44 protein-coding genes and 1 pseudogene are annotated in these 46,548 nt (G+C 67.4%); 21 read left to right on the top strand and 24 right to left on the bottom strand.

Going from position 1 to position 46,548, the window contains the following annotated elements; all coding sequences use genetic code 11:
- Positions 1-294, bottom strand: a pseudogene (locus IBX53_RS03390) (nodulation protein NfeD); the annotation flags it as partial.
- A 233-nt stretch (positions 295-527) separates the two neighbouring features.
- Positions 528-1,229, bottom strand: a complete 702-nt coding sequence (locus IBX53_RS03385) for a hypothetical protein (RefSeq protein ID WP_290905345.1) — start codon at positions 1,227-1,229, stop codon at positions 528-530.
- 261 nt (positions 1,230-1,490) lie between these two features.
- Here IBX53_RS03385 and IBX53_RS03380 point away from each other — a divergent pair, with 261 nt between their 5' ends.
- Genes IBX53_RS03380 through IBX53_RS03365 form a run of 4 tightly spaced genes read left to right on the top strand, consistent with a single transcriptional unit; the run spans position 1,491 to position 6,173 of the window.
- Positions 1,491-2,570 carry a phosphotransferase gene (locus IBX53_RS03380; protein ID WP_290905343.1) on the top strand — a complete coding sequence of 360 codons (1,080 nt, stop codon included), beginning with the start codon at positions 1,491-1,493 and terminating at the stop codon, positions 2,568-2,570.
- Positions 2,571-2,613: 43 nt separating this feature from the next.
- Positions 2,614-3,825 (top strand): ABC transporter substrate-binding protein, encoded by a 1,212-nt coding sequence (locus IBX53_RS03375; RefSeq protein WP_290905340.1) that lies wholly within the window; start codon positions 2,614-2,616, stop codon positions 3,823-3,825.
- Between the two features lie 15 nt (positions 3,826-3,840).
- Positions 3,841-5,535, top strand: a complete 1,695-nt coding sequence (locus tag IBX53_RS03370) for an ABC transporter permease (RefSeq protein ID WP_290905337.1) — start codon at positions 3,841-3,843, stop codon at positions 5,533-5,535.
- The gene (locus tag IBX53_RS03365; RefSeq protein WP_290905334.1) at positions 5,532-6,173 is read left to right on the top strand and encodes an ATP-binding cassette domain-containing protein; all 642 of its coding nucleotides are present in this window, start codon (positions 5,532-5,534) and stop codon (positions 6,171-6,173) included. The genes IBX53_RS03370 and IBX53_RS03365 overlap by 4 nt, the downstream gene beginning before the upstream one ends.
- On the opposite strand, the gene IBX53_RS03360 is transcribed toward IBX53_RS03365, so the two are convergent.
- Complete coding sequence (locus IBX53_RS03360; RefSeq protein ID WP_290905331.1) at positions 6,160-8,358, bottom strand: FAD-dependent oxidoreductase; 2,199 nt, start codon at positions 8,356-8,358, stop codon at positions 6,160-6,162. The two genes, IBX53_RS03365 and IBX53_RS03360, sit on opposite strands and share 14 nt — an antisense overlap.
- Positions 8,359-8,553: 195 nt before the next feature.
- Here IBX53_RS03360 and IBX53_RS03355 point away from each other — a divergent pair, with 195 nt between their 5' ends.
- On the top strand, positions 8,554-9,243 hold the full coding sequence (locus IBX53_RS03355; protein ID WP_290905329.1) for a TIGR04283 family arsenosugar biosynthesis glycosyltransferase: 690 nt from the start codon (positions 8,554-8,556) through the stop codon (positions 9,241-9,243).
- Complete coding sequence (locus IBX53_RS03350; protein WP_290905327.1) at positions 9,233-9,874, top strand: TIGR04282 family arsenosugar biosynthesis glycosyltransferase; 642 nt, start codon at positions 9,233-9,235, stop codon at positions 9,872-9,874. The genes IBX53_RS03355 and IBX53_RS03350 overlap by 11 nt, the downstream gene beginning before the upstream one ends.
- On the opposite strand, the gene IBX53_RS03345 is transcribed toward IBX53_RS03350, so the two are convergent.
- Together IBX53_RS03345 and IBX53_RS03340 are read right to left on the bottom strand one after the other, a co-directional pair.
- Entirely contained in the window at positions 9,758-10,624 is an 867-nt protein-coding gene (locus tag IBX53_RS03345) for a YiiX/YebB-like N1pC/P60 family cysteine hydrolase (protein WP_290905324.1), read from the bottom strand. The two genes, IBX53_RS03350 and IBX53_RS03345, sit on opposite strands and share 117 nt — an antisense overlap.
- Before the next feature lie 151 nt (positions 10,625-10,775).
- Positions 10,776-11,186 carry a hypothetical protein gene (locus tag IBX53_RS03340; RefSeq protein WP_290905322.1) on the bottom strand — a complete coding sequence of 137 codons (411 nt, stop codon included), beginning with the start codon at positions 11,184-11,186 and terminating at the stop codon, positions 10,776-10,778.
- 162 nt (positions 11,187-11,348) lie between these two features.
- Here IBX53_RS03340 and IBX53_RS03335 point away from each other — a divergent pair, with 162 nt between their 5' ends.
- A complete protein-coding gene (locus IBX53_RS03335; protein WP_290905319.1) occupies positions 11,349-12,077 on the top strand; it encodes a sigma-70 family RNA polymerase sigma factor in 729 nt (242 codons plus the stop codon).
- Positions 12,074-12,304: a zf-HC2 domain-containing protein gene (locus tag IBX53_RS03330; RefSeq protein WP_290905317.1), complete on the top strand. Its 231-nt coding sequence runs from the start codon at positions 12,074-12,076 to the stop codon at positions 12,302-12,304. The genes IBX53_RS03335 and IBX53_RS03330 overlap by 4 nt, the downstream gene beginning before the upstream one ends.
- Before the next feature lie 10 nt (positions 12,305-12,314).
- On the opposite strand, the gene IBX53_RS03325 is transcribed toward IBX53_RS03330, so the two are convergent.
- Positions 12,315-12,770, bottom strand: coding sequence for a DUF302 domain-containing protein (locus IBX53_RS03325; RefSeq protein ID WP_290905315.1), 456 nt, complete (start codon positions 12,768-12,770; stop codon positions 12,315-12,317).
- A gap of 127 nt (positions 12,771-12,897) precedes the next feature.
- Here IBX53_RS03325 and IBX53_RS03320 point away from each other — a divergent pair, with 127 nt between their 5' ends.
- Positions 12,898-13,563 carry a DUF3047 domain-containing protein gene (locus IBX53_RS03320; RefSeq protein WP_290905313.1) on the top strand — a complete coding sequence of 222 codons (666 nt, stop codon included), beginning with the start codon at positions 12,898-12,900 and terminating at the stop codon, positions 13,561-13,563.
- Between the two features lie 22 nt (positions 13,564-13,585).
- Here IBX53_RS03320 and IBX53_RS03315 read toward each other — a convergent pair whose 3' ends face one another.
- The 5 genes from IBX53_RS03315 to IBX53_RS03295 all read right to left on the bottom strand — a co-directional run bounded on the left by IBX53_RS03315 (position 13,586) and on the right by IBX53_RS03295 (position 18,393).
- Positions 13,586-14,053 carry a DoxX family membrane protein gene (locus tag IBX53_RS03315; RefSeq protein WP_290905311.1) on the bottom strand — a complete coding sequence of 156 codons (468 nt, stop codon included), beginning with the start codon at positions 14,051-14,053 and terminating at the stop codon, positions 13,586-13,588.
- 289 nt (positions 14,054-14,342) lie between these two features.
- On the bottom strand, positions 14,343-14,840 hold the full coding sequence (locus IBX53_RS03310) for a DUF302 domain-containing protein (protein ID WP_290905309.1): 498 nt from the start codon (positions 14,838-14,840) through the stop codon (positions 14,343-14,345).
- Complete coding sequence (locus IBX53_RS03305) at positions 14,840-15,406, bottom strand: DinB family protein (RefSeq protein ID WP_290905307.1); 567 nt, start codon at positions 15,404-15,406, stop codon at positions 14,840-14,842. The genes IBX53_RS03310 and IBX53_RS03305 overlap by 1 nt, the downstream gene beginning before the upstream one ends.
- Before the next feature lie 106 nt (positions 15,407-15,512).
- Positions 15,513-15,818: a hypothetical protein gene (locus IBX53_RS03300; RefSeq protein ID WP_290905305.1), complete on the bottom strand. Its 306-nt coding sequence runs from the start codon at positions 15,816-15,818 to the stop codon at positions 15,513-15,515.
- Between the two features lie 193 nt (positions 15,819-16,011).
- A complete protein-coding gene (locus tag IBX53_RS03295; protein ID WP_290905303.1) occupies positions 16,012-18,393 on the bottom strand; it encodes a PqqD family peptide modification chaperone in 2,382 nt (793 codons plus the stop codon).
- 151 nt (positions 18,394-18,544) lie between these two features.
- On the opposite strand from IBX53_RS03295, the gene IBX53_RS03290 reads away from it, so the two are divergent.
- The 3 genes from IBX53_RS03290 (at position 18,545) to IBX53_RS03280 (ending at position 20,912) form a co-directional block, all read left to right on the top strand.
- On the top strand, positions 18,545-19,135 hold the full coding sequence (locus IBX53_RS03290; protein ID WP_290905301.1) for a TetR/AcrR family transcriptional regulator: 591 nt from the start codon (positions 18,545-18,547) through the stop codon (positions 19,133-19,135).
- 103 nt (positions 19,136-19,238) lie between these two features.
- Entirely contained in the window at positions 19,239-19,808 is a 570-nt protein-coding gene (locus tag IBX53_RS03285) for a carboxymuconolactone decarboxylase family protein (protein WP_290905300.1), read from the top strand.
- Positions 19,809-19,955: 147 nt separating this feature from the next.
- Positions 19,956-20,912, top strand: coding sequence for a sulfurtransferase (locus IBX53_RS03280; protein ID WP_290905299.1), 957 nt, complete (start codon positions 19,956-19,958; stop codon positions 20,910-20,912).
- Positions 20,913-20,988: 76 nt separating this feature from the next.
- Here IBX53_RS03280 and IBX53_RS03275 read toward each other — a convergent pair whose 3' ends face one another.
- The 10 genes from IBX53_RS03275 to doeA all read right to left on the bottom strand — a co-directional run bounded on the left by IBX53_RS03275 (position 20,989) and on the right by doeA (position 34,532).
- Positions 20,989-21,672 (bottom strand): haloacid dehalogenase type II, encoded by a 684-nt coding sequence (locus IBX53_RS03275; protein WP_290905298.1) that lies wholly within the window; start codon positions 21,670-21,672, stop codon positions 20,989-20,991.
- A gap of 157 nt (positions 21,673-21,829) precedes the next feature.
- A complete protein-coding gene (locus tag IBX53_RS03270; RefSeq protein ID WP_290905297.1) occupies positions 21,830-23,248 on the bottom strand; it encodes an aminotransferase in 1,419 nt (472 codons plus the stop codon).
- Between the two features lie 72 nt (positions 23,249-23,320).
- On the bottom strand, positions 23,321-24,820 hold the full coding sequence (locus IBX53_RS03265; RefSeq protein WP_290905296.1) for an NAD-dependent succinate-semialdehyde dehydrogenase: 1,500 nt from the start codon (positions 24,818-24,820) through the stop codon (positions 23,321-23,323).
- Between the two features lie 219 nt (positions 24,821-25,039).
- On the bottom strand, positions 25,040-27,823 hold the full coding sequence (locus tag IBX53_RS03260; RefSeq protein ID WP_290905295.1) for an aminotransferase class I/II-fold pyridoxal phosphate-dependent enzyme: 2,784 nt from the start codon (positions 27,821-27,823) through the stop codon (positions 25,040-25,042).
- Positions 27,824-27,863: 40 nt separating this feature from the next.
- Positions 27,864-28,865, bottom strand: a complete 1,002-nt coding sequence (locus IBX53_RS03255) for a C45 family autoproteolytic acyltransferase/hydolase (RefSeq protein WP_290905293.1) — start codon at positions 28,863-28,865, stop codon at positions 27,864-27,866.
- Between the two features lie 47 nt (positions 28,866-28,912).
- Positions 28,913-30,385, bottom strand: coding sequence for a biotin carboxylase (locus IBX53_RS03250; RefSeq protein ID WP_290905292.1), 1,473 nt, complete (start codon positions 30,383-30,385; stop codon positions 28,913-28,915).
- 165 nt (positions 30,386-30,550) lie between these two features.
- Positions 30,551-31,420, bottom strand: coding sequence for a carbon-nitrogen hydrolase family protein (locus tag IBX53_RS03245; RefSeq protein WP_290905291.1), 870 nt, complete (start codon positions 31,418-31,420; stop codon positions 30,551-30,553).
- A 200-nt stretch (positions 31,421-31,620) separates the two neighbouring features.
- Complete coding sequence (locus IBX53_RS03240; RefSeq protein ID WP_119021866.1) at positions 31,621-32,097, bottom strand: Lrp/AsnC family transcriptional regulator; 477 nt, start codon at positions 32,095-32,097, stop codon at positions 31,621-31,623.
- Between the two features lie 16 nt (positions 32,098-32,113).
- The gene (gene doeB / locus IBX53_RS03235; protein ID WP_290905285.1) at positions 32,114-33,157 is read right to left on the bottom strand and encodes a N(2)-acetyl-L-2,4-diaminobutanoate deacetylase DoeB; all 1,044 of its coding nucleotides are present in this window, start codon (positions 33,155-33,157) and stop codon (positions 32,114-32,116) included.
- A 175-nt stretch (positions 33,158-33,332) separates the two neighbouring features.
- Complete coding sequence (doeA, locus tag IBX53_RS03230; RefSeq protein WP_290905282.1) at positions 33,333-34,532, bottom strand: ectoine hydrolase DoeA; 1,200 nt, start codon at positions 34,530-34,532, stop codon at positions 33,333-33,335.
- A 257-nt stretch (positions 34,533-34,789) separates the two neighbouring features.
- On the opposite strand from doeA, the gene IBX53_RS03225 reads away from it, so the two are divergent.
- The 9 genes from IBX53_RS03225 (at position 34,790) to IBX53_RS03185 (ending at position 42,855) form a co-directional block, all read left to right on the top strand.
- Positions 34,790-35,734, top strand: a complete 945-nt coding sequence (locus IBX53_RS03225; RefSeq protein ID WP_290905279.1) for a glyoxylate/hydroxypyruvate reductase A — start codon at positions 34,790-34,792, stop codon at positions 35,732-35,734.
- A 78-nt stretch (positions 35,735-35,812) separates the two neighbouring features.
- Positions 35,813-36,379: an isochorismatase family protein gene (locus IBX53_RS03220; protein WP_290905276.1), complete on the top strand. Its 567-nt coding sequence runs from the start codon at positions 35,813-35,815 to the stop codon at positions 36,377-36,379.
- Entirely contained in the window at positions 36,376-37,722 is a 1,347-nt protein-coding gene (locus IBX53_RS03215) for a nicotinate phosphoribosyltransferase (protein ID WP_290905273.1), read from the top strand. The genes IBX53_RS03220 and IBX53_RS03215 overlap by 4 nt, the downstream gene beginning before the upstream one ends.
- 133 nt (positions 37,723-37,855) lie before the next feature.
- The gene (locus tag IBX53_RS03210) at positions 37,856-38,566 is read left to right on the top strand and encodes a hypothetical protein (protein WP_290905272.1); all 711 of its coding nucleotides are present in this window, start codon (positions 37,856-37,858) and stop codon (positions 38,564-38,566) included.
- 119 nt (positions 38,567-38,685) lie between these two features.
- On the top strand, positions 38,686-39,606 hold the full coding sequence (locus tag IBX53_RS03205) for a lysine exporter LysO family protein (protein ID WP_290905269.1): 921 nt from the start codon (positions 38,686-38,688) through the stop codon (positions 39,604-39,606).
- A gap of 106 nt (positions 39,607-39,712) precedes the next feature.
- Positions 39,713-39,907: a hypothetical protein gene (locus IBX53_RS03200; RefSeq protein WP_290905266.1), complete on the top strand. Its 195-nt coding sequence runs from the start codon at positions 39,713-39,715 to the stop codon at positions 39,905-39,907.
- Positions 39,904-41,343 (top strand): ATP-binding protein, encoded by a 1,440-nt coding sequence (locus tag IBX53_RS03195; protein WP_290905263.1) that lies wholly within the window; start codon positions 39,904-39,906, stop codon positions 41,341-41,343. Before IBX53_RS03200 ends, IBX53_RS03195 begins: the two co-directional genes overlap by 4 nt.
- On the top strand, positions 41,340-42,059 hold the full coding sequence (locus tag IBX53_RS03190) for a response regulator (protein ID WP_290905260.1): 720 nt from the start codon (positions 41,340-41,342) through the stop codon (positions 42,057-42,059). The genes IBX53_RS03195 and IBX53_RS03190 overlap by 4 nt, the downstream gene beginning before the upstream one ends.
- Positions 42,060-42,159: 100 nt before the next feature.
- Entirely contained in the window at positions 42,160-42,855 is a 696-nt protein-coding gene (locus tag IBX53_RS03185) for a hypothetical protein (RefSeq protein ID WP_290905258.1), read from the top strand.
- A gap of 118 nt (positions 42,856-42,973) precedes the next feature.
- Here IBX53_RS03185 and IBX53_RS03180 read toward each other — a convergent pair whose 3' ends face one another.
- The 3 genes from IBX53_RS03180 to IBX53_RS03170 form a co-directional block, all read right to left on the bottom strand.
- Entirely contained in the window at positions 42,974-44,293 is a 1,320-nt protein-coding gene (locus IBX53_RS03180; protein ID WP_290905255.1) for a TRAP transporter large permease subunit, read from the bottom strand.
- Complete coding sequence (locus IBX53_RS03175; RefSeq protein WP_290905253.1) at positions 44,290-44,886, bottom strand: TRAP transporter small permease subunit; 597 nt, start codon at positions 44,884-44,886, stop codon at positions 44,290-44,292. The genes IBX53_RS03180 and IBX53_RS03175 overlap by 4 nt, the downstream gene beginning before the upstream one ends.
- Before the next feature lie 110 nt (positions 44,887-44,996).
- On the bottom strand, positions 44,997-46,193 hold the full coding sequence (locus IBX53_RS03170) for a TRAP transporter substrate-binding protein (protein WP_290905250.1): 1,197 nt from the start codon (positions 46,191-46,193) through the stop codon (positions 44,997-44,999).
- Positions 46,194-46,548 lie beyond the last annotated feature (355 nt).

Here is a 46,548-nt window from a genome sequence, read left to right as displayed (position 1 = left end):
GGTGAGCATGGCGCGGATCATGTCGCGCATGGAGGCATCCAGGCCGCCGGGGGTGTCCATCTGCACCACCACGATCTCGGCATTGCCCTCGGCGGCCCTGCGCAGGCCGCGCTGAAAGTAGTCGCTGGTGGCGGGACCTATGGCCCCCTCGACGGTCATCACCAGCGCCGTACGCTCGTTCTGCTGGGCCTGGACCACCGACTGGAAAATGGCCAGCAACACCCCCAGTGCCAGGCAGAAGAGGCTGAACAGGAGGAGGCGTCGCCCGATCAGGGCGGCATGAACTCGGCTCATGGTGATCTTCCCTGCGCGACCCGTACAGTGGGTGTGAGTGTCGGCACGGCACTTGGTTCATGGCGTGGATTCAGCCGATACCACTATCAGCGTAGGCGCTGGCAGGCATAGGCCGCAACAGCTCGGTCCGCCGGGGGGGGATCGTCATGCCACATGTCAGGAGGGGGACAAAGGGGAGGAGGACGGACACCGGGTCGGGAAGACACCGGTGTCCGGAAGGTACCGCGAGAACGTCAGAGGTCGTGGGGCTGGCCAGACACGCGGCGCTGCACCTCCACCATGTAGGCCGAGAGCGACGGTAGCGCCTCGCCGCCCCAGTCGAGGGGGTCTGCCTGCATCGGCGCCACCATGCAGATCTGCACCATCTCGTCGGCGTACACCTCGGACATGCCGAACTGGTTCTCGGCCATGGCCACCCGGTGGGGGAAGGCCTCCTCGAAGGTGGGGTTATAGCCCATGTCCTGACCATCGCTGCCGTGGCAGGTCGCACAGGAGAACCCGTTGGTGCTCAGCGAAGTGTCGTAATAGAGTTCCTCGCCGCGGGCCAGGAGTTCGGGCGGGTTATCGCCGCTATCGCTGTAGGCCGGCTCGTAGCCCGCTGGGCGCTGCACGGCATCGGCAGACCCCGCCTCGGCCTCGCCCTCCGCTTCACCTTCCGCCTCCCCCTCTGCCTCACCTTCGGCTTCGCCCTCTGCTTCGGCCTCACCTTCCGCCTGCGCCTCGGCGCCTCCCTCAGCGTGGGCCTCTGCATGAGCGTTGGCGAAGAGCAATGAGGTGGCAGAGAACGTCGCCAGCTGTGGAGAGGTCTCATCGTCGCCGACGGTGGCATGCAGAGTGACACCGCCCGCCACCAGGGCGAGCACCGGCGCCGAGTAGGCCAGCTGTCGTCCAAGGCGTCCGAGCAGCCTGCGGCGTTTATCGTCATGTTGTGACATGGTAGTTATCTCCGTGATGGCAAGTCGTGACGACGCTGGAGCGTCATTCGGCCGGGTACACGCCTCTTCGCCCGGCCCACCGCCTATCGTTGCGGTCAGGTTCTGTCGGCGGATGGTCGGATGGCTTACAGGTCATCGGGAAGTCAACGGCATCAAGCCGCCAGAAATGCCCTCTGCCATCGGAGATGTAATGTAAGTGTAAGGATGGTCGGCCTCGCCCGACCATGACAGGACGCCGAACCCCCGACACCGAGGAACGACATGCCGGATTCTGTCTCCTGCGCGGACACTCGACTCGACGCACACGATGCCCTGGCCAGGGCCCTGGCGCGCGCCGGGCTGACGGCCGACATCCGCGCCATGCGCCCGATGGCCGATACCGGCCTGGCCCATACCCATGTGTGGCTTTCGCGCGACACCATCGACTGGGTGGCACGCCTGCCCAAGCAGAGCCAGATGGGCCTGCCGGCCGACGACAACCTGGCGTACCAGGCGGCCTGCTTCGCCCGCGCCAGCCACAGCGGCCATACGCCGGCGCTGCACGGCGTGCTGCCGCCCGGGCCCGAACTGCCCCGCGGCGGGCTGCTGGTCAGCGCGGTCCGCGGGCGACCGGCTCGCCTGCCCGAGGATCTGCCGGCCATCGCCGAGGCGCTGGCCGCCATCCACAGCCTTGACGTGCCCCTCGAGGCGGATCGCCCACCCCTCAACGCCCCTGCCGACCCCTGGCGTGCCATGCGCGAAGAGGTCGCCCGACAGGCGGAGTGGCTGGAGCAGGCCGCCCTCTCCCGGGAGGCAAGGGCGCTGATCGAGTCCGAACTCGCCGCCCTGCCGGAACAACTGCCACAGGTGCCCGGCGCGGCACCTCGGCTGATCAGCTTCGATGCCCACCCCGGCAACTTCCTGATCACCGACTCGGGGCGGGCGGTGCTCGTGGACCTGGAGAAATGCCGCTACGGTCTGCCGGGCTTCGACCTGGCCCACGCCACCCTCTATACCTCCACCACCTGGGACCTGCACAGCCGCGCCGTTCTGAGCCCCGCGGAGGTCGCCGACTTCTATCGCCACTGGCGAAGCGCGGCCGGCCTGGCCACTGAGCCCGCCACGCTGCTGGCCTGCCGCCGGGCCATGTGGCTATGGTCCCTGACCTGGTGCGCCAAGTGGCGGGCACAGCACGGCCGGGGCCGGGATGCCGATGCCACCGGCGAGGACTGGTCGGCCCAACTCAGCGACGATGCCCTGGTGGCCCATGTCCGCGAGCGGGTCGAGCACTACCTTTCCCCGACGGTGATCGACCGTGTGCGACATGAACTGGATGACCTCAAGGTTGCCCTTGGGGAATGATCCACACCCGACCCACCCGACCCACCCGACAAGGACTGCCCGAATGCCGATCCGCCCTCTTGCCCTGCTTCCCGCCCTTGCCCTGATGCTCGCCGGCCCTCTCCAGGCCGCCCCGGACCCCACCGACTGGAACGCGGTGCTCGATGAGGCCCGCGGCCAGACCGTCTACTGGTATGCCTGGGCCGGCGAGGAGCGGACCAACGACTATATCCAGTGGACCGCCGACCGGGTCGCCGAGGATTTCGATATCGAGCTGGTGCATGTGAAGCTCAGCGACACCGCCGAGGCGGTCTCCCGGGTGCTGGCCGAGAAGCAGGCCGGCAACGACGATCGCGGCAACGTCGACATGATCTGGATCAACGGCGAGAACTTCGCCACCATGAAGGCCAACGACCTGCTGTTCGGCCCCTGGTCAGAGCAATTGCCCCACTACCCGCTCACCGACCCGGAAAACACCCCGGCGGTACGCTATGACTGGACGATCCCGGTAGACGGCCTGGAGTCGCCCTGGAGCAGCTCCCAGGTGGTGTTCTACTACGACACGGCACTGGTCGATGCCCACCCGCGCTCCATGACGGAACTGCTCGACTGGGCGCACGACAACCCCGGGGAGTTCACCTACGCCCGGGTCCCCAACTTCCTCGGCAACGCCTTCATCACCCAGGCGCTGCTGGAACTGGCCGAGGAGAGCGAGATCCTCTATGCCAACATGCAGGAAGCGGACTTCGACGAGATCACCGCACCGCTGTGGGCCTTCCTGGATGAACTGCATCCGCTGCTGTGGCGAGGCGGCCGGGCCTTCCCCGCCAACAGCTCGGAGCTACGCCGCCTGATGGGCGACAGCGAGATCAGCCTCGCTCTCTCCTTCAGCACCACCGAGGCTTCCGGCGCCATCGCCAACCTGGAACTGCCCGACAGCGTGCGCAGCTATGTGCACGACCACGGCATGATCGGCAACATGAGTTTCATGGCGATTCCCTATAACGCCCAGCACAAGGCCGGCGCCATGGTGGTGGCCAACTTCCTGCTGAGCCCCGAGGCTCAGGCCCACAAGCAGGACCCGCGGGTCTGGGGCAGCAACACGGTGCTCTCGGTTGAGACCCTCGACGAGGCCGACCGCGCCCGGTTCGACGGCATCGACCTGGGCATCGCGACGCTTTCGCCGGACGAACTCGGCGAGGTGCTGGGTCAACCTCACCCCACCTGGGTCGATGCCTTGGCCGAGGCCTGGCAAGCACGCTACGTCGGCCGCTGATCGGCAGGTAGCGCAATGCTGAGACTCGCCCCCTGGCTGATCATCAGCCTGCTGGTGGGCCCGATTCTGGCCGGCCTGGCCATGGCCGTACTGCCCGCCTTCGGCTACCTGCCGGCACTGGGCGGCGAGGCCGCCAGCCTCGCTCCGTGGCAGGCGCTGTTCGCCCAGCCGGGCCTGGCTCGCTCGGTGGCGATCAGCTTCGCCAGCGGCCTGGTCACCACCGCCATCTCGCTTGCGGTGGTGCTGCTGTTCCTGGCCGGGGCCTCCGGCAGCCGGCTGGACCGCTGGATCCGGCGCATGATCTCGCCGCTGCTGTCGATTCCCCACGCGGCAGCCGCCTTCGGCCTGGCCTTTCTCATCGCTCCCTCTGGGCTGCTCGCGCGGCTGGTGTCGCCCGAGCTCACCGGCTGGGAGCGCCCGCCGGATGCGCTCGTCGTCAACGATCCCTGGGGGCTTGCGCTGATGGCAGGGCTCATCATCAAGGAGATCCCCTTTCTGCTGCTGATGAGTCTGGCCGCCCTGCACCAGCTCGACGCCGAGCGGCGCGTGGCCATGGCTCGCTCGCTGGGTTATCGCCCGGCCATCGCCTGGCTGAAGGTGGTGGTCCCCTCGCTCTACCCGCTGATCCGCCTGCCGGTCTTCGCAGTGATCGCCTACGCCTCCTCGGTGGTCGACGTGGCCATGATCCTCGGCCCCACCCTGCCGCCCACGCTGGCCGTTTCCATCCTCACCTGGTTCAACGACCCGGACCTGTCGCGGCGCTTCATGGCCTCGGCCGGTGCGCTGCTGCAATTCGGGGTCACCGCCGCGGCGCTGGCCAGCTGGTGGGGGCTCGAGTGCCTGGTGCGGCGCCTGGGACGGGGCTGGGTGACGGGCGGCCAGCGCCGCCGCGGCGAACGGGTGCTGCGCCTGGCCGGCAAGGCGCTGATCCTGCTGGCGGCGGGGACCGCCCTCGTGGGCATCGCCGGCCTGGCCCTCAACTCCCTGGCCGGCTTCTGGCGCTTTCCCGACGCCCTGCCCCAGGCCTTCACCTGGCAGCACTGGCAGCGCGCCCTGCCCTCCCTGGGCGGGCCGGTCACCGCCACCCTGATGATCGCCACCGTCTCGACGCTGCTCGCCCTGGGGCTGTCCCTGGCGGCCCTGGAGAACGAGCAGCGCAGCGGGCGACACCCGGCCCAGGGACGGCTCACCTCGGCACTCACCCTGCTCTACTTGCCGCTGATCGTGCCGCAGATCGCCTTCCTGTTCGGCCTGGTGGTGGTGATGGAAGCGCTGGGCACGCGCCCCACAACGTGGCTGGTGATCTTCGGCCACCTGCTGTTCGTGCTGCCCTATGTGTTCCTGTCGCTGTCCGAGGCCTACCGGCGCTTCGATCCGCGCTGGACGCGGGTGGCGCTGACCCTCGGTGCCACGCCCAACGGCGCCTTCTGGCGGGTGCGCCTGCCGATGCTGCTGGCGCCGCTGCTCACCGCCATGGCGGTAGGCCTGGCGGTCAGCATCGGCCAGTACCTGCCCACCCTGCTGCTGGGCGCCGGACGCGTTACCACCGTGACCACCGAGGCGGTGGCCCTGGCCGCCGGTGGCAACCGCCGCCTGATCGGCGTCTGGGCGCTGGTCCAGGCCAGCCTGCCGCTGGTGGGCTTTCTCATTGCCGTGGGCCTGCCACGGCTGCTCTGGTCCAACCGACGCGGAATGCGAGGAACTCCATGACCGACCCCTGCCTCGAGCTCGACCTGATCTTCGACAAGGTGCATATCGCCCTGCACGGCAGGACGCTGCTGGCGCTCGATGCCCGTATCGCGCCCGGGGAGGTGCTCACCGTGATGGGACCCTCCGGCTCGGGAAAATCGACCCTGCTCGCCTTCACCGCCGGCTTCCTCGCGACCACCTTCGAGGCCACGGGGCAGGTACGCCTCGCGGAAAGGGACATCACCGCGCTGCCCGCCGAGCGACGCGGCATCGGTCTGCTGTTCCAGGACCCGCTGCTCTTCCCGCACCTGTCGGTGGCCGGCAACCTGCGCTTCGGCCTGCCGAGCGCCACCCCCGACAAGGCCGCCAGGGTCGAGGCGGCGCTTTCCGCGATCGGTCTGGCGGGCTTCGGCGAGCGCGATCCGTCCACTCTGTCGGGCGGCCAGCAGGCGCGGGTGGCACTGATGCGCCTGCTGCTCTCCGCCCCCAGCGCCGTGCTCCTCGATGAGCCCTTCTCCAAGCTCGACACGGCCTTGCGCCACGAGATGCGAGAGCTGGTGTTCGACAGGCTGCGCGAGGCGGGACTGCCCAGCCTGCTGGTCACCCATGACCACGCAGACGCCGCAGCGGCCGGTGGGCGGATCATCACCCTCGAGTGAGGTCCTGCCGCCGTGATGTTTCGGTGACGCGACCCGCCCCGCGCCGCCAGGCGAAGTAGCGCGCCAGCCAGCCCAGCAGTCGCTCGGGCTTGTGGGCATTCTTCCATACCCCGGCGGTGGCTTTGACCGCCTCGCTGCGTGTGGGATAGGGGTGAATGGTGGACAGCAGGCGATTGAGCCCGATCCCACGGGTCATCGCCAGGGTAAAGGTGGCCAGCATCTCGCCTGCCCCCTCGCCGACGATGGTGGCACCGAGGATGCGATCGCTCCCGGGAGGAGTCAGCACCTTGATGAAACCGCGGGGTTCGGCCTCGGCCAGGGCGCGATCGAGTTCCTCCAGCGCATACCGAGTCACCTCGTGCTCGAGCCCCTGCTCGCGGGCCTCACGCTCGTTGAGTCCGACCCGCGCCACCTCCGGGGTGGTGAAGGTCACCGCCGGCAGCGCCCGGTAGCTGACCCGAAACTGCTTGACCTCGCCAAACAGGGCATTGACCGTGGCATGCCAGGCCTGGTGAGCGCCGGCGTGGGTCAGCTGGTAGGGGCCGACCACATCGCCGCAGGCCCAGACATTGGGCAGCACGCTGCGCAGCGTCCCATCCACGTCCAGGGTGCCGTTCTCGCGGGTACCAATGCCGAGTTCCTCGAGCCCCATGCCAGTGACGTTGGCCTCGCGCCCCACGGCCACCAGCAGGTGCGTAAAGGGGAGTCGTTCATGGCGGCCATCGGCGTTCACCACCTCCAGCGCCGAGCCCGAATCGTCCGTCACCACCCCGAGCGCCCGATGGCCCAGCAGGATCTGAATGCCGTCCTCGCGCATGACTTCCTGCAGTTCCTCGGCGACCTCCGCATCCTCGCGGGGCAGCAACTGGCCGGCCCACTCCACCAGGGTCACCTGGCTGCCCAGCACGGCGAAGCTCTGCCCCAGTTCGCAGCCAATCGGTCCACCGCCGAGTACCACCAGCCTCTCGGGCAACTGCCGGAGCCGCCACAGGGTATCGGAGGTAAGCACCTCCACCGACTCGATACCGGGCAATTCGGGCACCCTGGGCCGCGCCCCGCTGGCAATAATCACATGACGCGTAGTCAGGGTGCGCTCCCCCTCCGGCGTCATTATCCGCACCTGCCAGGGGCTCACCAGGCTCGCCTCGCCCTTGACCACCTCCACCCCGAGGCTCTCGTAGCGTTCGACGCTGTCATGGGGCGCAATGGCCTCGATGGCGCCCTGTACATGGCCCATCACGGCGGCGAAATCCACGCTCGGCTCGGCCACCTTGACACCGAAGCGGGAGGCGCCACGCACCTCCCGGACGGAGCGCGCGGCCCGGATCAGCGCCTTGGAGGGCACGCAGCCGGTGTTGAGGCAGTCCCCGCCCATCTGTTCGCGCTCCACCAGCGTCACTTTGGCTCGCACGGCCGCGGCGATATAGCTGGCCACGAGCCCTGCCGAACCGGCGCCGATCACCACGATGTCACGCTCGAAGCGCGTCGGCCGGCGATGCCGACGTGCCAGGGCACGACGCCTGACCAGCGCCACCAGGCCCTTGGCCAGCCAGGGAAAGACGCCGATCAGCGCGAAGGAGGCCATCAGTGAAGGCGAGAGGATGTCACCCAGGGCCTGCAACTCGGCCAGCTCGCTGCCGGCGTTCACGAATACCGCCGTGCCCGCCAGCATGCCCACCTGGCTGACCCAGTAGAAGGTAACCAATCGCATCCGCGTCAGCCCCATCACCAGGTTGATCACGAAGAAGGGGAACAGCGGGATCAGACGCAGAGTGAAGAGGTATAGCGCCCCTTCGCGGCGGATCCCGGCATTGATGCGTTCCAACTGCCTGGCATAGCGCTGTTCCAGGGGCTCACGCAGCAGGGTACGTGCAATCAGCGCCGCCAGGGTCGCGCCCAGGGTGCTGGCGAAGGAGACGATCAAGAGCCCCCAGCCCAGGCCGAACAGGGCTCCGCTCAGCACCGTCATCAGGGTAGCGCCCGGCAAGGAGAGCCCCGCCATGACCACGTAGAGCAGGAAGAAGCCACCTATGACGGTGACAGGCTCCCGCGCCAACCAGGCCTGGAAGCGGGCCTGCTCCGCCTGAAGGGTCTCCAGCGTCAGGAAGTCGCTGGCACCGGACAGGAAGAAGGCCGCCACGGCGGCGACAATCACTAACACGAGCAACAGACGGCGAGAGTTCATCTGGCCTCCTTGGTGGTCTGAAAGGGTTGCTTGCCTCGCAGGGGCATGCCTGAATGAGTCACCAGCGGCTCATCATCCTTACAGGCCAGGCTCGGAATGAAGGCTAGGAATGAAAGTTCCACGGCCAGCATGCGACCAAGGCAGGCGTCAGCATGATCCGCTGGCCATGCCCATCACGATAGCGAGAAAGAGACGATGCCTGCGCCGACGCTCAGCCTGATCATGCCCGTCCTGGACGAAGCCTCGACCATCGCCGCCACCCTCGATTCCCTGCAGCCGCTGATCCAACGGGGAGTCGAAGTGATCGTGGTGGACGGTGGCAGTCGAGACGACACTGCTGCTCTGGCAGCACCCCTCTGCACTCGGGTGATCGAGGCCTCCCCCGGCCGCGCCAGGCAGATGAATCAGGGAGCGGCGGCGGCCAGGGGCGACAGGCTGCTCTTCCTGCATGCCGACACGCGCCTGCCGCCCGGCGCCGACCGCCTGATCGACGGCGCGCTGGCCGGACGGCACTGCTGGGGACGCTTCGACGTCTGCCTGGAAGGGACGCCCCGCCTGCTGTCGGTCATCGCCGCGGCCATGAACCAGCGTTCACGGCTGACCGGCATCGCCACCGGCGACCAGGCGCTGTTCATGACCCGCGAGGCCTTCGAGGCCGTCGGGGGCTTTCCCGAGCAGCCGCTGATGGAGGACATCGAGATGTCACGCCGGCTGAAGCGTCGCTCCTCCCCCGCCTGCCTGCGCCAGCGCGTGGTGAGCAGTGGCCGTCGCTGGGAGAGGCAGGGCGCCTGGGCAACCATCCGGCTGATGTGGGCGCTGCGCTGGCGCTACTGGCGTGGCGAGTCGCCGGAACGCCTGGCCAGGGAGTATCGCCATGTGCGCTGATGCCGGCGTATCACTCGCCATCCTGGCCAAGGCACCGATCCCGGGCAAGGCCAAGACCCGCCTGATCCCGGCGCTGGGGCCCGAGGGGGCCGCGCGCCTCCACGCCCGACTGCTGCATCGGACCCTGGAGGTGGCCTGCCATGCCCTGCCCCCCGCGCGGATCACGCTGTGGACGGCGTTGGATCACGACCATCCGCTGTTCCTGGAGCTGGCCACACGACACGGTATCATTCTGCTCCCCCAGCCCGAGGGGGACCTGGGGGAGCGGATGCATCGCGCCCTTTGGCAGGCCGGTGGCCCCGCCATGGTCATCGGCAGCGACTGCCCGATGCTCTCCCCCGCACTGCTGACGGCCTGCGCCGAGCGACTGCAGGACCACGACGCCGTCTGCCTGCCCGCCGAGGACGGGGGCTATGGCCTGATCGGCGTTCGCCATCCCGACCCGCGGCTGTTCGACGACATCGCCTGGGGTACCGGCAGCGTGATGGCCAAGACGGACGAACGGATCGTGGCGCTAGGCTGGCGCCTGGCCTGCCCCGCCACCGTCTGGGACGTCGACCGGCCCGAGGACCTGCGGCGATGGCTCGACTTGCCCGGGCGCCACCCCGACGAGGGAGCGGCGTTGCGCTGAATTCTCCCAGCGCAGGCAGTGCGGGTCGAAATCCCCCAGCAGCGCCGGCTTGACGATCTGGAAGTAGGGCGACAGGTCGAAATCCCGGGGCGTGAACAGGCTGTGATGGCGACGCCGCAGGGTCCGCCGCCGGCATCCGACGCAGCGCTGCTCATCCTCCTGCCACGCCTCGATGGGCAGGATCGGATAGCGAACCGACTGGAAGGCCTGGGCGATCAGGGTCGAGCAGATCGCCCGGGTGGGATCCCCGCTGCCCAGTTCCAGCATGCGCCGGCGCCAGGGCATCGGGACCGGGGGCAGCGGCAGCAGGTAGCGCGCCAGATCGACGATGTTGCGCAGGTCGTAGCGATGCCCCACCCGCTGGGAGGCGAATCGAACCAGCGTCGAGGTCTCCTCGGGGGCCAGCCCCATCGGGCGGCAGATGCGCAACGGCAAGCCGAGAAATTCGTCGACACCCACCAGCCTCACCCCATCGGCCAGGTCAGCCTCGACGAAGCAGTCGCCGTCGCGTCCACCGGCATCCCGTGCGACCTCATGCCCGACGAACAGCGCCGCGTGGGACCAGGAGGACTGGGTGAGGTACTTGATCACCGTGCTCAACCGGGAAGACCCGTCGACCAGCAGCACATCGCCCGGCTGCAGGCAGGCCAGCGCCTCGGGCTCGGGAGGGGACTCGACCCGATGCCAGGGGCGCGGACTGGAGAGCCAGCAGCTCAATCGGTAGCCACAGCGTTCTAGCAGCTTTGACATGGGGTCCTCCTCGGGCCACCGACAGCACCGCAGGGGCCTGTCGATGGGTCGCGATATCGACCCCGACAGGCTCCTAGCCGAAAGACGTTGATCAGAGCGACCGGCACCCGCCCGGCAGGGCCGGGCGGGAAATATTGCCTTTTGATCAGGATCAACGCAGATCGGTGTTCAGGTAATAACGCTGTGTGGACTCCTTGCGACCTCCCAACTGGGAGCCGTGCACCTCCAGGGTGTAGCGGCCCGGCGAAAGGCTCTGCTGGAGGACGAAGTCCTTGCCGCGCGAATTCGAGCGTGCAACCACATTACCGTTACCATCGCGAAGTTCGGCTTTCATCCTGCCGCCGGCCGCCGCGGGGCTCCAGAGCTGGCTCTCCACGCGCAACTCGCTGGAGCTGTTCACCTCGAAGCGATAGTGATCGACTCCCGGGATCATGCGTGATGGCGTATTGCCATTCTTGAGTTCGAAGGTGCCATTGGTCACCATGGCGGATGACTGGGTTGCCAGGCCCATGGCGAGCATACCGGTGAGCAGCGCCGTGGTCATAATCGTTGAATGTTTCATGATGGTTCTCCTTCCTCTGCCATTTCATTTCGTTGCCAGGATCACCCGTTGTGAATCCTTGTGAATTGGTAGTCAGGAAGACGTTTTTCTTACGATATTCGAGGCATCAGGATAAAAAAAATTTCAATAAGCTTGAGAGAAAACAGTCTTGAAACAAGTGTAATGAAATGCCCCTTTTCAGCGACTCACTTCGATGAAGTCCGAACACGTGCGATGCAAAGTACCGAACTGGCGAATGAACGAGAGTCATCCTCTGGAACCTGGAGCCTGCAGCCCATGACCGACGAGCACACCCCCAAGGACGATGCCGCCCAGGCAGCTCCTCCCACCCGCATGGAGCGACTGTCGGCGGTCAGGCCCCGACTGCTCTCCTTTGCCCGGCTGCACCTGAGGAACAATGCACTGGCCGAGGATGCCGTGCAGGAGGCGATGATGGCCGCTATCGAAAAGGACGCCAGCTTTGCCGGGCGCTCGGGTTATGAAACCTGGGTATTTGGCATCCTCAAGTACAAGATCCTCGATGTGATGCGCTTCCAGAAACGACAGGGGCGACTGCAGCCTCTGGATGACGAGAGCGACGAAGATGCCATCGACCGGCAGTTCCAAGACAACGGACGCTGGCAGGACCAGGCCCGCCCGGAAAGCTGGGGAAACCCCGACAAGGTCTTCGAGAACGAGCATTTCTGGCAGGTATTCGATGCCTGCATGATCACGCTCCCGGACAACACCGCCAGGGTCTTCTCGCTGCGGGAGCTGATGGGGCTCTCCACCGAAGAGATCTGCAGGGAACTCGATATCAAGGAAAACAACTGCTGGGTCATTCTGCATCGCGCGCGGCTGCGGCTGCGGGCCTGCCTGCAGAGTGGCTGGCTGAAGGAGGAAAGAACATGATGATGTGCAAGGAGGCGACCCGCCTGATGTCACTCAAGCAGGATCGCCGCTTGACGTTCCAGGAAAGCATGTCGCTGCGTTTTCACCTGACAATGTGCGATGCCTGCCGGCAATGCGACCGTCAGTTCTCCCTGCTGCATCGGGCGGGGAAGCGCTTCGAGGATGAGCTCGAAAAGATGCCCGGCGATGACGGCGCCGGCACTGGCGGCCCCGGACGCCGGGAGTAGGACATGGCAGTCAGTCACCCGCCGCTTCGGCGGCGATTCCCTCCAGAGCTTCCGCCACCCTGTCCAGCGGGAGCTCGCAGTCGCCCAGCCCATGGCGCTCGGCCAGGTAATGCGGCGAGTTCCACTCCACCAGGGTCTGCTCGCCATCGACGCGGATCACCATCTTCTGGGGCAGGTCCAGGGCCAGGCTCCCCTGGCATTTCATCATGGGCGTACCGACCTCAGGGTTGCCGAAGATGAAGGTGCGGGTCGGCGGCAGGGACAGCTCGACGCTCTCGGCATTGCCGGCATGATCCACCACCGTCACCAGCCGCATGCCGCGCTCCTCTAGCGCTGCCCGCAGCCGCTGGTCCACCGCCTCGATCCCGTCGTCGCTGGCGCGCTGCTCGATGCCATGCTCGCCGGCCTGGGCCAGTCCGCCGGCGGTCAGCAGCAGGGCGGTCATCAGCAGGGGTAACTTGCTCATGGGGTCTCTCCTCTATGTCAGCCTTCAGCGTGGTCGACCCGGTGTCGGGTTGCAAGCCAAGCCCCGGCATTCGCTTGCCGCAAAGCCAATCCCTCCCAGCCGATAGTAACCTCAGAGGATCAACTCTATGACCAAGATGACCAAGGACACCCTGCTGACTGGCGTGTTGCTGCTGGCCAGCGCACTATCCGCGACGGCAGCCGACGTCAGCTTTTCCCCGGAGTCGATGATGGCCTGGCCGACACGCTCCTTTGAAGGAGAGACGGAGTACCGGGTCGTCGAGCGGGAAGGCGCGCGCGTGTTGCAGGCCAGGTCGAAGGGGCAGGCCTCGGCAAAGTATCTCGAGATGGGGGTGAACCTGAATCGCACCCCCTATCTCCACTGGTGCTGGCAGGTCTCGGGCATTCACCATGGACTGGATGAAACGACCCGGGCCGGAGATGATTATCCGGCCCGGGTCTATGTGGCACGCAAGACGGGCATCCTTCCCTGGCAGGTCCAGTCGGTGAACTATGTCTGGGCCTCGAGTCAGCCGAAGGGGGCGGACTGGCCCAATGCCTTCACCTCGCGGGCCCATCTGCTGGCACTGCAGAGTGGAGAGTCACGCGTCGGTGAGTGGGTAGCGGAAGTCCGCCACGTCGGGGAGGATTTCGCATCACTCTTCGGTGACCAAGCCGACCGACTCGATGGCGTGGCGCTGATGAGCGATGGTGACAATGCCGGCGTCGATGCCACTGCCTGGTTCTCGAATCTCGGGTTCTCGGCCAGTGACGAGCCACCCGATTGTCCCTGAGATCCCACCGGCATCCATTCGCCTACCTCTGGCGCACCACCTGGCCACACTGGTGCCCCCCCACCCAGGTGCTGGGCCGTGACTTCCGCCTGGCATCCAGGGCGAGGCTGTCCTCGTCACGAAAGGCCATCATCACCAGGCTTGCCGCCAGGATGATCGATGAGGGATAGAACAGCACATTGGTACCTTCCAGGAACCAGCCCCACGGGTCGATCACCGAGGGGAAGACGGCCAGCAGGGACGCCCCGTTGATCACCAGTTGCAGGGGATAGACCCACCGCCTGGCCAGCCCGATGATCACCAGCAGGCCGATCACCAGCTGAGAGACGCCCCACAGCGGCAACAGGAACTCGCTAGACAGAAAGCCGGCATAGAAATTGTCGGCGATGGCCAGGCTGTGATCGACATTGACAATCTTGTTCACCCCCCACACCAGCAGCAGACCGCCAAGCGACACCCTCAGCAGCAATAGACCCAGTGCCTTTCTCACTTTCACCTCCATGATACCTTGGAAAATTTCACACATTGCCCGGGTGCTTGCCCATCGGCGAGACCCTTTGTCGATGATGGCGGCACAGGCTTACAGAGGAAGATAGGCAGCCTGGAAGAGGGACAGCGCACCGGACTTCCGGCTCATGCAAACAGCAGATCGCCGTAGCTCCAGATCAGGTTACCGATGAGCGCCGCTTCGATGAGGGTGTCCCTGGGAGCAGGGAGCTCTCGATGGGTCTCGAATGCCATCCGCGGTTCTCCTCGGAACTCGGCCTGAGAAGGCTTCGCTACTGCGCGGCGGCCCGGGCCCGGCGCCCGATGGCGTCGAACACGGCATCGAGCTCCCGACCGATCTCCGCCAGGGCCTCACCGCCCTCTTCGAGGTAAGGCGCCAGCACATGGCTCGGCGTCTTCCAGGCAAGGGTGGCGATACCGTCATCATTCTCGGTGACATAGAAACGGATCGGCGCCTCGATCATCGCCGGGACACTTAGGCGAAGGGTGCGCACGGCATAGTCATTGCGAAAGACCCCCACCACACGGTTACCGGGTATCGTCTCGCCGCGTCGGGCAGCCGCCTCGGTGGGGCCTGCCTCGGTGACGATGAACATGCCCTCCGCCTCGACCGCTTCACGCAGGGCCTCCAGCAGCTCGGCATAGCTCGATGACACCGGCAGGACCCGCCAACCCTGTTCGGGCCAGCGAGCGTCGGCCGCGGCGGGAGCGGCCAGCAGCAGCACCATCAGCCATACCGTCAGCCATGAGGCCCATCGCGTCGTGGCCATCACGCCCCCTCCGCCATCACCGGCAGGGCTTCCCGCCGCCAGTGGCGCAGGGTCGAGGGGTGAACGCCAAACGACTCGGGCAGTGCCAGACCGAGTTGCTCGGCCAGCAGGCCGAGGATCGCCATGTGGTGGATGGTGTGGCTGGTCAGAAAGGCCAGCTCACGCGCCAGGCTGGTGGGCAGCGCCAACGGCTCCTCGCCCACGGGATAGGCCAGTGCCAGGGACGCCGGGAGCGCCTGGTCGGCCAGCGCCAGCAGTGCGACCTCGAGGTCGGTGACTCGCCGGGCGGCTCGGGCGGGCCACTGCTCGAGGACCTCGTCACGGCGACGGTGTTCGTAGTCGAGACGGGGGCCACCGGCCTCCAGGCCGCCAAGAAGGGCATCGTAGTGGTCGATGATGTGTCGAACGTGCTTGCCCAGGGTATGGCGGCCGTCCGCACCGAAGGGCTGTCGGTAGGCGGCAGGCGTCAGGTCATCCAGCAGGCCCTTCAACTGGGCCAGCGCCATGAGGTTTTCCTCGATGAGCCCCTCCAGCGGGTGGGGTCGTCCTGATACAGGCTGTGTCATGGCCGGGTTCTCCAGGTTGCCGGTGGGGTGACATGAGAGCTTCGGGGAAGGCCGGGCCGGCGCCCATGGCGCGCGGACCGGCCCTCGGCCAGTCGCTGGCGAGGCGTCAGTTCCCGGCTTCGCCCTCGGCCTCACCTTCTGCCTCTCCTTCAGCCTCACCCTCGGCTTCGCCTTCCGCTTCAGCCTCGCCCTGGGCTTCACCGGCGCCTTCCGCGCCGCCCTCGGCATGGGCCTCCGCCAGCATCAGCGGGGCTTCCTGACCGCTGGTGTAGGTCGGCTCGGTGGCCGTGTCGCTGGCCACTGCCTGGAAGGCCGCACCGCTGGCGACCAGCAGCAGCGCCGGGGTCGTGTAGCCCAGCTGTCGACCCAGGCGCCCCAGCAGGCTGCGGCGCTTCTCGTCTTGTTGTGTCATGGTCATGATCTCCTCGGTGGTGCATCTCGCGATGCGATGGACGGCATGCCTCAGCACGCCGTCTTGCAGTGACGCCAGCCTCCTCATCGAGGCTGGCCTCCCTTCGGCGGCGCCCACGGGTGGGCGCCGCCCTCTGCTCGGTACCAGCTACCTTGCCAATCTGGCTTGCCAATGTATCTCGTCAACCTGCCTGTCAACGACGCGATGCCCGTCGCTTCCCCGCCATGGCCGGGTCAACCGACCGACTGACGGTAGCGTCTCGGCCGGTCAGCCAGTCGATAAGCGGATCGGCCGTGGGCGAATGATCGACGTCGCCCACGGCGAGGCGTTCCAGCCGGGAGACCCACTCGCTCAGGGCGGTGACCTCGCCAGGTGTCAGGGGCACGTCCGGCGCCGTGATGCAGCGCGACAGCAGCGCCCCCATGACGTCCAGCACCCCGGCGGGAGCCATCGCCTCCTCCGCTTCGGCGGGCACCAGCACGGCCCGGATCGCCACCCTGTCCGGCGTCGACGCCGGGGCCTCTCCGGCGGGCATCGCCAGCGGCAGGCTCAGCGGCTCGGCTTCGTCGGGCGCCGACAAGGACAGCCGCACGCCGCGAGTCAGGCCCCCCCCCGTGGCCGTCAGCCACTGCAGCCGCGCCTGGCGGGCCGCCTCGTCGGGCAGCAGGCAAAGTACCCCCACCCCTTCCGGGGTGACCAGCAGGCCGGCATCGATCACCGGGCGACCGGGCCGCGCGGCCTCGCCGACCAGGTGGGCCAGCAGCGCCGGGACGAGCTCGGCCAGCGTCAGTCGCGTCCTTGCCACCCCGTGGTCGGCCACCAGGGCGTAGCCGGTCGCTCCGGGCAGCAGGGCCAGGCGCGGAAGCCCGACCGCAGCCAACTCGTCAAGCGGGGTGAGCCGCTCCCCGAACAACGGCGTCAGCCGAGCCAGGGCCGCAGGGGTGCCGACCTCCAGCGCCCAGCGCTGGCCGTCGTGGTCCAACTGCAGCAGATGTGGCCGGGCACGGGCCGTCGGCACCGCCTCCGTCGCCGGGGCGTCGTCCAGGGCCGGGCCACGCTGACAGAGCAGGCCATCGCGGCACCACTCCCCAAGGGTGGACCAGACGTCGCGCCGCAGGGCCGCCAGGTCCGGGGAGCCCTCCGTCTGGGCGGCGGCCAGGGCCAGCTGATCGACGATGGCATCGGGGTCCAGCCCCTCCGTGGCCAGCAGCCAGATCATCGCCGCCGTGTCGTTGGGCCGATAGTAGTGACCGCTGCGGGTGTCATGGAGCGCCAGCTGGTCATCGTCCAGCAGCTCCGCCACCCGGCGGCGCTGCAGCACCGGCTGCGGCAGGGACTGGCCCGCCAGCCCCTCGGCCAGCTGCAGGTCAGCCAGGGTCGGCAGCGAGAAGAACGGCAGGTACCGGGCCGGCTCCTCGGCCGGCAGCAAGCGCAGGAAGTCGCCGGCTCTGGCCTGCTCCGCCTCGGCCTCGGTGACCAGACGTGCAGCGGTCATGTCTTCTTCGGGCTGCGTCGCGTCGATGCCGGGGATATCCAGTAGCGCGACCATGTCCCGCACCAGACCGCCCTTTACCGCTTCCTCGATGCGTCCGCCACTCTCCGGGGCGGCACAGATACCCAGCGAGGGACTGAGATTGCACTCCAGGATCCAGGGCTTGAGGGTATCGTCCACCAGGCAGTCCAACCCCAGCAGCTCATAGCAGCCTCGCGGGTCGGCCCCCACCTCGGCGGTGCGGCTTCGCATGGCATCCACCCCCGAGATGGCCGTCAAGGCCACCAGGTCGTGGATGCGGGCAAAAAGGCGATCGTCGTCATGCCCCTGGTCCCGCAGCCAGGTCCGGTAGCGCTCCAGGTCGATGAACTCCACCGGCACCTCGGCGCGGTCGTTGAGGGCATTGATGTCCGGGTTGGTGAGCTGGCTGTAGGGGTTGTCGGCATCCTCAGGGTCCCAGGGCTCCGAGGCCAGCTTGGCGAAGCCCTGCCGGTAGAGATAGACGCGGAGAGGTTCCAGCGAGCTGATCAGTACGTAGAGACGCAGCACATACTTGTGCCCGCGGATGGTATGCGGGTTCGCCAGGTACTCCTGCACCAGCCAGTCTGCCGCCAGCGGTGCCTCGCCCGCGTCGCGCAGCACCCGCACGCCCTTGCCCTTGGAGGCATTGGTGGGCTTGAGGATCCAGCGCTGCTCGGGATTGGCCAGGGCGGCCTCCTGCAGGGCGTGATAGTCGTGGGGCATCACCCAGGAATGCGGGAAGAACGCCAGCCGCGACGCCGCGTCGCTGTCAGCCCCGTGGCTCGCCACGATGCGCTCGCGCAGTGTGGAAAGGCTCGCGTGGAGCCGGCTCTTGATGGTCAGCGCCGTGTTGCCGGGGAAGTGGTTGAGACGGCGCGCCGGCGATACCCGACGAAACTGGGCGGGGTCGGGCATGCCGGTGACCCAGCCGGCGTCCCACTCCTGCTCGTCCCCGGCCTCCCAGCCCAGCGGCTCCAGGGCCTCGCGGAAGAACCGGTCCTGCTCGGCGGCCCTTCGGCCACCCAGCCAGAAGCGCCTGGTCGGCGAATGCTGCTCGGTCATGCGGGTCATCTCCTCTTCCCCGAGGCACAAGTGGTGGAGTGTGTCCTCGGGATTGTGTCGTCATATTTAGGGTCTCCTTACATCGATAGCAACTCGAGCGTGATCTGTCGCGGCCTTGATTTATGGAACGATCGGTACTAAATTACAGAGCATGACACGAGGACGCCCCATCGCCTTCAGCCCGGACGAGGCTGCCACCGCCGCCATGCAGGTCTTCTGGGCCCGAGGCTACGATGCCGCTTCAACCCGGGACCTGCTCGCGGCCATGCATATCTCGCGAAGCAGCCTCTACCAGGCCTTCGGTAGCAAGGAGCAGCTGTTCCTCGAGGCCCTGCGTCGCTATCGCGAGGCGCTGATCGGCCGGCTAGGCCGGCGCCTGGAGACCGTCCCCACGGCCATGACCTTCCTCGAGGCGCTATTCCGCGAGACGGCCGACGAGGCCGGCAGCGAGCGCGCCGCCCTGGGCTGCCTGATCTTCAACTCCGCCACCGAGCTCGGCCAGCGCGGCGACCTGCCCTCGCATCATGCGCGGCAGAGCCTGGCCGCCATCACCGAGCTATTCCACCTAGCGGTGGTCCAGGCCCAGCGCGAGGGCGACATCGCACAGGAGCGGGACGCCGAGGCGCTGGCCACCTACCTGACGATGGGCATGGCGGGACTCAGGACCCTGCTGAAGAGCGGCGCGGACATCGATCAGGCCCGACAGGCCGTCGGCCTGCTGCTCGACACTCTGCGCAGATGACACATTTTTTGCACTATTTTTTTGCTCTATATGGACCGATCGTTCCATATATCGCACCCCGGCAGCACCCACGATCACTCGTCAACCGAAGAAGGAGCACCCCATGACAGCCATCTATCAGATGCAACTGGCCCCGCAGACACTCGATACGGCAGACGCCAAGGCAAGGCCGCTGCTCGAGCAGGCCAACGCCAAACTGGGCTTCGTGCCCAACATGTACGAGGGCATGGCCAAGGCACCGGGCGTGCTGAGCACCTACCTGCACGGCTATGAGCTGTTCCGCAACGATTCGGGGTTCGCGCCGCCCGAGCAGGAGGTAGTCTTCCTGACCATCAGCCGGCTCAACGGCTGCGGCTACTGCATGTCCGCCCACAGCATGCTGGCCGACAAGATGTCCAAGGTCCCGGCCGATGTGCTCGAGGCGATTCGCAGTGACCAGCCGATCCCCGACGAGCGCCTCGCGGCGCTGGCCGAGTTCACCCGGGTGATGTTCGAGACCCGCGGCAAGCCGAGCCAGGCCGACGTCAAGGCATTCCTGGAGGCCGGCTTCGAGGAGCAGCAGGTGCTGCAGATCGTGCTGGCCCTGGCCGTGAAGACGCTCTCCAACTACTCGAACCACGTCAACCACCCGGAAGTGGATGACGCCTTCGCCGGCCACGCCTGGCAGGGCTGAAGCCGTCGCCGGAAGGCGAAACAGGGATAACAGCAGATCTGGATATAACCAAATCTACTAGATGTGTCAGGAAGCATTCTTGGCGAGGGAGCGCCACCCCGTTGCAACATGGCGGCCATGCCCCATTCCTGACGAGGAGGTTCCTTCATGAGATCCCGACTGATCATCGCCGCCGGCGCCCTGGCCATCGCCGGCCAGGCGCATGCGGTTCACCCCGCGCCGCTGGTCGAGGCCGAGTGGCTCGACCAGCAGCTGGGCAGTGACGGCCTGGTGGTGCTGGACGTGCGCTCGGCCATCGACGACGGCGGCGACCGCGAGAGCTTCGAGGCCGCCCGCATCCCCGGCAGCCGCTTCAGCAGCTATACCGATGCCGGCTGGCGAGAGACACGCGACGACGTAGCCGGCATGATGCCGGACGTCGCCGACCTGGAGGCGCTGATCGGCGGCCTGGGCATCGGCAACGACGACACCCTGGTGGTGGTCGCCGGCGGCACGGGCCCCACCGACTTCGGCAGCGCGACTCGGATCTACTGGACCTTCAAGGCACTGGGCCACGACGAGGTGACGATCCTCAACGGCGGCTTCGCCGGCTGGCAGGCCCAGGGCTTCGATGTCGCCTCGGGCTCCCCCGACGCGCCCGAGGCCACCGACTTTGCAGGCTCCCTGCAGGCGCATCTGCTGGCCACCACTGATGAGGTGGAGGCGGCCCGGGAGGCCGAAGAGCCGCTGGTGGATGCCCGCCCACCGGGCTTCTTCACTGGCGAGACCCAGTCCCCCGCCACCCGCGCCCCCGGCACCATTCCCGGCGCGGTCAACCTGCCCCATGACGGTGCCCTGGTCGAGCGCGACGGCGCCTACTACCTGGAGCCGGAGCGGCTCAACGCCAGCATCGATGCCCTGGGGCTTGATCGCCAGGCGCCCACCGTGGCGTTCTGCAATACCGGCCACTGGGCCGCCAGCGGCTGGTTCCAGCTGAGCGAGATCGGCGGCATTGAGAATGTCAGCATGTACGACGGCTCCATGGCCGAGTGGACCCGGGACGACGCCCGCGCCATGCAGCTGGCCGACCGCGGCATCGTAACCGTGGGCGAGCTGGTCAACTGACACCAGCCCTGCCCTGATGAACCACAGCGCCCCGATGGCCCCTGGCCGCGGGGCGCTTTGGTGTCGGTCCGGTGACCTACCCTAGCCGCTCGACCAAGGCGTCGAGGTCGGCGACGGTCATGTCCGGCTCGACGCCCCAGGGATCGAAGGGGGCCTCGGGGCTGCGGCGCACCCAGGCGGCATGCAGCCCGGCGTGGCGGGCACCGATCACGTCGAAGGGGTTGCTTGAGATCAGCCAGGTGTCGCCCGGCGCCACCTCGAGCCGCTGGCGAAGGTGGGCATAGACCGCCGGGTCGGGCTTGAAGCGCTTGACCTCGTCGACGCTGACCACCTCGTCGAAGTACCCACGCAGGCCGGCCTGCTCGAGGAGCCCCTCCACCGCCTCCCGGGTGCCGTTGGAGAAGGCCACGCAGCGCACCCCTGCCCGGGTCAGTCGCTCGAGGGCGCTGGCCGCCTCGGCAAAGGCCGGCAGCCGGGCGTAGACGGCCATCAGGTGCTCCTTGTCGACGTCGGCCAGGCGGGTCTGCAGGGCGCGGTCGGTGAACTCCAGGGCCTCACGGGTGCACTGACCGAAGGGCACATAGGCCCCCATCAGACCGCGCCGGAAGCTGTACTCCAGCTGCTTGTCGCGCCAGCGGCGCGAGAACTCGGCGGCCAGCTCCCCCCTGCCGACGGCGCCAAGCCGTGCCTCCAGCTCGGTGACCACCCCATGGGTGTCGATCAGGGTGCCGTAAACATCAAAGGCCAGTACCGTTGCCATCGTCGCGCTCCTCACTTGGATATCGAACGCAGAGCATGGGGCTCATGCCCCCGAGGCTCAAGCCCCGCAGAACCTGCCCCCGAGCACGTGTCCCGTGAACATGAAAGCGCCGCGGGGTTTCCCCCACGGCACTCTCGTCGGCAACTGCCGTTTTCTATCAGGCGCGCACGGCCTGGACGGCGCCCTCGCACACCAGCGCGTCGGTGACCTTGTCCACCGCGCGGCGGGCGCGGGCGACGATCTCGTCCACCTCGTCGCGGGTGGTCACCAGCGGCGGTGCGAAGCCCAGGATGTCGCCCTGGGGCATGGCGCGGGCGATCAGGTTCTCGTCGAGGGCCGCGGCGGCGATGCGCGGGCCCACCTTGAGGGCCGGGTCGAAGTGCCTGCGTTGCTCGGGGTCCACGGAGAACTCCAGCGCCGCCAGCATGCCCACGCCGCGCACGTTGCCGACGATGGGGTGGTCGCCGAAGGCGGTGGCCATGGCCTGCTGCAGGTAGGCGCCGGTGTCGCGGGCGTTCTCGGTGAGCCCTTCGCGCTCGATGATCGCCAGGTTGGCCAGCGCCGCGGCACAGCCCAGGGCGTGGCCGGAGTAGGTCCAGCCGTGGCCGATGGGGCCGTACTGGCCGGTGCCCTGCTCCAGGACCTGCCAGACGCGCTCGCCGACGATGACGCCGGAGAGCGGCTGGTAGGCGCTGGTCAGCCCCTTGGCGACGGTGATCAGGTCGGGCTTGATGCCGTAGAAGTGGCTGCCGAAGTCGGCGCCGATGCGCCCGAAGCCGCACACCACCTCGTCGGCGATCAGCAGCACGTCGTACTTCGCCAGCACCGCCTGGATCGCCTCCCAGTAGCCCTCGGGCGGCGGCACGATGCCGCCGGTGCCGAGCACCGGCTCGCCGATGAAGGCGGCCACGGTCTCGGGCCCCTCGGCCAGGATCATCGCCTCGAGCTTCTGGGCGCAATACTGCGAAAACTCCCGCTCGGTCATGCCCTGCTGCTCGGCGGCGCGGTGGTAGTAGTAGGGCGCCTCGGTGTGCAGGATGCCCTCGAAGGGCAGGTCGAACTGGTCGTGGAACGCCTTGAGGCCGGTCAGCGAGCCGGTGGCCAGGCCCGAGCCGTGGTAGCCGCGCATGCGCGAGATCACCTTCTTCTTCAGCGGGCGACCCAGCACGTTGTTGTAGTAGCGCACGATCTTGAGCTGGGTCTCGTTGGCATCGCTGCCGCCCAGGCCGTAGTAGACCTTGGACATGCCGGGGCCGGCGAGCGCGATGATCTTCTCGGAGAGGGCAATCTGAGGCTCGTTGGAGTGGCCCACGTAGGTGTGGTAGTAGGAAAGCTCCAGGGCCTGCTGGTAGATTGCCTCCGCCACCTCGGTGCGACCATAGCCGATGTTGACGCAGTAGAGGCCGGCGAAGGCATCGATGAACTCGCGGCCGTCCTTGTCGAGGATATGGATGCCCTTGCCGCCGGTGATCACGCGACCCGGCGCATCGCCCTGGGCGAAATCGCGCAGGTGGGTGGAGGCGTGGAAGGTCACCTTGCGGTCGCGGTCGATCAGGTCCTGGTGCTGCTGGCTCATGTCTTTCCTCTGCTCATGTCAGGCTCCCCGGCGTCCCGCCGGGGAGGATGGTCATCAAGTTCAATTAAAGGCTCAGCTTCCGGAGACCGACCCTAAAGCGCCGAGGCAGTAATACTTGGTCTCGAGATACTCGTCGATGCCGGTGCTGCCGCCCTCGCGGCCGAGGCCGGACTGCTTGACGCCGCCGAAGGGCACGGGCGGGCCGGTCATCTTCACCGAGTTGACCGACACCATGCCGAAATCGAGCGCCCGCAGCAGCTTCCAGATGCGCCGTATATCGTGGGTGTAGACGTAGGCGGCGAGACCGTACTGGGTGTCGTTGGCCAGGGCAATGGCCTCGTCATCATCGGCATAGGCCATGACGCCGGCGATGGGGGCGAAGCTCTCCTCCTGCCACAGGCGCATGTCGCGGGTCAGCCCGGTCAGCAGCACCGGCATGAAGAAGTTCTCGCCCGGGGCCTGGCTCTGGTCGCCGGCCACCAGGGTGGCGCCCTTGGAGAGGGCGTCGTCGACGATGCCGGCGGCCTTCTCCACCGCCTGGCGGTGGATCAGCGGCCCCAGATCGACCTCGCTCTCCATGCCGTTGCCCACGGTGAGCGCCGCCATGCGCTCGGCGAAGTGCTCGACGAACTCGTCATGGATCGACTCGTGGACCAGGATGCGGTCCGCGGCCAGGCAGTCCTGCCCGGAGGTCTGGAACTTGGCCGCCACCGCGGCGAAGGCCACCTCCTTCGGGTCCATGTCCGGACCGACGATGAAGGGAGCGTCGCCGCCCAGCTCCAGGGAGACCCGCTTGACGGTATTGGCGCTCTGCGCCAGCAGCAGGCGGCCGACCCGGGTAGAGCCGGTGAAGGAGAGCGCCTTGACGCGCGGCTCGGCGCACAGCAGCTGCGACACCTCGGCGGGCTCGCCCAGCACCACGTTGAAGATGCCCGCCGGGATGCCGGCGCGCTCGGCCAGCTCCGCCAGGGCCAGCGCCGAGAACGGCGTTTCACCGGCGGGCTTGACGATCACCGGGCAGCCGGCGGCGAGCGCGGCGGCGGCCTTGCGGGTGATCATCGCCAGCGGGAAGTTCCAGGGCGTGATCAGCGCGGCGATGCCCACCGGCTCCTTGAGGGTGCCCAGGGCGGCGTTGGGGATGTGGCTGGGGATGGTCTCGCCGAAGGTGCGCTTGCCCTCCTCGGCGAACCAGCGCACGAAGCTGGCCCCGTACTCCACCTCGCCGCGGGCGTCCGGCAGCGGCTTGCCCTGCTCCAGGGTCATGATGGTGGCCAGGTCCTCGCGGTTGGCCAGGAGCAGGTCGTACCAGGCCAGCAGGCGCTCGCAGCGCTCGTCGGCGCGCAGTGCGCGCCAGTGCACGAAGGCGGCCTCGGCGGCATCCACGGCAGCGCGGATCTGGTGCGGTTCCAGCCAGGGGATATAGCCCAGCGCCTCGCCGGTGGCCGGATCGAACACGGCCTCCTCGCGGCCCCCCTCGCCGTGGGTCCACTGGCCGTTGACGTAGGCGTGCTGACGAAACAGACGCGGATCGTCGAGCATGGTGGACAGCGTCCTGGACAGCTTCATGTTCATGCGGCACCTCCCCTGACACACCGGCCGGATTGACGTTGTGGACCGGTGTTGAAAAAACGGGCGAGCCGCCGGAGGAACTCCCTCGGTGCGGCTCGATGAGTTCATGGTAAGGGAGATGGGCGGGGGGGACTTTTCGTTGGACGGCGGGGAAGATGCGCTTTTTTTTGTCCGCCCACGCCTGACAGGAGGTTTTTCTGCCGAAGGGGGGGGGGCGGAGCGTCAGCCCGCCTCGGGATCGATCAGCGCCGCCTCGGTGAACACCAGCAGACCCAGTTCCGGGCGATAGCCGTGGATCTCGGTGACGTCCAGAGCCTGCAGGAAGTGGAGGATCTCATCGCTGACCACCTGGCCCGGGACCAGTACCGGGAAGCCCGGCGGGTAGGGGATCACGAAACTCGCCGAGACCACGTCTCGACCCGCGCGCATCTCGGCCTGCAGCTCACCGTTGTCGAAGCGCAGGTACTCGGTGTTCACCTCGTCATAGGCCAGGAAATAGGCGCAGCGGATATCGCCTTCGGGGGTATTGCCGTCGGGGTCGGGACGGAAGGCCGCGTGGAAGCGGCTGAAGTCCGGCAGCGGCGGCAGCTCCTGGGTCAGCGAGTGGACCCGATTCTCGATGATCTTGCGCTCCGGCCGGCTGCTCTCATCCCAGCGGGCCTCGAACTCCTTGGCCAGCTTGATCAGTACGTCGAGCAGGTAGGCGATGGAGCCCCGGGTGGTACCGATATTGGTCATGAACAGCACGGTGTTGCGCGATGTCTTGTTGATCTGGATGCCGTACTTGTTCATCAGGAATTCGTTCTTGAACGTATCCCCGTCGATCCCGGTGGTGCCGATGGCGATGGTGATGCGGCTGGGGTCGACGACGAACTCGTCGTTGGCCCAGGCCTCCTCCATCTTGTTCCAGCCGGTAACCGGGTCGTAGAAGGTGTCGACCCCGGATTGACGGTACTCCAGCGGCACCATGTCCTTGTTGATCAGCACCCGGAAGTATTTCTGCAACAGCGGATGGGTATAGAGCTGCTCGCGCAGCGACAGTGCCGCCTCCACCTGGGCGTGCACCAGCTCGAAGCCCTCCATCTCGGCCTGCATGCGACCCACGTCCAGCGAGGCGATGATCTGGTAGTTGGGCGAGGTCGAGGTATGGGTCATGTAGGCCTCGTGGAACGGCGCCTCGGCCTTCTGACGAAAATCCTGGTCCCAGACATGGATCATCGACCCCTGGCGCAGCGAGGTCAGGGTCTTGTGGGTGGAGTGGGTGGCATAGGCACGGATGCGCACCTGATCAGGATCCGGCATCAGCGGGCGGTCGAGCCAGGTGGCGTCGTCGTCCGGGTCGAGCTGATCGAACTCCGCCTTCCAGGCCGCGTACTCCTCCTGGTAGGCCTCGCTGCGATAGCGGTCGCGCAGGGTGCGGGCGGCGTGCATGGCGGTGCGTGGCCGGTAGGTGGGGTTGAAGCCGGCGAAGGCGAACCACGCCTCGTCCCACAGGAACACCAGGTCGGGCTTGATCGCCAGGCACTCCTCCATCACCCGGCGCACGTTGTAGACCACGCCGTCGAAGGTGCAGTTGGTCAACAGCAGCATCTTGACCTTGTGCAGCTGGCCAGAACGCTTGTACTCGAGCAGCGTCTTCTTGATCTCCTTGAGCGGCACCGCGCCATACATGGAGTAGTCGTGCAGCGGATAGGAGTCCAGGTAGCTGACGTGGGCCCCGGCCAGCACCATGCCGTAGTGATGCGACTTGTGGCAGTCGCGGTCGATCAGCACGATGTCTCGGGGCTTGACCAGTGCCTGCACCACGATCTTGTTGGCGGTGGAGGTGCCGTTGGTAACGAAGAAGCTCTGCCGCGCGCCGAAGGCCCGGGCGGCGTACTCCTGGGCCTTCTTGATCGGCCCATAGGGCTGCAGCAGCGAATCCAGGCCGCCGGAGGTGGCCGAGGTCTCGGCGAGGAAGATATTGATGCCGTAGAAGTCGATCATCTGCCCGGCCCAGTGGGAGCGGGTGATCGACTTGCCCCGCGAGATGGGCATGGCATGGAAGACCCCGGTGGGCTTCTTGCTGTACTCGCGCAGGGCATCGAAGAAGGGGGTGCGGTAGCGGTTGTCGATGGCCCTCAGGATGGTGTGGTGCTGCTCGATATAGTCCGTCTCGCGGTAGAAAATGCGGTTGAAGTGACGGATATCGCGACTCGCCGTGGCCTCCACGTCGCCGCTGGTGACCAGGAACTGGTCGATCTCGGGACGCAGCTCGTGAATCATGCTGCTCAGCAGGATGCTGCGCTCGGCCTCGGACTGGTGCTCGAGGGACTGCTCGGAGATCCCCTCGAGGTAGTTGCGAAGGGCGCTGAGGTTGTACTTCGACTTGTAGGGGAACTCGTAGCGGATCAGGCAGGCCTGGATGTTGGGGTTGACCAGCACGGCGATGAGTGCATCCTCGAAGCTTCTCACCGTCACCACGTCATAGACGAAGCGGTCCTCCGGGCGGCGCATGTTGTGGAAGGCCTCGCGCACCACTTCCTCTTCCGGGGCAGAGAGGTTGTCGACGATCAGCAGTTCGAAGTAGGGCTGGGCCGCGCTGTTGGAGGCCGGGTGACCGCGACGCAGCTGGGCCAGGGCATCCAGGGTCTCCATGTCCTCGGCATCGGCGTCGGTCTCGCTGAGATCGACATGGCGCCGGCGGTATGACTCGCTGATCAGCGCCCGCACCAGGCGCTTGACCACCTTCTCCAGCAGCCCGTACTCCTCACGATCGAACAACGACCAGAGATGGCGGAAATCCTCCTTGGAGGGAAAGGCATGGTAGTCCTCGATGATCTCGAGCCGCGTCAGCTTGACGTCGATCGACTTCACCAGGTTTCTGACCCGAGCGTCGTCGGTCAGACGCACCAGCTGGCCCAGGTCGCGCTTGAGGGCGTTCCAGGTATCGGCACGCAGCTGGGAGATCTTGTGGTAGAAGCCCAGCGCGGTATAGGGCGTTTCTGATTGGCTGGTCTCTTGCATGGCGACACCCTTCTCTGGTGATTGTCGTTGTCGATATCGATCAGCTGCCGAACCTTTCCAGCACGCCATAGCGCACGGTGATCAGCTCTTCGGGAAAGTGGTCGAAGCTCAGGTCCAGATCGAGGCCTGGCCAGTGGTAGCGCACGCTACCCTCCCCGGGACGATAGAAGGCCGAATAGATGGTGCCCAGGCCGTGGCGATAGTCATGACGGAACAGTGGCGGCGCCAAGAATGCCGCCTCCAGACGCGCCTCACTGGTGGCCTCGTCGTCCACCAGGATGGAGAGCTGGCGTTCACGGATCAGCGTCTCGGAGGCCAGCGCATGGGCGTACCACTCGATGCGTTTCTGGTGGTTGGTGGCCACCGGTACCCGGCGAATGCTGGCCTGGCGGTCCGGCCCGATCATCGCCGTCACGTAGCGACCGGCAGCATCGGCCACGGTGATGTTGTAGGCCATATGGGTCGGCACGCGCGCCAGCACCTCGGCGGCCTCGGGCACGCTGTCGCAGAACTCCAGCAGGTAGCGCAGGATCACCGGCGCGCCGAAGCCGTCACCCACCGCCTTGCGCCCGCCGAAGGCCAGCGACACGGCAAGCCCGCGGTCGTTCATGCCGTCGAGCACCCCCCACAGGCAGTCGGACATGGCAATCACGCCACGACCGTTCCAGCGGGTATAGAGGATCGACCCTTCGCAGAGCTCCGGCGGGTAGTCGTAGTTGCGGGCCAGCAGGGTGGTGCCGGGGCGGGCCAGCACCGCCTGGGAGCAGCCGGTGATATAGGGCGGCGGTTGATAGAGGCTCAGGAAGCGGGAGGCCAGGTCACCGCCGCCGGCCAGCTCGCACAGCGCAAGATAGGTAGGCAGCAGCTCCGGCATGTGCCGACGCAGGGCATTGAGACAGGCCAGATACCCCGGTCGCTCGCGCTCCCCCTCGGCCAGGTACCAAGCCTCGTAGGCAGACCAGTGCGCATCGAAGATCGACCGCCACTTGGGGCCCGGCGTCGCCTCGTGCAGGGTGCGAAAGACCAGCGTCTTGTCGTCCATTTTGATAGGCGCCGCCCCCTGGGGAACGGAAGCGGCCCCCTCCCCCTTCACAGGATCTTGAAGTTGCCGCCGCCCACGGCATGGCTGACGGCGACCTGTTCCACCACGGGATCCTGCAGCGACTGCCCCGCGTACTGGCCGCGGATGCCGTCGATCCAGGCCTTCGCCCGCTCGTTGAGCTGGAAGTCGTCGTCCATCAGCCGCCCGCGGGTGATCAGAATGCCCAGATCGGCCCCCTCGTAGCGGAAGTCGCCGGCGCCGCTGATACGCAGGAAGAAGCCCTCCTGCTCGTTCTCGGCGGCGTGGGGGTGATAGCTGTAGTGGTCGTAGGCGATACTGCCATCGCCTGCCATCTTCCACACCCCGGTGCGCGGGGCGCCGGTCAGCAGATCGACGCTCTCGTCGGTGTGCTTGATCACCAATTGGCTCCAGCTGTCGACGCTCTCGGGGTGGGCCCAGCGCTCGTTGATCTCGTTGATGTCGAGATCGAAGTCGACATCGGAGAACTCCAGCAGGTGGAAAAGGAACAGCGGAATATCGGAGTGGGCGAAGGCCGCCACGTTGGTCAGCGAGCTGGCCCCGGTGACCCGGGGGTTGAGCTCGCCCAGGTAGACCTCGCCGTTGTCCATGTCGATCAGGAAGTCGAGTTCGAAGTAGCCGCGATAACCCTCCTCGCGCAGCGCCTCGCCGAACTTGAAGGTGTACTCCCGCGCCTTGTCGCGAATCTCCTGGGTGAAGGCGCCGGCGAACATCTCGTTGCCGCACCAGCCGCCCTTGTAGGGGGTCAGGGTCTTGAAGCCGACCAGCTCGGTCATCAGCGGTCCCACCACGGTGCCGCAGCGGGTGGCACAGGCCTCGATGGCCGAGCCGCGGCAGTTGATGCGCTTCATGATCTTGACCTCGGCCTCGGCCTCGATCTCCTCGGCGTGCTTGTAGTAGTCGTCCTCGCTGGCGATGAAGAAGGTGGTGTGGCCGGAATCGCCGAAGGCGGTCTGCACCACCAGGTCGGGGCCGAGCTCCTGACTCACCTCGCAGAGCTCCTTGTAACTGCCAACCCTGGCCAGCACGTTGGGCACGCTGGGCACGCCGGCCTTGTTGCCGATGCGCACCGTCTCGATCTTGTTATCCATCCTCTGACGCAGCGTCGCCGGCGGGAAGGCCACCTTGAGCCCCAGTTGCTCGCACACCTCCTCGGTGTGCTCGTCGAACATCAGGAAGGCCGCCGTGCCCGCATTGTCACCGTCAGCCCGCGACTGGATGAAGTCGATCACCTCCTTGTGCTCCAGGAGGTAGTTGTTGATGTCCTCGATGCTCTCGAAGTCCCGGGAAAACTTCTCCTTGGGCACGAAGACGTTGCGCTGCTGGCCGTCGAAACAATCGATGTAGTTGATATGGCGGAAGTTGCCCACCCAGTCGCCGATGCCGAGCAGGTTGAAGTTGGTGGCCGAGATGAAGTAGATCGGCTCCTTGTTGTTGAGGAAGTGGCGGCGGACACCGGCAATGCTGGTGATCTTGTTCATTGTTGTCGCTCCAACGATGGCGGATGGGAAAGCGTTGGCCGCTCTCGCGGCGGATCGTGTCGCGGTGGGGGAGGCGGAGTCCCGGCGGCGGAAAAATCGGCACAGGGCGCGCTTGAGGGACTCCAACGGCATGGGGGTCTCCTTACCGGGACAGGGGGCGGTGGATCAGTACTCCTCGACGTCGGCGCGCAGCGGCTTTCTCAGCGGCCCGAGGGTATCGAGGAAGGGGGGGGTTCCGTTCTCGCTGCGATAGACCGAAAAATCCGCGCGGCGGTCGCGAAAGCTCTTGAGGGGCTGGCCGAGGCCGCGCAGGCCGGTCTCGCGCTCGCGACGTACCCGGTGGAGGTCCACCTCGATGGGCATCACCTCCTCGCCGGTGCCGGCCTGGTGGATGACGTCACCCGAGGGGCCGACCACGATGGAACGACCATTTCCGATGGCACCGGCACCGTTGATGTCAAAGAAGTAACACTGGTTCACCGCGGCGTTGGTGCGCGCGATCGACAGCTCGATATCGCGGTCGATGGTATCGGTCATGGTCGGGTGCAGGATCACCTCGGCGCCCATGGCGGCCAGGGTGCGGGTGGTCTCGGGGAACCACATGTCGTAGCAGATCGAGACCCCGAAGCGCGCCACGTGGGGCACGTCGAAGACCACGAACTCGCTGCCGCTCTCCACTCCCGCCTCGTAGGGGAGGAAGGGGAACATCTTGCGGTAGCGGGCCACCACCTGGCCGTGGGGGTTGATCACCGACAGGGTGTTGAAGATCCCCTGCTCGGTCTGCTCGAACATCGAGCCCGGGATCAGCCAGATACGGTGCTGCTCGGCGAGCTGGCAGAAGAACTGCTCGGCGTGGCTGGGCATCGGCTGGGCGTGGTGAGGCGAGGCCCCCATGGGCATCAGCTCGCTGAACAGGACCATCTGGACCTGGGGAAAGCGACTCATCAGCACGTCGACCCGGTGGCGCATGGCCTCGGTGTTGTCGCCGTGATGCAGGGCATGCATCTGCACACCGGCAATCGTGAAGTAGGACATGGCAGTCTCTCTGCGTCAGGCGATCTCGTCTCTTCCGGGGCAGTGTCAGCCATGACCGGCACCTGAAAAGCGTGCCGGAAGGACCGCCCGGCTTGGGTAAGCCCATGCTCACACACTTGGGTAAGCATATGCCACCGGCACCTCCGGGCAATCAACGCTGGACTCGCGCAGGCCGGGCCCGCAGGCGGGGAGAACGGAGGTCAGGGGGAGAAATCGTCGCGGGAAAATCCCGGTTCGGGGCGCTTGACCGTCTTGGTGACGATATAGGTGAAGTAGCGCTCGATGCCGGCCTCACCGGTCAGCCAGGCATCGATCAGGCGCTGGTAGGCGTCGATGGAGTCGGCCTCGACCTTGATCAGATAGTCGACGCCGCCCCCCACCGCCACGCACTCGGTGACCTCGGGGGTGGCCTGGACCAGCGCCTCGAAGCGGGCGAAGCTCTCGGCGTTGTGGGCCTTGAGCTCGATCTGCACCCACACCGGGGTGCGCTTGACCAGCGCGGCGCCATTGATCCGCGCGCTGTAGCCCTCGATGATGCCGGCCTTCTCCAGCCGGCGCACACGCTCCCAGCAGGGACTGACCGAGAGATTGATCGCCTCGGCCAGCTTCGACTTGGTGATGCGCCCATCCCGGGAGAGGATCTCGAGGATCTTCAGGTCGTAACGATCCAGTTTCATCGTGATTCCGGCACCCTCAGCCCAGCGAGTCGACGACATCGGCGATCACCGCGATGGTATCGCCCATGTTGACCAGCGCCGGATGGCGACGGGCGGCCAGCACCCCGCTGCGGCTGGCACGGTACTCCACCGGCGCGCTGCCGCTGCGGGTCATGTCGTAGACCCGGGCCACCACCTCGCCCTTCTCGACCCGCTCGCCCAGGGCAAAGCAGAGCTCCAGCACGCCGGAGTGCTCGCTCTGCACGTAGCAGCTGGCATCGGGCATGTCGAGGTAGACCTGGGGCTCCGCCGGCATCTCCACCTCGCCGGCCAGCAGGCCGTAGTGGATCAGGAAGTTGCGGATGCCGCGCTCGGTGATCGCCATGCTCTCGGGGGTGGAGGTGCCGCCGCCGCCGAGTTCGGTGGCCACGAAGATCTTGCCCTGGCTCTCCACCGCGGTGTCAAACAGCGCCGCGGCATCGAGTTCGAACATCATCATGGCGTAGGGGGCGCCGAAGGCCTTGGCGCCCTCCAGCGCACTGCGCTGCTGCTCGGCGTCCTCCAGCACGTGGGAGGCACCAAAGGGGATGATGTCCAGGGTGCGCCCGCCGGAGTGCAGGTCGAGCACCACGTCACACATCGGCACCATCACCCGAGTGAAGTAGTCGGCGATCCGCTCGGTCACGCTGCCGTCGGGGTCGCCGGGGAAGCTGCGGTTGAGGTTGCCGCCGTCGAGCCCGGAGGTGCGCTTGCCGGCCATCACCGCCGGGGTGTTCATGCAGGGCACGATGATCACCCGGCCGCTGACCTCCCCAGCCGACAGCGAACTCGAGAGCTTGAGCAGCGAGGTGATGCCCTCGTACTCGTCGCCATGGTTGCCGCCGGTGAGCAGCGCCGTGGGGCCCTGGCCGTTCTTGACGACGGTGACCGGGATCATCACGGCACCCCAGGCGGAGTCGTCCACCGAGATGGGCAGCTTGAGAAAGCCGTGCTGGACGCCGTCGGCGTCGAAGTCGACGGTGGCGCTGATCGGGCTGGGCCGCATTCGGCTGGGCCGCATTCGGCTGGGACGCTTGGTCATGTCAGGGAACTCCTTGTTCTGTGTTTGCGGACAAACGCTCGGGGCTGTTCCGGCGATAGGCCTTCAGGGAGGCGCTGTAAACCCATCCCTGGGCGCTACCGATGCCATCCATGGCATAGGACCTCCCTTCCGGCCTATCCCCGGCGCCCCTCGCGGTGGCCGTTGCCGCTTTCTCTCAGCGCACGAAGAGCTGGCGCGGGAAATCGGCCAGGGTCTCGCAGCCGGTCTCGGTGATCAGGATGCTCTCGGTGATCTCCAGGCCCCACTCGTCCTCCCACAGGCCAGGCATGAAGTGAAAGGTCATGCCGGGTTTGAGGATGGTCTCGTCGGAGGGACGCAGGCTCATGGTGCGCTCGCCCCAGTCCGGCGGGTAGCTGATGCCGATGGGGTAGCCGCAGCGAGCGCCACCGCGGTCGAAGCCGTACTTGTCCATCGCCGCGCCCAGTGCCATGGCGATATCCGCGGTGCGGTTGCCGGGCTTGGCCACGGCCAGGCCGTTCTCGATACCCTCGAGCAGCGCCGACTCGGCACGGATGAACTCCTGGGGCGGCCGCCCCAGAAAGACGGTGCGCGACATCGGCGCATGATAACGCTTGTAGACACCGGCGATCTCGAAGAAGGTGCCCTCGCCCTTGCGAAACGGCGTGTCGTCCCAGGTCAGGTGGGGGGCGGCGGCGTCCTTGCCGGTGGGCAGCATGGGCACGATGGCCGGATAGTCGCCGCCGAACACCCGGCCCTGCTCGTCGCGCCAGCCCTCGATGCCCACCCGGTAGATCTCCGAGACCAGCTTGCTCTTCGGCAGGCCAGGCTCGATCACCTCGAGGATGCGCGAGTGCATGCCCTCGACGATCTTGGCAGCCACCCGCATGTACTCGACTTCCTGAGGCGACTTGATGGCACGGCACCAGTTGACCAGGGCGTTGGCGTCCATGAAGCGGGCGTGAGGCAGCTCGCGCAGCAGGCTCTGGTAAGCCTTGGCGGAGAAGTAGTAGTTGTCCATCTCCATACCGATCACACCGAGGTGCCAGCCACGATCGGGCATGATCGACTGGGCCAGGTAGTCCATGGGGTGCATGTCGGGGTTCTGGACGTAGTAGTCCGGGTAGTAGGTGATGTTGTCCGGGTCGATCCAGCAGGTGCGCAGCGCCCCGTTGGCGTCCATGCGCCGGCCGTACCACACCGGCTCGCCCTCGAGGCCGAGCAGCACGCACTGGTGCACGTAGAACGACCAGCCATCATAGCCGGTGAGCCAGGCCATGTTGGAGGGGTCGCTGATGATCAGCACGTCGATGCCACGGCTGGCCATCTCGGCACGCACCTTCCACAGCCGGCTGGCGTACTCCTCGCGGGTGAAGGGCAGGTTTACCTGGATCATTAGGCCACTCGCCAAAGCAACATCAAGAAAATCGGCCCTCTCGATGAGGAGAAGGCCGGCCAGGGTCACGATCACCGACGGATGCCTGGACGGGTCGCGAACCGGTCGGTGGCATGAGGCAGTGGAGAGGGACCCCTCCGAGTGGAGGTTACTGCCAACCCACGGTAGGCGGTCAAGCATTTACTTATCATCCGACACCCTTGTTCACAACGTCGCCGGCTTCCATGATGAACGCACCCCCTGCGCAAGGAGAGACCATGAAGGTACTGGTGCATATCGACGAGGCCGAACAGTGGCGAGACGCCCTGGCCGAGCGCCTGCCCGAGGCCGAGGTGATCACCAGCGCGGCGCCGCCGGAGCAGCGCCGCCAGGCCGACTATCTGGCGGTGTGGAAGCCGCCGGAGGCGCTGCTGCGAGAGCCCGGGGCACTCAAGGGCATCGTCAATCTGGGCGCCGGAGTAGACGCCCTGCTGAACAACCCGGGGCTGCCCGAGGGGGTGCCCATCGTCAAGCTGCGCGACGCCGGTATGGGAGAGCTGATCGGCGACTATGTGCGCTACGGCCTCCTCCACTTTCAGCGCGACTTCGACCGCTACCGCCGCCAGCAGCACGCTGGCGAGTGGCGCGAGCACGCGGTGATGGACAAGGCCGACTGGCCGGTGGGGGTGCTGGGGCTGGGCGCCATCGGTGCCAAGGTGGCGGCCATGGTGGCCGACGACGGCTTCCCGGTGCACGGCTGGAGCCGCACGCCCAAGGCCCTCGACGGCATCACCTGCCATCATGGCGATGACGGCCTCGAGGCACTGCTCGGCCGGATCAGCACCCTGGTGCTGCTGCTGCCCGACACCCCTGCGACCCGCCATCTCATCGATGCCCGAGCACTCTCCCTGCTGCCCGAGGGGGCCAGCCTGATCAACCCCGGGCGCGGCACCCTGATCGACGAGGCCGCCCTGCTCGCCGCCCTTGGGCCAGTCGACGACGCCGGGAGTGTGGGCCGGCTGCGCGGGGCCCTTCTCGACGCCTTCCCCCGGGAGCCGCTGCCCGAGGCAAGCCCCCTGTGGCGCCATCCGCGTGTCTGGATCACCCCGCACATGGCCGGGCCCACGCCCCTCGGGGCGGCCCTGGACCAGGTCGCCGAAGCGCTACGTGCCTTCGAGGCCGGCGAGGTGCAGGACACCGTCGACCCCAACGCCGGCTATTGAGCCCCGCCCCTACAAGAAGCACCGGGAAGGCCTTACCCTGAAGGCAGGTGAACCCGACAACCTCCGAGGAGGTGCGCGATGAGCACGAACGTGGACTATGGCCCCGGCGACGCACTGCTGATCGTCGACATGCAGAACGACTTCTGCGAGGGCGGCGCCCTGGCCGTGGCGGGCGGGGCGGCTCTGGTGCCGGGCATCAACGCCGAGATCGCCGCCGCCCGCGAAGCCGGCGCCCTGGTGGTCGCCTCTCGGGACTGGCACCCCATCGACCATGTGAGCTTCGCCCACCGCGGAGGCCCCTGGCCGGTGCACTGCGTGCAGGACACCGAGGGCGCCGCCTTCCACCCCGACCTCGCCCTGCCCGCCGACGCCATCCGCGTCAGCAAGGCCACCGCCTTCGATGCCGACGCCTACTCGGCCTTCGACGGCACGGGGCTCGGCGGCTACCTGAAGGAGAAGGGCGTCGCGCGGGTGATCGTCTGCGGCCTGGCTCTGGACGTCTGCGTCCGCGCCACGGTGCTGGAGGCCCGCCGGGAGGGCTTTGCCACCCTGCTACTGGAAGGCCTCTCCGCGGCGGTGGACCCCGACGCCGCCAGCGAGTGCCGGCGCGAATTCACCGACGCCGGTGCCGAGGTGCGCTCATGAGGCAACCGAACACCCCGCGGGTGGACGATGACGAGCTGGTCCTGCTCACCGACCTCTACCAGCTGACCATGACCCAGGCCTACTGGAAGGAGGCGATGCATGAACGCGCCACCTTCAGCCTGTTCTTCCGCAAGATGCCGCCCACCCGGCGCTTCATGCTGGCCTGCGGGCAGCAGCATGCCGCAGCGCTGCTGAGCCAACTACGCTTCGGCGACACGGCCCTCGAGCGCCTGGCCGGCACCGGCCTGTTCGATCGGGGCTTTCTCGACTGGCTGGCCGACTGGTCCTTCGAGGGCGACATCTGGACGCTGCCCGAGGGGACGCCGGTGTTCGAGAACGAGCCGCTGCTGGAGGTGGACGCCCCCATCGCCCAGGCCCAGTTGCTCGAGAGCCTGGTGATGAATCTGGTGCAGCTGGAAACGGTGCTCGCCTCCAAGGCGGTGCGCCTGGTGATCGCCGCCCGGGGTCGGCCGGTGGTCGACTTCGGCATGCGCCGCATGCACGGCGTGGACGCCGCGGTGCGCGGCGTGCGGGCCTACCGCAGCGCGGGGCTGGCCGGCACCAGCAACGTGCTGGGCGGCCTGCGCCACGACCTGGCAATCAACGGCACCATGGCCCACAGCTATATACTCGCCCACGACGACGAGCGGGAGGCCTTCCGGGCATTCGCCCGCCACTATCCCGGCACCACCCTGCTGGTGGATACCCATGACACCCTGGAGGGGGTGCGCAAGGTGATCGATATCATGCGCGAGGAGCCCGAGGTCGGCGTCAGGGCCATCCGCCTCGACTCCGGCGACCTGGGCGAGCTGGCGAAGGGCGCGCGCGAGCTGCTCGACGAGGCCGGGCACGACGACATCACCATCGTCGCCAGCAGCGGCCTCGACGAACAGCAGATCGAGGCGCTGCTCGAGGAAGGCGCCCCCATCGATGCCTTTGGCGTCGGCACCCAGATGGGCGTGTCGGCGGACGCGCCGGTCATCGACCTCTCCTACAAGCTGGTGGAGTACGCCGGCACCCCGCGGGTCAAGCACTCTCCCGGCAAGATCAACCTGCCATGCCGCAAGCAGCTCTATCGCCGGCGGGACGCCGACGGCCGCTATGCCGGCGATGTCATTGCCCTGCGGGACGAACCGGGCATCGACGGGGAGCCGCTGCTGCGCCCGCTGGTCCGGGCCGGGCGGCTCGACGATGACGAGATGGCCAGGGCCGACGAGGCCCGGGAGCGGGTGCGGGAGAGTCTCGAGCGCCTGCCGGACGCCCTGCACCGGCTCGCCCCGGGGGACGGCGGCTACCCGGTCGACCTGAGCCCCGAGCTCCAGCGCCTGCAGGCAAGCAGCTGAGCCCCGCCGCCGCCGCCCGGCCAGGGACGCGGCGCTGCGGGCGGGGTGAAATAGGGAAGTTCCCGGCATGCCGGAACCCGCACCCGGGCGGCGGGTCCATCGCACTGAACTCGCCCAGCGACACGGACGCCCCATGCCCCTCAGACGCCTGCTGACCGCCCTGCTGTTCTGCCTGCCGCTGGTCGCCGCGGCCCAGGCGCCGGCGGCGCCGGATCCCGCCTATCGCAAGGCGTTGCCGGCAACCGAGAACACCCTCCGGGTAGCCCCCCGGCCCTTCGACGCCCGCTACCGCCTGGAGGTCAACGGCTGGCCCAGCACCCAGGTCGAACACCGGCTCTCCCGCGACGGCGGCTCCTGGCAGAGCCGGATGAGCGCCGCCATCGCCGTGGCGCGCGGCGAGGAGCAGAGCCGCTTCCTGATCAAGGAGGGGGGCGTTCGTTCGCTGCAGTACGCCAGCGGCTACTCGCTGCTGGGCTTCGGCGGTGACTACCGCCTCGCCCCCGGCGACCTGGAAGGGCTTCCCGACCGCCAGGCGGCGCTCTTCGAGCTCTCCCGCCGAGCGTTGAACGGCGACTGCACGGGCACCTGCACCCTCCGCTATCAGGATCACCGCGGCCGGGAGGAGCGGATGGAGTACCGGGTGACAGGCCCCGAGGCCGTGTCACTGCCCGCTGGCGAGTTCGATGCCGTGGCGGTGGAGGTCACCGAACTCGGCAAGCCGGAGCGTCGCCTGGTGTTCCATTTTCACCCCGAACTCCCGGGGCTGCTGCTGGCCGTGGACTACCATCGCGACGGCGAGCGCCGCAGCCGCCTTTCTCTGACCCACCTCACCCTCGGCGACTGATCCCCACAACGGACCGGCGCTCGCTCCTCGACCGAGCCCCTCCCTTCCGGCCGGCAGGCTGTTAGAGTAGCGGGTTTTCGACCGCCGGCGGCGGTCATCGCAAAGGGAAGGGACTCTCGATGCTGAGCGGACTCGTGATCGTCCTGCTGCCCCTGGTGCTGGGCTATCTGGTGCCGGTTCGCCATGCCGGGACCATGGCAGTGATCAACCGCGGGGCGAACGCCTCGGTCTACGTCATCCTGCTGCTGATGGGCATCGGCCTGGCCGGGCTGGACGACCTGGCCGGCCAGCTGTCGCGCATGGGCGGGCAGGCGCTGGCCCTGTTCCTGGTGATCACGGCCTGCAACCTGGCCGGCCTGTGGTGGCTGTCGAGCCGCCTCGCCCTGCGCGCCGACCCCAGTCGGGTAGTACCCGGCGCCCCGGTCAGCAAGCTCGCCGCCATGGGCGGCTCCCTGGCTCTGGTCGGGATGGTGCTGCTGGGCGTCGGTCTGGGGCTGGCGGGCCGCGCCCTCTCCGGGCTTCATGGCACCGCCGAGACACTAGCCGAGTGGGTGCTCTATGCCCTGCTGGCACTGATCGGCTGCCAGCTGCGCAACTCCGGCATGCCGCTGCGCCAGATCCTGCTCAACCGCCACGGCCTGGCCATCGCCCTGGTGCTGGCGGCCACCTCGCTTGCCGGCGGCCTGCTCGTTGCACCGCTGCTGGACCTGCGCGCCAGCGAAGGCCTGGCCCTCGCCGCCGGCTTCGGCTGGTACTCCCTCTCCGGCATCCTGGTGGGCGATGCCCTGGGCCCGGCCATGGGCGGCGTGGCCTTCTTCAACGATCTCGCCCGGGAACTGCTGGCCTTCGTGTTGATCCCCCTGGTGATCCGCCGCCATGCGGCCCTGGCCATCGGCTACGGCGGCGCCACCTCCATGGATTTCACCCTGCCGGTGATTCAGCAGCACGGCGGGGTGACCTGCGTGCCGGTGGCGGTGGTCTCGGGCTTCATCCTCTCGCTGCTCTCGCCGCCGCTGATCCTGTTCTTCCTCTCCCTCTGAGGCGCTCCAGCAGCCGATGGCTTGCATACCGCTTGCACCTTTCATGACCATTGGCTGCATCGCCACCGGTGATGCTGTGGATTCCGCCCTCCTGCCCGAGTCGCCCATGCGTCGCTCCCTGCCCCCTTTCCCGGCCTGCCCGAACCGCCAGCGCGGGCGCCGTCGCCGCGGCCCCCTGCCGGCGACCTCCTTACTCAGCGACCTGCAGCTGCTGCTGGTAACCTGTCTCTACCCGATGCTGGAGGAGGTGCGCGAGCGCCTTCAGCGTCGCAGCCCCCAACCCGAGGAGGCTTCCCCATGAGCCTGCGTCTGCCCCGGCCCGCCGTCTCCCGGCTGGGCGTCAAGCTGTTCGTGGTGATCCTGTCGGTCAACGTGGCCATCTCGGCCCTGGTGTTCCTGGGCATCTCGCGCAGCCTGGACCGCGGCTTCATCGAGTACCTGGACACCACCCAGGCCAACCGCGCCGAGACCCTGGCCGAGGGGCTCGGCGAGGAGTGGGCGAGTCGCGGCGGCGACTGGCAGTGGCTGCGGGCCTCGCCCTCGGCCTGGCATCGGCTGGTGCGCCAACAGCTGTGGCCAGGGGCCGGCATGCCGCCCCAGGGCATCGAGCGCCGCCTGGGTGCCCCCAAGGACTTCGTACTCCACGATGCCGCCGGCCTGCCGGTGATCGGCCTGCCCCCGGACGACAAGGAGGAGGCCGCCACCCTGCGCTGGCTGCCGATCCTCCACGAGGGGAAGCAGGTCGGCACCCTGGGCTATCGCCCCCCGGAGCAGCTGATGGCCCGCATGGACCATATCTTCCTCTCCCGCCAGCAGCGCAACCTGGCGATCATCGTCGGCTCCCTGGGGGTCGCCTCGCTGCTGCTGGCAGGCGGGCTCTCCTGGTGGCTGGGGCGGCGCACCCGCAGCATGGCCCTGGCCACCCGGCGTCTGACCGAGGGCGACTACAGCATCCGCCTGCCGGAGCGCGGCCAGGACGAGCTGTCGCGGCTCTCCCGGGACTTCAACGTGCTGGCCGCCACCCTGGAGGCGAGCCGCGAGGCGCGCAGCCGCTGGGTCTCGGACATCGCCCACGAGCTGCGCACACCGCTCGCCGTGCTGCGCGGTGAGATCGAGGCGATGCAGGACGGCATCCGCCGCCTGGACCAGGACAGCCTGCACTCCCTGGCCCAGGAGGTGGGCCAGCTCGAGCGGCTGGTGGCCGACCTGCGCCTGCTCTCCCAGAGCGACGCCGGCGCCCTGGAGGTGCTGCTCGCGCCGCTGGACCTGGCCGAGAGCCTCGCCGACCGCCTCGAGGAGGCGGAAGGCTGGCTCACCGACAGCGGCATCACCCTGGAGACCCGCATCCAGGCCGAGGCCTGGATGCGCGGTGACGTCCAGCGCCTGCGCCAGCTGTGGAACAACCTGCTCGACAACACCTGCGCCTATACCCGGGCCCCGGGCCGGCTGCGGGTCAACCTCGACGCCACGGCGCAGGGCATCCGGGTCACCTGGGAGGACAGCGCCCCCGGAGTGCCCGAGGGCGAACTTGCCCGGCTCACCGAGCGTCTCTATCGGGTGGAGGGCTCGCGCAATCGCGCCAGCGGCGGCAGCGGCCTGGGGCTCTCCATCGCTGCGGCCCTGGTCAAGGCCCATGGCGGCGAGATGCACCCCTCGTCCTCGTCGCTGGGTGGGTTATGCTGGACACTCACCTTTCCACCGCTCGATGACGACCGTTCCAGGGAGGAGATCGCATGACATCACAGGAACACGAGCAACAGCAGGTCTTGATCGTCGAGGATGAGCCCAAGATCGCCCGGCTGGTGGCCGACTACCTGGCGGGCAGCGGCTTCGCCACCCACCACCTGGACCACGGCGACGCCGTGCTGCCCTGGCTGGCCGAGGCGCGCCAGGGGGGGCAGGGTCCCGTGCTGGTTCTGCTCGACCTGATGCTGCCCGGCACCGACGGCCTGACCCTGTGCCGCGAGATCCGCCAGCGCTGGCCGGCGCTGCCGGTGATCATGCTCACCGCCCGGGTCGAGGAGGTAGACCGCCTGCTGGGTCTCGAACTGGGCGCCGACGACTACATCTGCAAGCCCTTCAGCCCCCGGGAGGTGGTGGCCCGGGTCAAGGCGGTGCTGCGCCGCAGCCAGGGCGCCGACGACGCCGAGCAGGCCGCGGGCAGCGACCTGGTCCTCGACGAGGAGGGCTGGCGTGCCCTGGCCGACGGCCAGGACCTGGCCCTCACCGCCGTGGAGTTCCAGCTGCTCAAGGTGATGATGCACGCCCCGGGGCGGATCTTCTCCCGGGACCAGCTGATGGATCACATGTACCGTGACCACCGCATCGTCTCCGAGCGCACCGTGGACAGCCACGTCAAGAAGCTGCGCCGCAAGATCAGCGAGGTGTGGCCGGAACGCGAGGTGATCCGTTCGGTCTACGGGGTAGGCTACAAGTACCAGCCCGAGGAGTGAGCCGGTCTCGAATGCACCACCTTTGCACGCTCGTTGCACCGACCTTGCACCGCGCCGGGTGAGACTGGAACCATCAACCCAGGCCCGAAGGAGTGACCCCATGAAGATGACCCTTTCCCGCAAGCTGCTGGCGCCGGCCCTGCTCGCCATCGCCATCGCCCCCCTGGCGCTATCCGCCACCGCCGCCCACCACGGCAAGGGGGCCGAGCAGACTCAGGAGCAGCGCGAGCAGTGGAAGGAGGCCCGCGCCGAGTACCGGGCCGAGCAGCGTCAGGCGCTCTTCGAGCGCGCCGGCCTCGACGAGGCGACCCGCGAGGCCCTGGACGAGGCCCGCACCGAGCACCGCGAGGCGATGCGCCAGCTCCACGAGCAGCACCAGGAGCGCCTGGCCGAACTCCTCGACGATGGGCAGCGCGAGGCCCTGGAGGAGGCCCGTCAGGAGATGCGCGAGGCGCGCCGAGCCGAGATGATGGAGCAGCGCCGCGCCAGCATGCAGGAACGCCTCGAGTCGCTGGTCGATGAGTGGGGCCTCTCCGACGAGGAGCGCGAGGCCCTGCGCGAGACCCGCGAGGCGATCTACGCCGACATGGCCGAGCTGCGCGACCGCGACTTCGATTCCCGCAGCGAGCGCCGCGATGCCATGCGCGAGATGCGCGACCGCCACCAGGAGGCGCTGGCCGAGCTCCTCAGCGAGGAGCAGCTCGAGGAGCTGCGCGAGACCATGATGCAGCGCGGCGAGCGCGGCTATGGTCATGGCAAGGCCTACCACGGCCATGGTGCGAAGCGCGGCAACTGAACCACGGCAACCGAAGCGCTGCCACTGAAGCAGTTCGCCGCCGGCCCAGGCCGGCGGCGAATCGGTACAGACCTCCCCCGGCCCGACGCATGGCGTCGGGCCGGGTCATTTCAGGGTCTCAGCCGTAGAGCACCCCCGGCAACCAGAAGACAATGCCCGGCACCATGTAGAGAATGAACATGGCCACGAACACCAGCAGCAGGAAGGGCATGATCCCCATAAAGATATCTCCCAGCTCTATTCCCTTGGGCGCGATGCCCTTGAGGTAGAAGGCCGACATCGCCATGGGCGGCGTCAGGAAGGAGGTCTGGATGTTCAGCGCCACCAGCACGCCGAAGAACAGCGGGTCGATGCCGAACATGTGCAGCAGCGGCAGGAAGATCGGCACGAAGATGATGATGATCTCGGTCCACTCCAGCGGCCAGCCGAGGATGAAGATCATCAGCTGTGCCAGCAGCAGGAACTGCAGCGGCGTCAGCGAGAGCCCGCTGATCCAGTGCTCGATCAGCGAGTGGCCGTCGAGCAGCGAGAACACCGACGAGAAGATCCAGGAGCCCACGAACAGCCAACAGACCATGGCGCTGGTGCGCGCGGTGAGGAACACCGCCTCGCGCAGCCGGGCGAAGGTCAGCTGCCGGTAGGCGGCCGCCAGGATAATCGCACCCAGCGCCCCGATGCCCGCCGCCTCATGGGGGGTGGCCAGGCCGAACAGGATCGCCCCCAGCACCGCCATGATCAGCACGAAGAGCGGTACGAACGAGGTCAGCAGTCCCCAGTAGACCTGGCCCAGCGGCACGTCGAGCTTCTCGGCGGACAACTTGGGCGCCACCTTCGGGTTGAGCATCGCCCGTCCCATCACGTAGGCGATGTAGAGCCCCGCCAGCAGCAGCCCCGGGATCAGCGCCGCCGCATAGAGCCGCACCACCGAGACCCCGGCCATGGCGCCGTAGAGGATCAGCATGATGCTCGGCGGAATCAGGATGCCGAGGCAGCCGCCGGCGCAGATCACCCCGCTGGACATCCGCTTGTCGTAGCCTGCATTGAGCATGGCCGGCAGCGCCAGCAGCCCCATCAGGGTCACCACCGCCCCGACGATGCCGGTCGCCGTGGCGAACAGCGCGCAGGTGATCAGGCTGGCCACCGCCAGCGACGCCGGCATGCCGCGGGCCGCCAGCTGCAGGCTGGAGAACAGCCGATCGAGGATATTGGCCCGTTCCACCATGTAGCCCATGAACAGGAACAGCGGCACGGCGATCAACACGTCATTGGACATCACGCCGTAGGCGCGCTGCACCAGCAGCGGGAAGATGATGTCGCCGATGGCGAAATAGCCGAAGCCGATGCCCATGGCAATCAGCGTGAAGGCGATGGGGAAGCCGAGCATGATCAGGAGGACGAGCATGCCCAGCATCAGGATGCCGATTTCCGGTTCACTCATTGACGAGTCTCCACTGAATCCTGCTGGGCGGCCTTGATCTCCGCCGCCTTGTTGACCGGAATGGCGATCTCCTCCACGTCACCCAGCCGGCGCGGCCACTGGCCGTGCTTCAGGCAGAGCACGCAGCGTGCGACCTCGGCGACACCCTGCATCGCCAGGAAGGCCGCGCAGGCGGGGATCACGAACTTGTAGGGCCAGATTGGCGGCCCGCCCGGGGTAAAGGAGCTGTGCTCGTTTTGGCGGAAGGAGATGGCGAAGAAGTCCCAGCCGTAGAAGAGCAGGGCCAGGATGCCCGGGTAGAAGAACAACAGGTAGAGCGCCAGCTCGAACCCCGCCTGGACACGGATCGGGAAGTAGCGCGAGACCACGTCGGCCCGCACATGGGCGTTGTGGGCGAGTGCATAGGCCCCGCTCATCATGAACAGGGTGCCGTAGAGCATGTAGCTGGTGTCATAGGCCCAGGTGGTGGGCGCGCCCATGACATAACGCATGAAGACCTCGTAGCTCACCACGAAGGTCAGGATCAGGATCGCCCAGGCGAACACCTTGCCCACCCAAGTGCTGAGGTGATCGATCATGAAGATGAAGCGCATGACGGCCTCTCATCGGACGTCGCCCCTCCTCCGGAGGGGCGACGTCGTCTATGACCCGGCACCTTCCTGGCACCAGGACGAACGGGACCGGCGACAAGCGCCGGGCACCGCTAGAGGAGCGTAGAGGTATCGGTGGGCGACTTACCGTAGAAGTGCACGTAGGCCGGCTCCTTGGGCGTGGTGCCCTCCAGGTGGAAGCCCACCACCCGCTCGCAGTACTCGCGCTGGTGGTCGACCACCTTCTTGAAGAACTCGTTGCTGGACTCGCGCTCGATGACCGCGTCCCAGGCCTCGAGCTGCGCCTGCAGTACCGAATCGGGGGTGATGTAGGTCCGCACCCCCTGCTCCTCGCGCATGCCGTTGAGGTCCCGGGGATAGCGCTCCATGGCCTTCCAGTACATCTCCGACGAGGCCGCCTTGGCGGCGTACTCGAGGATCGCCTGGAACTCCTCGGGCAGGCTGTCATGCTTGTTCTTGTTGAACATGATCTCGAACGCCTCGCAGTCCTGGTGGTAGCTGCGCAGCATCCAGGTCTTGCTGACATCCGGGAAGCCGAGCAGGCGATCCGAGGAGGGATTGTTGAACTCGGCACCGTCGAGCAGGCCGCGGTCCATGGCCGGCACGATGTCGCCGCCGCCCATGATGGTCACCGCCGCACCGAACTCGTTCATCAGGTCGGCACCCAGCCCCACGGTGCGGTACTTGAGGCCGCGCAGGTCATCGGCGCTGGTGATCGGCTCCTTGAACCAGCCCAGCGCCTGGGTCGGCATCGGGCCAGTCTGGTAGCCCACCAGCGGCAGCTCCAGCATCTCCAGCAGCTCGGCATACAGCTCCTTGCCGCCGCCGGTCCAGTACCAGGCGAGGAACTGGTGGGCGTCCCAGCCAAAGGGCGGTGGCGTGCCGAACAGCGAGAAGGCCTTGTGCTTGCCGTACCAGTAGGCCGTCACCCCGTGGCCGCCGTCCAGGGCGCCGGAGATCACCGCGTCCTGCAGCTGCAGGGCCCCCACCACGGCGCCGGCCGGCAGCAGGTTGAGGCGCAGCCGACCGCCGGACATCTCGTTGACGATGCGTACATAGTCCGAGGCGAACTCGTGGAAGATGTCCTGGTTGGGCCAGGTACTCTGGAAGCGCAGCGTGGTGGTCTGGGCCACCGCGATGCTGGGAAAGCCGACCGCCGCCGCGGCACCGGCGCCGACCGCGACGGCCGAGCCGGTAAGGAAGCGGCGCCGCGAGGTGCTGGCCGGGGTCTCGGTGGAGGCAGCCTGGGTGACCACCTCCGGGGTGGCGGGCGTTTTATCGTGAGCCATCGGATACTCCAGAAATCTTGTCGTTATCATCGACCCGCCGTGGCGAAAGACCCGGCGGATTCGCTCCAGTCCCGATGCATCCTGCGGTGATCACCCCATCCGGGGCGTCTTCCCTGTCATAATTCGGTGATGTAGTTATAGCGATTTCAGCCAACAAGACAACTCGCGCGCCAGACATTCTGTCCACGCAATCCCGCCGTCATTCAACGCAGGGTTGCAGCCCGGCGGCGATCCGCGTATTTTATTTTGAACGTTCATTTAAAAACCTGCCCGCCCGGCTGTCCGGCAGCGGTGCGTGCTCTCGATTGTGCGGAACAATCCACAGCGCGTCCCGCGAGCCACAGCGCGTCCCGCG

The sequence above is a fragment of the Halomonas sp. genome, from assembly GCF_014859505.1.
GTDB lineage: Bacteria > Pseudomonadota > Gammaproteobacteria > Pseudomonadales > Halomonadaceae > Halomonas.
The sequence above is the reverse complement of the archived record's forward strand: the minus strand, read 5'-3'. Positions and strand labels throughout refer to the sequence as shown.

Coding starts and splice junctions, on each gene's coding strand:
- IBX53_RS03370 (WP_290905337.1), top strand. CDS start 3,841: ATGCTGAGACTCGCCCCCTGGCTGATCATCAGCCTGCTGGTGGGCCCG.
- IBX53_RS03190 (WP_290905260.1), top strand. CDS start 41,340: ATGACATCACAGGAACACGAGCAACAGCAGGTCTTGATCGTCGAGGAT.
- IBX53_RS03280 (WP_290905299.1), top strand. CDS start 19,956: ATGAGATCCCGACTGATCATCGCCGCCGGCGCCCTGGCCATCGCCGGC.
- IBX53_RS03305 (WP_290905307.1), bottom strand. CDS start 15,406: ATGACACAGCCTGTATCAGGACGACCCCACCCGCTGGAGGGGCTCATC.
- IBX53_RS03300 (WP_290905305.1), bottom strand. CDS start 15,818: ATGACACAACAAGACGAGAAGCGCCGCAGCCTGCTGGGGCGCCTGGGT.
- IBX53_RS03295 (WP_290905303.1), bottom strand. CDS start 18,393: ATGACCGAGCAGCATTCGCCGACCAGGCGCTTCTGGCTGGGTGGCCGA.
- IBX53_RS03375 (WP_290905340.1), top strand. CDS start 2,614: ATGCCGATCCGCCCTCTTGCCCTGCTTCCCGCCCTTGCCCTGATGCTC.
- IBX53_RS03365 (WP_290905334.1), top strand. CDS start 5,532: ATGACCGACCCCTGCCTCGAGCTCGACCTGATCTTCGACAAGGTGCAT.
- IBX53_RS03200 (WP_290905266.1), top strand. CDS start 39,713: ATGCGTCGCTCCCTGCCCCCTTTCCCGGCCTGCCCGAACCGCCAGCGC.
- IBX53_RS03180 (WP_290905255.1), bottom strand. CDS start 44,293: ATGAGTGAACCGGAAATCGGCATCCTGATGCTGGGCATGCTCGTCCTC.
- IBX53_RS03275 (WP_290905298.1), bottom strand. CDS start 21,672: ATGGCAACGGTACTGGCCTTTGATGTTTACGGCACCCTGATCGACACC.
- IBX53_RS03185 (WP_290905258.1), top strand. CDS start 42,160: ATGAAGATGACCCTTTCCCGCAAGCTGCTGGCGCCGGCCCTGCTCGCC.
- IBX53_RS03340 (WP_290905322.1), bottom strand. CDS start 11,186: ATGAAACATTCAACGATTATGACCACGGCGCTGCTCACCGGTATGCTC.
- IBX53_RS03240 (WP_119021866.1), bottom strand. CDS start 32,097: ATGAAACTGGATCGTTACGACCTGAAGATCCTCGAGATCCTCTCCCGG.
- IBX53_RS03205 (WP_290905269.1), top strand. CDS start 38,686: ATGCTGAGCGGACTCGTGATCGTCCTGCTGCCCCTGGTGCTGGGCTAT.
- IBX53_RS03355 (WP_290905329.1), top strand. CDS start 8,554: ATGCCTGCGCCGACGCTCAGCCTGATCATGCCCGTCCTGGACGAAGCC.
- IBX53_RS03360 (WP_290905331.1), bottom strand. CDS start 8,358: ATGAACTCTCGCCGTCTGTTGCTCGTGTTAGTGATTGTCGCCGCCGTG.
- IBX53_RS03285 (WP_290905300.1), top strand. CDS start 19,239: ATGACAGCCATCTATCAGATGCAACTGGCCCCGCAGACACTCGATACG.
- IBX53_RS03380 (WP_290905343.1), top strand. CDS start 1,491: ATGCCGGATTCTGTCTCCTGCGCGGACACTCGACTCGACGCACACGAT.
- IBX53_RS03265 (WP_290905296.1), bottom strand. CDS start 24,820: ATGAACATGAAGCTGTCCAGGACGCTGTCCACCATGCTCGACGATCCG.
- IBX53_RS03215 (WP_290905273.1), top strand. CDS start 36,376: ATGAGGCAACCGAACACCCCGCGGGTGGACGATGACGAGCTGGTCCTG.
- doeB (WP_290905285.1), bottom strand. CDS start 33,157: ATGACCAAGCGTCCCAGCCGAATGCGGCCCAGCCGAATGCGGCCCAGC.
- IBX53_RS03270 (WP_290905297.1), bottom strand. CDS start 23,248: ATGAGCCAGCAGCACCAGGACCTGATCGACCGCGACCGCAAGGTGACC.
- IBX53_RS03220 (WP_290905276.1), top strand. CDS start 35,813: ATGAGCACGAACGTGGACTATGGCCCCGGCGACGCACTGCTGATCGTC.
- IBX53_RS03260 (WP_290905295.1), bottom strand. CDS start 27,823: ATGCAAGAGACCAGCCAATCAGAAACGCCCTATACCGCGCTGGGCTTC.
- IBX53_RS03170 (WP_290905250.1), bottom strand. CDS start 46,193: ATGGCTCACGATAAAACGCCCGCCACCCCGGAGGTGGTCACCCAGGCT.
- IBX53_RS03325 (WP_290905315.1), bottom strand. CDS start 12,770: ATGAGCAAGTTACCCCTGCTGATGACCGCCCTGCTGCTGACCGCCGGC.
- IBX53_RS03345 (WP_290905324.1), bottom strand. CDS start 10,624: ATGTCAAAGCTGCTAGAACGCTGTGGCTACCGATTGAGCTGCTGGCTC.
- IBX53_RS03310 (WP_290905309.1), bottom strand. CDS start 14,840: ATGGCCACGACGCGATGGGCCTCATGGCTGACGGTATGGCTGATGGTG.
- IBX53_RS03385 (WP_290905345.1), bottom strand. CDS start 1,229: ATGTCACAACATGACGATAAACGCCGCAGGCTGCTCGGACGCCTTGGA.
- IBX53_RS03290 (WP_290905301.1), top strand. CDS start 18,545: ATGACACGAGGACGCCCCATCGCCTTCAGCCCGGACGAGGCTGCCACC.
- IBX53_RS03350 (WP_290905327.1), top strand. CDS start 9,233: ATGTGCGCTGATGCCGGCGTATCACTCGCCATCCTGGCCAAGGCACCG.
- IBX53_RS03210 (WP_290905272.1), top strand. CDS start 37,856: ATGCCCCTCAGACGCCTGCTGACCGCCCTGCTGTTCTGCCTGCCGCTG.
- IBX53_RS03320 (WP_290905313.1), top strand. CDS start 12,898: ATGACCAAGATGACCAAGGACACCCTGCTGACTGGCGTGTTGCTGCTG.
- IBX53_RS03195 (WP_290905263.1), top strand. CDS start 39,904: ATGAGCCTGCGTCTGCCCCGGCCCGCCGTCTCCCGGCTGGGCGTCAAG.
- IBX53_RS03255 (WP_290905293.1), bottom strand. CDS start 28,865: ATGGACGACAAGACGCTGGTCTTTCGCACCCTGCACGAGGCGACGCCG.
- IBX53_RS03335 (WP_290905319.1), top strand. CDS start 11,349: ATGAAATGCCCCTTTTCAGCGACTCACTTCGATGAAGTCCGAACACGT.
- IBX53_RS03245 (WP_290905291.1), bottom strand. CDS start 31,420: ATGTCCTACTTCACGATTGCCGGTGTGCAGATGCATGCCCTGCATCAC.
- IBX53_RS03175 (WP_290905253.1), bottom strand. CDS start 44,886: ATGCGCTTCATCTTCATGATCGATCACCTCAGCACTTGGGTGGGCAAG.
- doeA (WP_290905282.1), bottom strand. CDS start 34,532: ATGATCCAGGTAAACCTGCCCTTCACCCGCGAGGAGTACGCCAGCCGG.
- IBX53_RS03250 (WP_290905292.1), bottom strand. CDS start 30,385: ATGAACAAGATCACCAGCATTGCCGGTGTCCGCCGCCACTTCCTCAAC.
- IBX53_RS03225 (WP_290905279.1), top strand. CDS start 34,790: ATGAAGGTACTGGTGCATATCGACGAGGCCGAACAGTGGCGAGACGCC.
- IBX53_RS03330 (WP_290905317.1), top strand. CDS start 12,074: ATGATGATGTGCAAGGAGGCGACCCGCCTGATGTCACTCAAGCAGGAT.